This is a genomic window from Kocuria sp. CPCC 205231 (assembly GCF_040980965.1).
GTDB classification, from domain to species: domain Bacteria; phylum Actinomycetota; class Actinomycetes; order Actinomycetales; family Micrococcaceae; genus Kocuria; species Kocuria rosea.
This window is the reverse complement of sequence record NZ_JAVKPP010000004.1, coordinates 1-57,671: the sequence shown is the minus strand read 5'-3', so window position 1 is coordinate 57,671 and position 57,671 is coordinate 1. Positions and strand designations below refer to the sequence as shown.

Annotated in this window: 45 protein-coding genes and 1 tRNA gene (1 of these 46 running past the window's edge); 25 read left to right on the top strand and 21 right to left on the bottom strand. The window is 73.2% G+C overall.

What is annotated here, in order from left to right:
• The 3 genes in view from gmd to RF640_RS04945 are tightly spaced (at most 44 nt apart) and all read left to right on the top strand, a layout consistent with a single transcriptional unit that may run on beyond the window.
• A protein-coding gene (gmd, locus tag RF640_RS04955; protein WP_368826862.1) for a GDP-mannose 4,6-dehydratase crosses the window boundary here: on the top strand, window positions 1-796 show its 3' portion. Its footprint begins 236 nt before the window's first position; the window shows 796 of its 1,032 coding nt (coding positions 237-1,032); its start codon lies off the left edge, out of view; it ends in the stop codon at window positions 794-796.
• A gap of 14 nt (window positions 797-810) precedes the next feature.
• A complete protein-coding gene (locus tag RF640_RS04950; RefSeq protein WP_368826860.1) occupies window positions 811-1,812 on the top strand; it encodes a GDP-L-fucose synthase family protein in 1,002 nt (333 codons plus the stop codon).
• Between the two features lie 44 nt (window positions 1,813-1,856).
• Entirely contained in the window at window positions 1,857-3,560 is a 1,704-nt protein-coding gene (locus tag RF640_RS04945) for a polysaccharide biosynthesis tyrosine autokinase (protein ID WP_368826858.1), read from the top strand.
• 83 nt (window positions 3,561-3,643) lie between these two features.
• Here RF640_RS04945 and RF640_RS04940 read toward each other — a convergent pair whose 3' ends face one another.
• On the bottom strand, window positions 3,644-3,841 hold the full coding sequence (locus tag RF640_RS04940; protein ID WP_368826857.1) for a hypothetical protein: 198 nt from the start codon (window positions 3,839-3,841) through the stop codon (window positions 3,644-3,646).
• Between the two features lie 178 nt (window positions 3,842-4,019).
• Between RF640_RS04940 and RF640_RS04935 the strand changes: the two genes are divergently transcribed.
• Complete coding sequence (locus tag RF640_RS04935) at window positions 4,020-5,291, top strand: RNA-guided endonuclease InsQ/TnpB family protein (protein WP_368826855.1); 1,272 nt, start codon at window positions 4,020-4,022, stop codon at window positions 5,289-5,291.
• 199 nt (window positions 5,292-5,490) lie between these two features.
• Here RF640_RS04935 and RF640_RS04930 read toward each other — a convergent pair whose 3' ends face one another.
• Entirely contained in the window at window positions 5,491-5,898 is a 408-nt protein-coding gene (locus RF640_RS04930) for a VOC family protein (RefSeq protein ID WP_368826853.1), read from the bottom strand.
• On the bottom strand, window positions 5,895-6,188 hold the full coding sequence (locus tag RF640_RS04925; protein ID WP_368826851.1) for an ArsR/SmtB family transcription factor: 294 nt from the start codon (window positions 6,186-6,188) through the stop codon (window positions 5,895-5,897). The genes RF640_RS04930 and RF640_RS04925 overlap by 4 nt, the downstream gene beginning before the upstream one ends.
• Before the next feature lie 130 nt (window positions 6,189-6,318).
• Between RF640_RS04925 and RF640_RS04920 the strand changes: the two genes are divergently transcribed.
• The gene (locus RF640_RS04920) at window positions 6,319-6,711 is read left to right on the top strand and encodes a helix-turn-helix domain-containing protein (protein ID WP_368826849.1); all 393 of its coding nucleotides are present in this window, start codon (window positions 6,319-6,321) and stop codon (window positions 6,709-6,711) included.
• A gap of 25 nt (window positions 6,712-6,736) precedes the next feature.
• On the opposite strand, the gene RF640_RS04915 is transcribed toward RF640_RS04920, so the two are convergent.
• Window positions 6,737-7,339 carry a ClpP family protease gene (locus RF640_RS04915; protein WP_368826847.1) on the bottom strand — a complete coding sequence of 201 codons (603 nt, stop codon included), beginning with the start codon at window positions 7,337-7,339 and terminating at the stop codon, window positions 6,737-6,739.
• Complete coding sequence (locus RF640_RS04910; protein WP_017832348.1) at window positions 7,336-7,956, bottom strand: ClpP family protease; 621 nt, start codon at window positions 7,954-7,956, stop codon at window positions 7,336-7,338. Before RF640_RS04910 ends, RF640_RS04915 begins: the two co-directional genes overlap by 4 nt.
• Window positions 7,957-8,152: 196 nt before the next feature.
• Between RF640_RS04910 and RF640_RS04905 the strand changes: the two genes are divergently transcribed.
• Window positions 8,153-10,543, top strand: a complete 2,391-nt coding sequence (locus RF640_RS04905) for an ATP-binding cassette domain-containing protein (RefSeq protein WP_368826845.1) — start codon at window positions 8,153-8,155, stop codon at window positions 10,541-10,543.
• A 30-nt stretch (window positions 10,544-10,573) separates the two neighbouring features.
• Here the strand turns inward: RF640_RS04905 and RF640_RS04900 are convergent, their stop codons facing one another.
• The 3 genes from RF640_RS04900 to RF640_RS04890 all read right to left on the bottom strand — a co-directional run bounded on the left by RF640_RS04900 (window position 10,574) and on the right by RF640_RS04890 (window position 14,492).
• Window positions 10,574-11,842 (bottom strand): M28 family metallopeptidase, encoded by a 1,269-nt coding sequence (locus tag RF640_RS04900; RefSeq protein ID WP_368826843.1) that lies wholly within the window; start codon window positions 11,840-11,842, stop codon window positions 10,574-10,576.
• Between the two features lie 10 nt (window positions 11,843-11,852).
• Window positions 11,853-14,042: a M36 family metallopeptidase gene (locus RF640_RS04895; RefSeq protein WP_368826841.1), complete on the bottom strand. Its 2,190-nt coding sequence runs from the start codon at window positions 14,040-14,042 to the stop codon at window positions 11,853-11,855.
• Between the two features lie 120 nt (window positions 14,043-14,162).
• Window positions 14,163-14,492, bottom strand: coding sequence for a hypothetical protein (locus tag RF640_RS04890; protein WP_167508901.1), 330 nt, complete (start codon window positions 14,490-14,492; stop codon window positions 14,163-14,165).
• 53 nt (window positions 14,493-14,545) lie between these two features.
• On the opposite strand from RF640_RS04890, the gene RF640_RS04885 reads away from it, so the two are divergent.
• Window positions 14,546-14,788 (top strand): hypothetical protein, encoded by a 243-nt coding sequence (locus RF640_RS04885; RefSeq protein ID WP_095650412.1) that lies wholly within the window; start codon window positions 14,546-14,548, stop codon window positions 14,786-14,788.
• A gap of 91 nt (window positions 14,789-14,879) precedes the next feature.
• Here the strand turns inward: RF640_RS04885 and RF640_RS04880 are convergent, their stop codons facing one another.
• The gene (locus tag RF640_RS04880; protein ID WP_095650413.1) at window positions 14,880-15,491 is read right to left on the bottom strand and encodes a low molecular weight phosphatase family protein; all 612 of its coding nucleotides are present in this window, start codon (window positions 15,489-15,491) and stop codon (window positions 14,880-14,882) included.
• A gap of 332 nt (window positions 15,492-15,823) precedes the next feature.
• Here RF640_RS04880 and RF640_RS04875 point away from each other — a divergent pair, with 332 nt between their 5' ends.
• The 4 genes from RF640_RS04875 to RF640_RS04860 all read left to right on the top strand — a co-directional run bounded on the left by RF640_RS04875 (window position 15,824) and on the right by RF640_RS04860 (window position 23,069).
• On the top strand, window positions 15,824-17,719 hold the full coding sequence (locus RF640_RS04875; protein ID WP_368826838.1) for a GH25 family lysozyme: 1,896 nt from the start codon (window positions 15,824-15,826) through the stop codon (window positions 17,717-17,719).
• On the top strand, window positions 17,716-18,879 hold the full coding sequence (locus tag RF640_RS04870; RefSeq protein WP_095650415.1) for a CAP domain-containing protein: 1,164 nt from the start codon (window positions 17,716-17,718) through the stop codon (window positions 18,877-18,879). The genes RF640_RS04875 and RF640_RS04870 overlap by 4 nt, the downstream gene beginning before the upstream one ends.
• Window positions 18,880-19,405: 526 nt before the next feature.
• A complete protein-coding gene (locus RF640_RS04865; protein WP_368826836.1) occupies window positions 19,406-21,811 on the top strand; it encodes a bifunctional polysaccharide deacetylase/glycosyltransferase family 2 protein in 2,406 nt (801 codons plus the stop codon).
• Window positions 21,798-23,069 carry an acyltransferase gene (locus RF640_RS04860; protein ID WP_368826834.1) on the top strand — a complete coding sequence of 424 codons (1,272 nt, stop codon included), beginning with the start codon at window positions 21,798-21,800 and terminating at the stop codon, window positions 23,067-23,069. The genes RF640_RS04865 and RF640_RS04860 overlap by 14 nt, the downstream gene beginning before the upstream one ends.
• On the opposite strand, the gene RF640_RS04855 is transcribed toward RF640_RS04860, so the two are convergent.
• From RF640_RS04855 to RF640_RS04835, 5 genes are all read right to left on the bottom strand, one after another.
• Window positions 23,035-24,063, bottom strand: coding sequence for a chitinase (locus RF640_RS04855; protein WP_368826832.1), 1,029 nt, complete (start codon window positions 24,061-24,063; stop codon window positions 23,035-23,037). The genes RF640_RS04860 and RF640_RS04855 overlap by 35 nt on opposite strands.
• A 176-nt stretch (window positions 24,064-24,239) precedes the next feature.
• Window positions 24,240-25,223: a ribose-phosphate diphosphokinase gene (locus RF640_RS04850; protein WP_017832365.1), complete on the bottom strand. Its 984-nt coding sequence runs from the start codon at window positions 25,221-25,223 to the stop codon at window positions 24,240-24,242.
• Window positions 25,224-25,225: 2 nt separating this feature from the next.
• Window positions 25,226-26,797 (bottom strand): bifunctional UDP-N-acetylglucosamine diphosphorylase/glucosamine-1-phosphate N-acetyltransferase GlmU, encoded by a 1,572-nt coding sequence (gene glmU, locus RF640_RS04845; protein ID WP_368826830.1) that lies wholly within the window; start codon window positions 26,795-26,797, stop codon window positions 25,226-25,228.
• A 142-nt stretch (window positions 26,798-26,939) separates the two neighbouring features.
• Window positions 26,940-27,012, bottom strand: a tRNA-Gln gene (locus RF640_RS04840).
• A 62-nt stretch (window positions 27,013-27,074) separates the two neighbouring features.
• Complete coding sequence (locus RF640_RS04835; RefSeq protein ID WP_229587711.1) at window positions 27,075-27,842, bottom strand: hypothetical protein; 768 nt, start codon at window positions 27,840-27,842, stop codon at window positions 27,075-27,077.
• Window positions 27,843-28,129: 287 nt separating this feature from the next.
• Between RF640_RS04835 and RF640_RS04830 the strand changes: the two genes are divergently transcribed.
• Both RF640_RS04830 and RF640_RS04825 read left to right on the top strand, forming a co-directional pair.
• A complete protein-coding gene (locus tag RF640_RS04830; RefSeq protein ID WP_368826828.1) occupies window positions 28,130-29,974 on the top strand; it encodes an ABC-F family ATP-binding cassette domain-containing protein in 1,845 nt (614 codons plus the stop codon).
• Window positions 29,975-29,978: 4 nt separating this feature from the next.
• The gene (locus RF640_RS04825; RefSeq protein ID WP_368826826.1) at window positions 29,979-31,217 is read left to right on the top strand and encodes a phosphotransferase; all 1,239 of its coding nucleotides are present in this window, start codon (window positions 29,979-29,981) and stop codon (window positions 31,215-31,217) included.
• A 93-nt stretch (window positions 31,218-31,310) separates the two neighbouring features.
• Here RF640_RS04825 and RF640_RS04820 read toward each other — a convergent pair whose 3' ends face one another.
• Window positions 31,311-32,084 carry a matrixin family metalloprotease gene (locus RF640_RS04820; protein WP_017832370.1) on the bottom strand — a complete coding sequence of 258 codons (774 nt, stop codon included), beginning with the start codon at window positions 32,082-32,084 and terminating at the stop codon, window positions 31,311-31,313.
• A gap of 147 nt (window positions 32,085-32,231) precedes the next feature.
• Window positions 32,232-33,503: a ScyD/ScyE family protein gene (locus RF640_RS04815; RefSeq protein ID WP_368826824.1), complete on the bottom strand. Its 1,272-nt coding sequence runs from the start codon at window positions 33,501-33,503 to the stop codon at window positions 32,232-32,234.
• A gap of 191 nt (window positions 33,504-33,694) precedes the next feature.
• Between RF640_RS04815 and RF640_RS04810 the strand changes: the two genes are divergently transcribed.
• Window positions 33,695-35,341, top strand: a complete 1,647-nt coding sequence (locus RF640_RS04810; RefSeq protein ID WP_368826822.1) for a polymer-forming cytoskeletal protein — start codon at window positions 33,695-33,697, stop codon at window positions 35,339-35,341.
• A gap of 3 nt (window positions 35,342-35,344) precedes the next feature.
• Here RF640_RS04810 and RF640_RS04805 read toward each other — a convergent pair whose 3' ends face one another.
• Window positions 35,345-35,791: an adenylyltransferase/cytidyltransferase family protein gene (locus RF640_RS04805; RefSeq protein ID WP_368826820.1), complete on the bottom strand. Its 447-nt coding sequence runs from the start codon at window positions 35,789-35,791 to the stop codon at window positions 35,345-35,347.
• 167 nt (window positions 35,792-35,958) lie between these two features.
• Window positions 35,959-37,077, bottom strand: a complete 1,119-nt coding sequence (locus RF640_RS04800) for an acyltransferase family protein (protein WP_368826818.1) — start codon at window positions 37,075-37,077, stop codon at window positions 35,959-35,961.
• Between the two features lie 397 nt (window positions 37,078-37,474).
• On the opposite strand from RF640_RS04800, the gene RF640_RS04795 reads away from it, so the two are divergent.
• The 7 genes from RF640_RS04795 to RF640_RS04765 all read left to right on the top strand — a co-directional run bounded on the left by RF640_RS04795 (window position 37,475) and on the right by RF640_RS04765 (window position 48,431).
• Window positions 37,475-38,188: a hypothetical protein gene (locus RF640_RS04795; protein WP_368826816.1), complete on the top strand. Its 714-nt coding sequence runs from the start codon at window positions 37,475-37,477 to the stop codon at window positions 38,186-38,188.
• A gap of 33 nt (window positions 38,189-38,221) precedes the next feature.
• Window positions 38,222-42,316 carry a fibrinogen-like YCDxxxxGGGW domain-containing protein gene (locus tag RF640_RS04790; RefSeq protein ID WP_368826814.1) on the top strand — a complete coding sequence of 1,365 codons (4,095 nt, stop codon included), beginning with the start codon at window positions 38,222-38,224 and terminating at the stop codon, window positions 42,314-42,316.
• Window positions 42,316-43,134 (top strand): CDP-alcohol phosphatidyltransferase family protein, encoded by an 819-nt coding sequence (locus tag RF640_RS04785; RefSeq protein ID WP_368826812.1) that lies wholly within the window; start codon window positions 42,316-42,318, stop codon window positions 43,132-43,134. Before RF640_RS04790 ends, RF640_RS04785 begins: the two co-directional genes overlap by 1 nt.
• Window positions 43,124-44,095, top strand: a complete 972-nt coding sequence (locus RF640_RS04780) for a glycosyltransferase family 2 protein (protein ID WP_133411486.1) — start codon at window positions 43,124-43,126, stop codon at window positions 44,093-44,095. The genes RF640_RS04785 and RF640_RS04780 overlap by 11 nt, the downstream gene beginning before the upstream one ends.
• Before the next feature lie 7 nt (window positions 44,096-44,102).
• Entirely contained in the window at window positions 44,103-45,377 is a 1,275-nt protein-coding gene (locus tag RF640_RS04775; protein WP_368826810.1) for an O-antigen ligase family protein, read from the top strand.
• Window positions 45,374-46,900, top strand: a complete 1,527-nt coding sequence (locus RF640_RS04770; RefSeq protein ID WP_368826809.1) for a lipopolysaccharide biosynthesis protein — start codon at window positions 45,374-45,376, stop codon at window positions 46,898-46,900. The genes RF640_RS04775 and RF640_RS04770 overlap by 4 nt, the downstream gene beginning before the upstream one ends.
• 169 nt (window positions 46,901-47,069) lie before the next feature.
• Complete coding sequence (locus tag RF640_RS04765; RefSeq protein WP_035926665.1) at window positions 47,070-48,431, top strand: hypothetical protein; 1,362 nt, start codon at window positions 47,070-47,072, stop codon at window positions 48,429-48,431.
• Window positions 48,432-48,501: 70 nt separating this feature from the next.
• Here RF640_RS04765 and RF640_RS04760 read toward each other — a convergent pair whose 3' ends face one another.
• Both RF640_RS04760 and rsmA read right to left on the bottom strand, forming a co-directional pair.
• Window positions 48,502-49,449 (bottom strand): 4-(cytidine 5'-diphospho)-2-C-methyl-D-erythritol kinase, encoded by a 948-nt coding sequence (locus RF640_RS04760; protein ID WP_368826808.1) that lies wholly within the window; start codon window positions 49,447-49,449, stop codon window positions 48,502-48,504.
• A complete protein-coding gene (gene rsmA / locus RF640_RS04755) occupies window positions 49,446-50,348 on the bottom strand; it encodes a 16S rRNA (adenine(1518)-N(6)/adenine(1519)-N(6))-dimethyltransferase RsmA (protein WP_368826806.1) in 903 nt (300 codons plus the stop codon). The genes RF640_RS04760 and rsmA overlap by 4 nt, the downstream gene beginning before the upstream one ends.
• A 253-nt stretch (window positions 50,349-50,601) precedes the next feature.
• Here rsmA and RF640_RS04750 point away from each other — a divergent pair, with 253 nt between their 5' ends.
• Window positions 50,602-51,498 carry a DUF559 domain-containing protein gene (locus tag RF640_RS04750; RefSeq protein ID WP_368826804.1) on the top strand — a complete coding sequence of 299 codons (897 nt, stop codon included), beginning with the start codon at window positions 50,602-50,604 and terminating at the stop codon, window positions 51,496-51,498.
• A gap of 181 nt (window positions 51,499-51,679) precedes the next feature.
• Here the strand turns inward: RF640_RS04750 and RF640_RS04745 are convergent, their stop codons facing one another.
• A complete protein-coding gene (locus RF640_RS04745; RefSeq protein WP_368826802.1) occupies window positions 51,680-52,693 on the bottom strand; it encodes a TatD family hydrolase in 1,014 nt (337 codons plus the stop codon).
• A 159-nt stretch (window positions 52,694-52,852) separates the two neighbouring features.
• On the opposite strand from RF640_RS04745, the gene RF640_RS04740 reads away from it, so the two are divergent.
• Genes RF640_RS04740 through RF640_RS04730 form a run of 3 tightly spaced genes read left to right on the top strand, consistent with a single transcriptional unit; the run spans window position 52,853 to window position 57,584 of the window.
• A complete protein-coding gene (locus RF640_RS04740; protein ID WP_017832385.1) occupies window positions 52,853-53,803 on the top strand; it encodes a MoxR family ATPase in 951 nt (316 codons plus the stop codon).
• A complete protein-coding gene (locus RF640_RS04735; protein WP_290467502.1) occupies window positions 53,800-55,170 on the top strand; it encodes a DUF58 domain-containing protein in 1,371 nt (456 codons plus the stop codon). Before RF640_RS04740 ends, RF640_RS04735 begins: the two co-directional genes overlap by 4 nt.
• Window positions 55,167-57,584 (top strand): transglutaminaseTgpA domain-containing protein, encoded by a 2,418-nt coding sequence (locus tag RF640_RS04730; RefSeq protein ID WP_368826799.1) that lies wholly within the window; start codon window positions 55,167-55,169, stop codon window positions 57,582-57,584. Before RF640_RS04735 ends, RF640_RS04730 begins: the two co-directional genes overlap by 4 nt.
• The last annotated feature ends 87 nt before the right edge of the window (window positions 57,585-57,671 follow it).

Genomic DNA, 57,671 nt, shown 5'->3' with positions numbered 1-57,671 from the left:
GCAGATCCGCCCGGACGAGGTCTACAACCTCGCCGCCCAGTCCCACGTGAAGGTCTCCTTCGAGGAGCCCGAGCACACCGGGGACACCACCGGCCTGGGTACCGTGCGGCTGCTCGAGGCGATGCGCCTGGCCAACGTGGACGCCCGCTACTACCAGGCCTCCACCAGCGAGCTCTACGGCGCCACCCCGCCCCCGCAGCACGAGGACACCCCCTTCTACCCCCGCTCCCCCTACGGGGCGGCGAAGATCTACTCCTACTGGATCACCAAGAACTACCGCGAGGCCTACGACATGTACGCGGTCAACGGGATCCTCTTCAACCACGAGTCCCCCCGCCGCGGCGAGACCTTCGTGACCCGCAAGATCACCCGGGCTGTGGCCGCGATCAAGGCCGGGCAGCAGGAGAAGCTCTACATGGGCAACCTCCAGGCCATCCGTGACTGGGGCTACGCCGCCGAGTACGTCGAGGGCATGTGGCGGATGCTCCAGGCTGACGAGCCCGAGGACTTCGTGCTCGCCACCGGGCACCCGTGCACGGTGCGGGAGTTCCTGGAGATCTCCTTCGACCACGCCGGCCTGGACTGGCGCGAGCACGTCGAGTTCGACGAGCGCTACCTGCGCCCCACCGAGGTCGACGCCCTGATCGGGGACCCCGCCAAGGCCAAGGACAAGCTCGGCTGGGAAGCCACCGTCAAGGCCCCCGAACTGGCGCGGCTGATGGTCGACGCCGACATCGCCCTGCTCGAGAACGACGCCTGGATCGACACCGTCGACCTGGCCTCCTGGGCCAAGTGACGGAGGACCCCACCATGACAGCAGACACCACCGAGAAGACCGCCGACGCGACCGCCTCGTTCACCCCCGGCCCGCTGGACCGCACCGCCCCGTTCTACGTGGCCGGTCACCGCGGCCTGGTCGGATCCGCCATCTGGCGCCGGCTCCAGGCCGAGGGCTTCACCGGCCTCATCGGCCGCACGTCCTCCGAGCTGGATCTCAAGGACCGCGACGCGGTGTTCACCTTCTTCGCCGAGGCCAAGCCCCGCTACGTGGTGCTGGCCGCGGCTAAGGTCGGCGGGATCCTGGCCAACAACACCTACCCGGTGGACTTCCTCTCGGAGAACCTCCGGATCCAGGTCAACGTCCTCGACGCCGCCCTGGAACACGAGGTGGAGCGGGTCCTGTTCCTGGGGTCCTCCTGCATCTACCCGAAGCTGGCGCCGCAGCCGCTGAAGGAGGAATACCTGCTCACCGGGCATCTCGAGCCCACCAACGACGCCTACGCGATCGCCAAGATCGCCGGGATCCTCCAGATCCAGGCCGTCCGCCGCCAGTACGGGCTGCCCTGGATCTCCGCAATGCCCACCAACCTCTACGGGCCCGGGGACAACTTCTCCCCCACCGGCTCCCACGTCCTGCCGGCCATGATCCGCCGCTACGAAGAAGCCCGCATTACCGGCGCGGAGTCGGTGACCAACTGGGGCACCGGCTCCCCGCTGCGGGAGTTCCTGCACGTCGATGACATGGCCGAGGCCTGCCTGCACCTGCTCGAGCACTACGACGGGGATTCCCACGTCAACGTGGGCACCGGCACCGACGTCACCATCAAGGACCTCGCCGGGCTCGTCGCCGAGGCCGTGGGCTACGAGGGCCGCATCGAGTGGGACACCACCAAGCCCGACGGCACCCCCCGCAAGCTCATGGACGTCTCCAAGCTGGCCGCCGCCGGCTGGACCGCCCGGATCCCGCTCGAAGAGGGCCTCCGGTCCACCGTCGAGTGGTTCCGCGAACACCAGGACGGCATCCGCGAGTGACTTCTACCCCTCCCCCCACCCCCGAGCCGATCCCGAGGAGAACCATGGAGCACCTTGACGCAGAGCGGGAAGCCCCCGCTCTCGATGCACGGGATCTCCTCCGGCTCGTGCGCACGCACTGGCGGGCCATCACGCTGATCACGCTGCTGTGCACTCTGCTGGCGCTCGGCTGGACACTGATCCAGCCGAAGATCTACTCGGCCACCGCGTCCGGCCTGGTCGTCGCCACCGGTGAGCAGGACCTGGCCAGCGCGCTGGCCGGCAACAACCTGGCGCAGTCCAAGGCCGTGTCATACGAGTCGCTGGCCACGTCCCGGCCGGTCGCAGAGTCGGTGATCGACGAACTCGATCTCGACGTCACGCCGGAGGAGGTGCTGCCGCGCATCACCACGGACGTCCCCGTGGACACCCCAGAGCTGCGCATCACCGCCGACGCCGAGGACCCGACGGAGGCGGCCGACCTGGCCAACGCCTGGGTCGTGGCGCTGGCCGGTCAGGTCCAGGAGCTCGAGAGCCAGGGCGACGAGGACGCGATCAACCGCGTGGCCGTCCAGCCGCTGAGCAACGCCTCCCTGCCGCTGGCGCCGTCCTCGCCGAACCTGAAGCTCAACCTGGCCCTCGGCTTCGTGGGCGGTCTCGGGCTGGGTCTGCTCTACGCCTTCGCCCGGTACAAGATGGACCGCCGCATCAAATCGGTCGAGGAGATCCGCGACGGCTTCGGCGTTTCGGTCCTGGGTGTCATCCCCACGGACGACCGGCTGTCCGACCACCGCGCGATCGTCGAGACCGGCATCTCCGCCGGCCGCGGCCACCACGAGTTCGCCGAGGCCCTGCGCGAGCTACGCACCAACCTCAGCTTCGTCTCCGTGGACAACCCGCCGAAGATGATCGTGGTGACCTCGTCCCTGCCGGGTGAGGGCAAGTCCTCGATCACGGCGAACCTGGCGGTGGCCATCGCCTCGACGGGGCGCAACGTCGTCGTCGTGGACGGCGACCTCCGACGCCCGGTGATGACCGATCTCTTCGGGCTCGTGGCCGGCGTGGGCGTCACCGACGTGCTGACCGGGCAGGTGCAGGTGGAGGAAGTCCTCCAGACCTACGACACGTTCCCCAACCTGCAGGTGCTCGGCGCCGGGAAGACCGCGCCGAACCCCACGGAGCTGCTGTCCTCGAAGGCCATGCACACCATGCTGGAGACCCTCGCCGAAGACGCGCTGGTCCTGGTGGACGCTCCCCCGCTGCTGCCGGTCACCGACGCCGCGCTGCTCACGGCCTCCGCCGACGGTGCTCTCATCGTGGCCACCGCCCAGCGGACCACCACGGACGAGCTGTCCAAGGCCCTGGAGAACCTGCACCAGGTTCGCGGTAACGTGCTGGGCGTGGTGCTCAACCGGGTGCCCACCACCGGCGCGGACGCTGGCTATTACGGATACTATGGCAAATCCTATTACGCGAACTCGGACGAGAAGGCGGCGCCGGGAACCGGCGCGCAGCCGGTCGTCCCCGCGCCGGCCGCCCAGCCGTGGGGCACGGCGCTGCGCCCGGAGTCCATCGAGTCCCAAGCGCCTGCCACTCCCCGGAAGCAGCAGGAGCCGACGGCTCCTGCTGCCGAGGACGCGGCGCCCGCGCCGAAGCTCACCGCTCAGGTGCAAACGGATGTCCCGGGCTCTGCCGAGCACGAGACCTTCGGGCTCGAGGCCTGGGGCCGGTCCGGCACCTCCACCGGGTCCACGTCCACGGGGCACTGACCCGGGCCGAACGCCGACCCTAACGTTGAAGGGGCGCCTCCTGCGGGAGGGGCCCCTTCGTCGTTGTCCGGACTGCGCCGGCCCTACGGCCCGGCCGCCTCCGGGTCGTTCAGGTGGGCGATCTGGATCAGGTTGCCGCAGATGTCGTCGAGCACCGCGGTGGTGACCGGGTCCGTCACGGTCGGCTCCTGCACGAAGCGCACGCCCACGGCGGTGCGACGCTCGCGCCAAGCCTGTGTGTCCTCCACGCCGAAACAGTTGAACTGGGTGCTGTCGTCCATCAGTGCTCCTGTGAACGGGTGAGCTCCCGGGTAGTCCGAAAGCTCGAGCAGTAGCGGCGCCCCTCCTCAGTTCGCGGTGAGATGACGGGCGGTCATCGGGACGGTCGGTCATCGGTAGGGCACGCTCAGCCCGTCGGCAGCTCCAGGCGTCCTCCGGGCTATCGATACAGCATTAAAGATGTCTGAGGCCCTGCCTATGGTTTTGAGTGTGTTCAAGCGTTACAGATACCGCGCTTATCCCACTGGGGACCAGGTCAACCGCCTTGCCCGGGTATTCGGTTGCACCCGAGTCGTCTACAACGACGTGATTGCGGCCCGTAAGACCGCCTGGCGCAACGGTGAACCATTTCCCACCGCTGGAGAGCTTTCAAGGCGGCTGCTTACGGAGGCGAAACGCACTCCGCAACGAGCGTGGCTGGCGGAGGTGTCCAGCGTTGCGCTCCAGCAGTCTCTCCGGGATGCAGACAAGGCATATCGGAATTACTTCGCCGCGCTCGCCAAGAAGCAGAAAAACAAAAAGGTCGGGGCTCCAAGGTTCAAGACCAGGCGTGGCAAACAATCTGCCCGCTTCACTGGGAACGCTCTCTTGAAACTGCAGCAATCGTCCGACGGAGTCGGTCACATCAACTTGCAGAAGGTCGGGCGAGTTCGGTTCGCTTCTTCTCGCCCTTTGCCCTCAGCCCCATCATCGGTGACGGTCATCCTGGAGGCCGATGGCCGGTACTTCCTTTCATTCGTGGTGCAAACGCCACGTTCCGCACCTCTGCCCCCAATCGAAAGAGTTGCGGGAGTCGACGTCGGTCTCACTGACCTCGCCGCCATCACCTGCTCGGACGGCTCGCGGGAAAAGGTCGGGAACCCGAAGTGGCTCCGGTTAAAGGAACGGCGACTCGCTCAAGCCCAACGCGCCCTATGCCGCAAACAGAAAGGATCCCACAATCGAGAAAAAGCCCGCCATCGAGTTGCCGTGCTGCACCGGAAGGTGCGCGAGACAAGACTGGATCACCACCACAAGCTCGCTCTCCGACTCGTCCGTGAGAACCAAACGGTCGCCCTGGAGACATTGAGCATTGTCGCTCTGGTTCGGACACGGATGGGCAAGTCTATTCACGACGCCGGGTGGGGCACGCTCCAGCGGCTTGTTGAAGAGAAAGCCATCGCGCACGGGCGCACAGTGGTACGCATCGATCGATGGGAGCCCACCAGCCAGGTATGTTCCGTGTGTGGAGTGAAGGACGGCATCAAGCCTTTACACATTCGCATCTGGACGTGTGAAACGTGCGGCGCGCGGCTGGACCGAGACTACAACGCTGCTGTGAATATCATGGTCGCCGCCGGGCTGGCGGAGACCCTAAACGCCTGTGGAGGGGATGTCAGACGTACGCTCGCGTGCGCAAACCCCAGCGAAGCAGGAACCCACCGAACGGACCGCACACGAGCGGCCGCGTAGGAATCCGCACCCGCCAGGGTGAGGAGGAAGTCAATACGGCTATTACGGTACTACTGCTACTCGATTGCAGACGAACCGCCGATACCGACACCCGACAGGCCACCAGCCGTCGCCGCATTTCGGGCGAAGTGATTTAACTATTGGCAACCAAGGGTCAGCCACCCATGTGCGTTGCGAATATCAGCCAGCGGTCCACTCACTACACGTCATGCGCCTCCGGGTCGTTCAGGTGGGCGATCTGGATGAGGTTGCCGCAGGTGTCGTCGAGCACCGCGGTGGTGACCGGGCCCATCGCGGTCGGCTCCTGCACGAAGCGCACGCCCAGGGCGGTGAGCCGCTCGTACTCGGCTTGCACGTCCTCGACCCCGAAGCTGTTGAACGGGATGCCGTCGGACACCAGCGCCTCCTTGAAGGGATGGACGGCCGGGTGCTCGGAGGGCTCCAGCAGCAGCTGCACGCCGTCCGGGGCCTGGGGTGAGACGACGGTCAGCCACCGGTAGGGGCCGGTCGGCACGTCGACCTTGAGCTGGAAGCCGAGCTTGTCGGTGTAGAACTCCAGGGCCTTCTGCTGGTCGTCCACGAAGACGGAGGCGTAGGTGATGATCACGGCGTGTCCTTCGGCGGGGGCGGCAGGGAGTCCATCCACTGCCGCGCGTCGGTGAGCGGGGAGGTGTCCAGGTGGTGCACCGTGGTGCGCCCCTGGACGGTGGTGGTCACCAGGCCGGCCTCGCGCAGCACGGCCAGGTGCTTGGTCACGGCCTGGCGGGTCATGGCCAGGCCGTGGTCGTTGATGAGCCGCACGGTGAGCTCGAAGAGGCTCTGGTCATCCCGCGCGGCGAGCTCCTCGAGGAGGACCCGCCGCGCGGGATGGGCCAGGGCCTGGAACACGATGTCCACGCCACCAGGTTAGGCAACCAATTGGTTGCCGGTCAATAGGCTGCGTGCTCCCCGACCTGACGCCCACGGCGTCGTCTGCTCACAGCAGAGCGGCGGCGCTCTCGGCCCGGGGCGGATCTACCATGAGCCCATGAGCAGCGTGGTCCGCCCCACATCCGTTTCGTCGCCGGCCTATCTCCCGTCACCCGCGCCGAGGGAGCGTGCCGCGCCGCGGGCGCCCGTGGACCCGCTGTGGCGGTCCGTGCTGGGGATGTTCCTGCGCCGCCACCGCCTGGCGCAGGGGCTGACGCTGGCGCAGGTGGCCCGCGTCTCCGGGGTCTCCACGCAGTACCTCTCCGAGATCGAGCGCGGGGTGAAGGACCCCTCCTCGGAGATCATCGCCGCGGTGGTCGGTGCCCTGGGGCTGAACCTGGTCGATCTCACCGAGGGGACCACCGGGGTGCTGCTCGACAGCGCCCCGACCGCCCGTGCCGTGCCGGGCGGTCCGGTCTGCCTGGCCGGGCCGGTGGCCCTGGCCGTCTGAGCGCTCTCCCCTGGTCCAGCCCGTCTCACCGGGCCCGGACCTCGCGCGGGGTCACGACCCGGTCGGCCACCCCGTAGGCCACCGCCTCCTCGGCGGTGAGCACCAGGTCCCGGTCGGTGTCCGCCCGGATCTGCTCCGGGGTGCGCCCGGTGTGCCGGGCGAGCACCTGCTCCAGCTGCTCCCGGGTGCGGGCGATCTCCTCGGCCTCGAGGATGAGGTCCGGGATGGTACCCTGGCCCTGCGCGGCCGGCTGGTGCAGCACCACCCGGGCATGGGGCAGCACCGAGCGCCGCCCCGGGGCGCCGGCCGCCAGCAGCACCGCCGCGGCCGAGGCCGCCTGGCCCACGCAGGTGGTCTCCACGGGCGCGGCCACGTGCTGCATGGCGTCGTAGACGGCGAGCATCGCCGTGGTGGAGCCGCCCGGGGAGTTGATGTAGAAGCCGATCGGCTGATCGGAGCCGTAGGAGTCCAGGTAGAGCAGCTGGGCGATCAGGACGTTGGCGACGCCGTCGTCGATCTCGGTGCCGAGGTAGACGATCCGCTCCACCAGCAGCCGGCTGAAGACGTCCATGCTGCGCTCACCGTTCGGTGTGCGTTCGACGACGTAGGGCACGGCGTAGCCGCTCATGACCCCACCCCCGCGGCGGCCGTGGTGGCGGAGCGGGGCCGCACGTCGTCGAGCCCGGCGATGACCCGGTCCACGAAGCCGTAGGCGAGGGCCTCCTCGGCGGTGAACCAGCGGTCCCGCTGGGAGTCGGCCACGATCCGCTCGAGCGGCTGACCGGTGTGCTCGGCGATGAGCCCGAGCACGGTGTCCCGGGTGTGGCGCAGGTCCTCGGCCTGGATGGCGATGTCCACTGCCGTGCCGCCGATCCCGGCCGAGCCCTGGTGCAGCAGGATCCGGGCGTGCGGCAGGGCGCTGCGCTTGCCGGGGGTGCCGGCCGAGAGCAGGAACTGCCCAGCGCTGCAGGCCAGCCCCATGGCCAGGGTGGACACGTCGTTGGGGATGATCCGCATGACGTCCATGATCGCGAGCATGGCCGGGACGGAGCCGCCCGGGGAGTTGATCCAGAGGCTGATGTCCCGGCGCGGGTCCTGGGCGGAGAGCAGCAGCAGCTGCGTGCACAGCCGGTTGCCGGTGGCCTGGTCCAGCTCGGCGCCCAGCACGATGATGCGCTGCTCCAGCAGTCGGGAGGCGAGCTCGTCGTCGATCGGGGTTCTGGGTGGTGCGGTGGTGGTGTTCATGGGCCCAGCGTGGACCCGGGCTCCCTCGAGCGGAACCCGTTTCTGCTGTGCGCGGCTCCGCCCTGAGCGGCTCCGCTGTCGGCGGCGCCGAATCCTCGAGCGGCGGGCGGGCCGGACGTAAGCTCGGAACCGGTCGGATCGAACCGGGCCGCGTCGTCGGGAGTCCTGACGCCGGCGCCCCAGGGATGGAGACACGATGAGCACACCCCCGAGCCAGGACCCGCACTCCCCTGCGCCGCACGTGGCCGACAGCCACGACCTGATCCGCGTCCAGGGTGCGCGCGAGAACAACCTCCGGAACATCAGCGTGGAGCTCCCGAAGCGCCGGCTCACCGTGTTCACCGGCATCTCAGGCTCCGGCAAGAGCTCCCTGGTGTTCGGCACGATCGCCGCGGAGTCGCAGCGGCTGATCAACGAGACCTACAGCACCTTCGTGCAGGGCTTCATGCCCACGCAGGCCCGGCCCGACGTCGACGTCCTCGACGGGCTCACCACCGCGATCATCGTGGACCAGGAACGGATGGGCGCCAACGTCCGCTCCACCGTGGGCACCGCCACCGACGCGGACGCGATGCTGCGGATCCTCTTCAGCCGCCTCGGGCAACCCCACATCGGCACGGCGAAGGCGTTCTCCTTCAACGTCGCCTCGATCAGCGGCGCGGGTGCGGTGACCATGGAGCGCGGCGGGAAGACCGTCAAGGAGCGGCGCAGCTTCTCCATCACCGGCGGCATGTGCCCGCGCTGCGAAGGCATGGGTCAGGTCAACGACTTCGACCTGACCCAGCTCTACGACGACTCCAAATCCCTCAACGAGGGCGCGCTGACGATCCCCGGCTACAGCGCGGACGGCTGGTACGGCCGGATCTACGGCGGCTCCGGGTTCCTCGACCCGGACAAGCCGATCCGCGACTACACCGAGACCGAGCTGCACGACCTGCTCCACCGGGAGCCGACCAAGATCAAGGTCGACAACATCAACCTCACCTACGAGGGCCTGATCCCCCGGATGCAGAAGTCCTTCCTGTCCAAGGACGTGGCCGCGCTGCAACCGCACATCCGCGCCTTCGTGGAGCGGGCCGTGACGTTCACCGCGTGCCCCGAGTGCGGCGGCACCCGGCTCAGCGCGGCCGCCCGCTCCTCCAAGATCCGGGGGATCAACATCGCCGACGCCTGCGCGATGCAGATCAGCGACCTCGCCGCGTGGGTGCGCGACCTGCACGAGCCGTCCGTGGCACCGCTGCTCACCGCCCTCGGCGAGACCCTCGACTCCTTCGTGGAGATCGGGCTCGGCTACCTCTCGCTGAGCCGGTCCTCGGGCACGCTCTCCGGCGGCGAGGCCCAGCGCACCAAGATGATCCGCCACCTCGGCTCCTCGCTCACCGACGTCACCTACGTCTTCGACGAGCCGACCATCGGACTCCACCCGCACGACATCCAGCGGATGAACGGGCTCCTGCTGCGGCTGCGGGACAAGGGCAACACCGTGCTGGTCGTCGAGCACAAGCCGGAGACCATCGCGATCGCCGACCACGTGGTCGACCTCGGCCCCGGCGCCGGCACCGCCGGCGGCACCGTCTGCTACGAGGGCACCGTGGCCGGACTGCGCGCCGGGGACACCCTCACCGGGCGGCACCTGGACGACCGCGCCGCCCTGAAGACCACTGTGCGCACCCCCACCGGAGTCCTGGAGGTGCGCGGCGCCGACACCCACAACCTGCGGTCCGTCGACGTCGACATCCCGCTCGGTGTGCTCACGGTGCTGACCGGGGTGGCCGGCTCCGGCAAGAGCTCGCTGATCACCGGCTCGGTGCTCGGGCGGGAGGACGTGGTCTCGATCGACCAGGGCGCCATCCGCGGCTCCCGCCGCAGCAACCCGGCCACCTACACGGGACTGCTGGACCCGATCCGCAAGGCCTTCGCCAAGGCCAACGGGGTGAAGCCGGCGCTGTTCAGCGCCAACTCGGAGGGCGCCTGCCCGGCCTGCAACGGCGCCGGCGTCATCTACACCGACCTGGTGATGATGGCCGGGGTGGCCACCACGTGCGAGGAGTGCGAGGGCAGGCGGTTCCAGGCCGCGGTACTCGAGTACACCCTGGGCGGGCGGAACATCGCCGACGTGCTCGCCATGCCGGTCGAGGAGGCCGAGGAGTTCTTCGGCGCCGGCGACGCGCGCACCCCGGCCGCCCACGCGATCCTGCACCGGCTCGCCGACGTGGGACTGGGCTATGTGAGCCTCGGCCAGCCGCTCACCACGCTCTCCGGCGGCGAGCGCCAGCGGCTCAAGCTGGCCACCCACCTGGGCAAGAAGGGCGGCGTCTACGTCCTCGACGAGCCGACCACAGGTCTGCACCTCGCCGACGTGCAGCAGCTGCTCGGCCTGCTCGACCGGCTGGTCGACTCCGGCAAGTCGGTCATCGTCATCGAGCACCACCAGGCGGTCATGGCCCACGCGGACCGGATCATCGACCTCGGCCCCGGCGCCGGCCACGACGGCGGCCGGATCGTCTTCGAGGGCACCCCCGCCGAGCTCGTCGCCGCCCGCTCCACGCTCACGGGCGAGCACCTCGCGGCCTACGTGGGCGCCTGAGCGGAGCGTTCCAGCTGCGCCGGTCCTGGCTCACGCCCGCCCGAGGGCCTGGACGAGGTAGGCGACGTTCATCCGCAGGATCTCGAGGGCGAGGTCGTGGTCGACGTGCTCCAGGGTGTCGCCGGCGGTGTGGATGCGGTCGTTGGCGCCGTCGGCCCCCTCGATCGTGAGCACGGCGGGGATGCCGGCGTCGAGGAACGGCACGTGATCGCTGTTGAAGGGCAGCAGACTGGTCTGCACGGTCAAGCCGGTGTGCGCCTGCGCCGCAGCGGCCAGCTCCTCCAGCACGGCCTGGGACACGGCGGCGCCCTCGAGCAGCACCGTGGCCGCGGGCGTGTTCCGGGACGCGATCATGTCCATGTTCACCACCGAGTGGATGCGCTCGCGGGCCGCCTGGTCCAGCTCCGCCACATAGTGGCGGCTGCCGAACAGTCCCTGCTCCTCACCCCCGAAGAGGACGAGCCGCAGGTCGCGGGCGCCGGGATGGTCCCGCAGCGCCCCGGCGACGGCGAGCACCCCGGCGGCGCCGGACCCGTTGTCGTCGGCGCCCGGGGCGGGGGCGCCGGCACCGTCCCGGACGTTGATCGAGTCGAGGTGCGCCGTGACGAGCACCGCCCGGCCGTCGCCGCCGCGTCCCGGTCGCTCGGCAACGAGGTTCTGCGTGCTCCCGCCGTGGAGCGCCACCGTCTGGGTCCGGGTCGCGAAGCCCAGGCCGCTCAGGACGCCCTCCGCCCAGTCGAGGACGGTGCCAAATTCGGGGCTCGCCGAGTGCCGCGTCCGGAGCCCGGCGAGCGCGCGCAGGTCCGCCGCGAAGGCGTCGTGGGAGACCGCCGCCATCGGCTCCGTCGCGCCCCGCGCCCGTGCGGGCGCCGGTGGCCGTTGCTCGAACACCACGGTGTCGGCCGGCAGAGGGCGGACGCCGAAGCAGGGAAGGTGCCGCTCGGACGGCTCGACGAACCTCCCGGCCTCGGCGGGGTCGAGGTCGACGACGAGGTACCGTCCCCGGTCGATCAGGACCGGGACCCCGGGGTGGGCCTGCTGGAACTGGCGGCCGTTCTGGATCACCAGGTGCAGGCGGGCGGCGGGGACCCCGATCCGCTCCGCGGGAGCGCGGCCGGCGGCCGTCCGCTCCAGCTGGGCCGGCGCCCCGGTCACCAGGAGCGTGTGGCCGAGCCGCGTCCAGGCCGCGCCGGCGTCCGCGGCCGCGACGGTCAGTGCCCGCAGCGGGTCCGGCGCCGCGCCGCGGGGCACGTCGTCGTTCCCCGGTGTCTTCCCCAGGTCGAAGCGGAGGGCCGTCATGGTGCGCCTCCTACGGCGTGCTGAAGCTCTCGACCACGCCCGCGAGCGACGTGGAGGTGCTGGGCGGGGACACGGCGCCAGCGCCCAGGCCGCGCTTGGCGAAACCGCGCCACACCGCGCCGAGGTCCCCGGGGTTCAGGGCGGCGACGGCGGTGACGATGCCGTCCCGCGCGAGCGTGAAGGTCGGCATGCCGGGCGTGAGCTTGAGCCCGCCGACCACGTACTCGAGCACGCGGCGCTCGGCCTCGGCGTGGCCGTGGGCGGCCACGAGGTTGACGAACACTTCCCACAGGGCCGCGCACCAGACCTCGCCGGCGTTGTGCACCTCGCTGTTCGGCCCGCCGCCGTGCGGACGGCGCGGCGGGCCGGCCGGGAGCACCACCCCGTTGCTGATGTGCTTGAACGTCAGCGGGTTCTTGCCCAGGTCCGCCGAGTAGGGGTAGCGGCGGATCGAGAAGTAGTAGTTGTCCGTGAAGGTGGGGGTGAGGTCGGTCCACCCTCCGGCGGGGAAGGCGCCGGTGCCGAAGTCGTCGGTGTCCTGGGAGGTCATGGTGATCGCGAAGAAGTCGCCCCAGCCCTCGCCCATCGCCCGGCCCTGCTGGTTGGCCAGCCCGGTGGCGTTGCCGACGAGACGATTGGTGATGTAGTGACCCAGCTCGTGGTAGGTGATCAGCGCGTCGAAGTTGCTGGTGCGGGACGGGAGCGGGGCCACGCCGCGGAACTCGTACATCTGCATCCGCGGGCTGGCGCCGTCGGCCGGGGTCTGCATGTTGGCGTTGTCGGTGCCGCTGAAGTCGTTGCCCTCGGCCAGGATCGGATCCCCGCCGAGGCCGGCCCCCGTGAGGTTCACCTGCTGGGCGTTGCCGGCCGCCTCGTCGAAGCCTGCCTCGTACCAGCGGTCGTGCAGCCAGTTCACGTGGAAGAACATCCCGACGACGCTGGCCTGCAGGTTGGTGGGGTCGCTCGCGGGCCGGGCGTGGTCGTAGGCGTGGTCGAAAGTGCGGGACCCGGTGGTCCGGCCGTCCACGTCGCCGGAGCTGCTCCCGTCCGGGGCTTTCACGTCCGCGTAGGCGATGCAGTTGTTGCCGCGGGTGCTCGTGGCGCCCTCGGGCAGCCACGGGGCGCCCGGGAGCAGGCTTTCGAGCGTGACCAGCCGGTCGGGGATGGTGGCGGCCTGGAACCCGTCCGGGCGCCCGGTCGGGTGCGGCGACCCGGGCGCCGGCCCGTCCTCGGGGCGGAACAGCGCGTCCCCCGTGTTGAACACCCGGTAGGTGAAGGCGGCGTCCGCCCGCAGGTTCTTCCGGAACAGCACCTCCGGCTCCCCGAGCGCGTCGATCACATAGCTGAACGCCGGGAAGCCCTCGAGCCAGAGCTCCAGGTAGTAGCCGGGGGTGAACTGCTCCTCCCCCAGCGGGAACAGCACGTCCTTCACCCGGACCTCCCGCTCGAACGCCGGCCGCCCGGCGCCGGCCAGTTCGGTGCCAGCCGATTCGGTGTCGGTCGGCTCGGCGCCGGCCGGTTCGGTGAAGCGGTAGAACCGGTAGCCGCCACCGGCGGTGTCGCCGGTCTCAGTACCCCCGGCGTCCTCGGCGCTCGCCGCGCTCGCCGTGCTCGTCCCGGTGAAGGCCGTGGCGGGGTACTCGACCCCGGTCAGGTCGAACGCCGCCACCGCGATCGCCTCCTCCGCCGTGGTGACGCCGGTGGTGGTGCTGGCCGCGCGGGCATCGGCCGCCTGCGCGGCGCCGGGAAAGAACTGGCCGGCCACGGACATCACGTCGCCGTCCGGTCCGATGGCCGCCGTCGCCTCGGAGTTGAAGACCTCCAGGCCGTCGGCCCGCTGCACGAGCTGCACCGTGCGCAGCCCCCGTCCGCTCACCGACACGATGGTGACGCCCTGCGCGTCCGCCTCGGACAGCCGCCACAGGTCGCCGTGCTCGGTGACGAAGCGCTGGACGGTCTCCTCCGGCGATGCGCCCGCCTCCCCCGACAGCCCGGCGGCCGGGGCCCGCCGTGCGATGCGGTTCGGCAGCGCGGTCGCCTGGTCGTAGTCCACCTCCAGGTCGCCGAGCTGCGCGTCCATTCGGAGGTGGCCCGGCGACCCAGGAGCCGGAGCAGCCGGCGGCGCGGTGCCACGGGCGTTCCGGACGCCGGCGTCGTACAGCGCGTGGAAGTCCTCCGGGAGTGCTCGGTCAGCGGCCATCAGGAACTCCTCGCGAATGATCAGTGCAGCACCCGGTCATCGTCCACGGGACCGGGAACGGGTTCTCCTCGCAGGCGTGGCCGACCTGAGCTCCATTAAGGAACCGGTCCCGTTCATCGGTCAAGCAGCGAACAGGCGTGTGACGTGCCCGTTCGTCCTTCTCGTCACCAGCCCGCGGCGGCGGAGCGCGCCCACCATGGCGGTTGGCGTCAATTTCATCTTGACACGCCCGGGGCGGTCCGGCACATTGGAGAAATGGAGGTTCGGGGATCCGCGCGGAAGCACGGCATCGACGACGCCGACATCGAGCACGCGTGGGTAAATGCGATCCGTCTGGTCGAGTACGAGTACCAGGGCGAAGACCGCCTCCTGGTCATCGGGCCCGACCAACACGGCAGGCTCCTCGAGCTGGTCGCCGTACCAGCCGGAGAACCGACGAGGATCATCCACGCCGATCTGCTCAGACCGAAGTTCTACGACTATTTGAGATGAGGTGGAATTCCATGGATATCGCAACCGCGCACGACCGCACAGGACTGGACGAGCTCGACGTGTCGTCGCACCCCGCTCGTGACGCCGTGCACTTCCGGCGCATCCTGGCCGCTCGGCAGCACATCACCGAGGCGGAGAACGAACTGCGGGAGGCGGTGAAGGCCGCCCGTGCGGCCGGCGACTCCTGGGCCTTGATCGGTTCCGCTCTCGACACGACGCGCCAAGCGGCCCAGCAGAGGTTCGGTCAGGACTGAACGTCCGCGCGGTCGGTGCAGGACTCCCCGCCCCACAAGGCGCCCCACCCGGGTGGAACAGGCACCCGCGCAAAACACACCTGACGCAGTACTACTCTGCCACCGGCGCGGGCTCCGCGTAGCGGCGTTCGAAGGCGAGGATCGCGTCCGTGGCCTCGAACAACTCGTCCGCCATCTGCTGGAGCACAGCGTCCTCCTGGCGGTAGGGGTCGATCACGTCGTTGCGCTCGGGGTGGCGCACCGGCACCCGCTGCCGCAGCCGCGGCGCCTGCTGGACCAGCCAGGCCCAGCGCTCGGCACGGTCGGACGGCACCGCGCGGTCGAGCTCCGGGTCGGTGGAGAGGTACTGCAGGATCCGGGCGAACTCCCGCAGGGTGAAGACCTTCTTCAGCAGCCGCGGTGACTGCTGGAGCACCGGCTGGGTGTGCTCCCGGGCCATCACGAGCACCAGGTCGATGTCCTTCAGCACGTCCGGGGTGACCTGCCGGGCCCGGTGCGCGGCGGCGGCCTCCAGGCCGCGGTCCTGGGCCAGCCTGCCCACCCGCTGCTCGAAGCCCTCGTCCACCAGCGCGTGCATCCCGGCGCTCGTCACCTCGAAGCCGCCGGGCGAGATCTCGTTGAGGCCGTGGTCGAGCTCGACCGCCGCCATGGGCGAGCGGCACACGTTGCCCGTGCAGACCGTCAGGATGCGCGTGGGGGCCATGGTTCTCCTCTGGGGGGTCGAGTCCGGTTCATCGTATCCGGCACCGGGTCCTGAGCTGGGTCTTCGCCCACCCACCGGGATCGCGCCGCCGACGGGATCCGGGCGCGCCGGGTCCGTCGTCGTCGTTCCCCGGCGCGCGGCCCCCGCAACGCACCCAGCGGACAGAATCACTACGGCCAGAGAGGTACGGGTGCGTAACACGGCCCATCGTTATTGATTGTTTATGCAAACGCGCCTTTATACTCGTCGTGGCTCTGAGGATCTTCCCCCCATCCCGATGGCCTTGCACGAGTCGTTCCCCCCAACGATCCATGCGAGTTAGGCGTTCCAGCGTGAAAGCAACCCCCCGACTGACGCTGCCTGCCGCCCTCACGGCGGCGGTGCTGGCCATCACCACACTGACCCCGGTCGCGGCCCTGGAAGAGGCCGCCACCACCCGATCGACCACCCTCTCCGAGGAGCGGCAGGGCAACCTGGTCTCCAAGGTCGTGGAGTCCGACGGCGAGATCGTCTCCACCCTGGTGGACGCGACCACCGGCGAGGCCGTTCTCCCCGACCCGGCGCGCGCCGGCACGCAGCCGGCCGCGGGCGACCCCCACGGCGGCGCCGTGATGGGCCAGTGGGCCAAGTCCGAGAGCCACTTCGAGCAGATGGCCGCCTCCTCCGCCCGCACCGCCGAGGAGCTCTCCGGCGCCACGGACACCGACGACGACGCCGGCGCCGCTGCCGGCGCGGCGGACGGCGACACCGCGGAGGAGGCCGTCGCGGGGGTCGCGTCGGCCGAGTCCCTCGGCGCCGCCGCGTCCTGGGCCCCCAGCGGCATCAAGGGCACCGACGTCTCCAACTGGCAGCCGTCCCTGAACTGGTCCAGCCTGTGGAACCAGGGCTCGCGCTTCGCCTACGTCAAGACCTCCGAGGGCGACAGCATCCGCAACAGCCTGTTCCAGCAGCAGTACGCCGGCGCGGGCGCCGTGGGCATGCACCGCGGCGGGTACCACTTCGCGATCCCCACCCGGGACTCCTCGGGCGCGAAGCAGGCGGACTACTTCATCAACAACGGCGGCGGCTGGTCCGCGGACGGCCGGACCCTGCCGGGCCTGCTGGACCTGGAGGACAACCCCTACCGCTCGCTCTACGGCAACCACTGCTACAACTTCAGCCAGTCCGAGATGGTCAGCTGGATCCGCGACTTCTCCAACCGGTACAAGGCCCGCACCGGGAGGGTGCCGGCCATCTACACGAACTACTACTGGTGGCAGGACTGCACCGGCAACACCAGTGCGTTCAACGACCACCCCCTGCACATCGCTGCCTACGAGACCACGGCACCCCGGGTGCCCAGCGCCTGGTCCACCTACGACTTCTGGCAGTACACCGACGCCGGGTTCACCGAGCGGATCGACGCCAACGCCTTCCGCGGCAGCACCGCGCAGCTCCAGGACCTGGTGCGCAACCGCTATTACAAGCCGATGGGCGGCCGGGCACCGGCCGGCACCCCGACCGGGACCCCCACCCAGGTGTCCCCCGCCGGATACGTGGTCAAGGGCGGCATCGGCAACCAGTACCGGGCCCTCGGCGGATCCTCCGTCTTCGGCACCCCGACCATGAACGAGCGCGGCGGCCTGGTCAACGGCGGCGTGTACCAGCGGTTCTCCAAGAACTCCACCTTCTACTGGAGCTCCCCCACCGGGGCGTGGCCCGTGAACTTCAACGGCGCCATCGGCCGGAAGTTCACGGCGAACCGCTACGAGAACGGCTTCGGCTACCCGTCCACCCGCGAGATCACGGGCCTCACCGGCGGCGGCGCCTACCAGGTGTTCCGCAGCGGCGGCGCCGTGAACAAGGTCCTGTGGAGCCCGGCCACCGGCGCCCAGCCCGTCCGGGAGACCAGCGGGATCGGCGCGGCGTGGAAGCGCGGCGGCTACGAGCGCGGCTACGGCTACCCCTCCACCCCCGAGATCGGCGGCCTGGTCAACGGCGGCTCCTACCAGCTGTTCCGGCGCGGCAACGACGTCCACAAGATCCTCTGGAGCTCCGCCTCCGGCGCCCACGCCGTGAAGGAGAACAGCGCGATCGGCCGGGAGTGGAAGGCCGCAGGCTCCGAGCGCGGCTACGGCTACCCGACCACCGGCGAGTACCGCTACGGCACCGAGGTCCGCCAGAAGTTCTCCAAGAACTTCACCGTGCACTACTCCACCACCACGAAGAGGACCTGGGCCACCCGATGAACACCGCCAAGCACCGCGCCCCCGCGCGCCCCCGCACCACCGGCCGCCTGGCGCTCACCGCGGCGGCCCTCGCCCTGGCGGTCCCCGCCACCGGGATGCTCGCGGCGGCCCCCGCCGCCGCGGCGACCTCGGACATCGTCAACGTCTCCACGAGCACCCGCTCGGCCGACACCCAGCGGCTGCTGGACCTGATCAACGCCCACCGCAAGGCCAAGGGCCTCGCCCCGGTCAAGTACTCGGCCACGCTCTCCAAGATCGGCCAGGAGCAGTCCACCCGCCTGGTCCGCGAGGAGGTCATCGACCACACCGACGACTTCTGGAAGGACGAGCGCGCCGGGAACTGGAACGCCGTCGGCGAGATCCACTCCGTGTCCTGGCAGGGCACCGTCACCGAGCTCATGAACTGGTGGAAGGGCTCGAAGGCGCACAACAAGGTGCTGACCGACCCGAGGATGACGGTCATCGGCATCGGCCTGACCTACGTGGACGGGCAGCTGTCCGGGAACAAGCAGGGCTGGAAGCTGGTCGGCACCGTGAACTCCTACGGCTACGCCGCCGGCCAGGCCCCCGCGGACACCCGCTCCACGGTGGGCACGGTCGCGGCGCCCAAGCCCCCCACCGCCCCGATCACCTCCGCCGGGTACACGGTGCGCGGCGGGATCGGCAACCAGTACCGCGCGCTGGGCGGGGCCGCCGTGTTCGGCGCCCCCACCATGAACGAGCGCGGCGGCCTGGTGGGCGGCGGCGCCCTGCAGAGCTTCGCCAGGAGCACCACCTTCTACTGGAGCGCCCCCACCGGCGCCTGGCCGGTGCGCTTCAACAGCGCCATCGGCCAGAAGTTCGCCGCCGCCGGGCACGAGCGCGGCTACGGCTACCCCAGCAGCCCGGAGCGCGGCGGACTCACCGGCGGCGGCGCCTACCAGGTGTTCCGCAGCGGGGCCACCGTGCACAAGGTCCTCTGGAGCCCCCGGACCGGTGCGAAGGCCGTGAAGGAGAACAGCGCGATCGGCCAGCGCTGGAAGTCCGCCGGCTACGAGCGGGGCTACGGCTACCCGAGCACCGACGAGTACCGGTACGGCTCCGAGGTGCGCCAGCGGTTCTCGAACGGCTACACCGTGCACTGGTCCTCGATCACGAAGCGGACCTGGGTCACCCGCTGACCCCTCGCCACCCGCTGAACGCCCGGCCGGTTCTCCGGCCGGGCGTTCTGCCGTCCCCGGCCGGCGTTCTTGTCCCCGGTCCCGGTGCCGGTGTCCCCCGAGCGGGGGCCGGGCACCGGCTCGCCGCGGTTGTCCCCCGCACGAGGGCGGGCGATCACATCCGGCCACGTCAGGATGTGGTGCGCTTCACAGGCAGGACGGAATCGAGCTGTGTTTCCTGTTGCGAATCTGTGAATGTGTGGATTCCCGTGTCACCACTTGGGGGGACGAGTCCGGCCGCGCCCGTCCCCCGATCGGCGGATGTTCCCGTTCATTAAGTACCACCCCGTAACTTCAGGTGCCGCGATGGCAGTCGTTTGCACTCGCACTTGCATGCACAGCGATGAGATGTGCTGCCTGTGCAACCTGTTTGCACTTGTGACAGACGGGTCGCGGCTTGGCAGGCTGGCCCGGTCGGCCCGTCCGGGGGGATGCGCCGGCCGGTCCGTCGAGGGGACGGACCGCCGACCGGGGGAACGAGCACGCCGTGGCAGCATCCGACAACGACCGACGACCACCGCACCGCCGACGCGCGGAGCGGACCGGCAGCAGCGCCGCGCCGCCGGTGTTCTTCGACCCCAGCGGCAAGCGCTGGTACCGCATCCTCGCCACCCTCGTGGTGCTCCTGGCCCTCGCGGCCGGCGCCGTGTCCTGGATCGTCCCGCAGGCGCTCGCCCAGCCCTGGGAGCGGCCGCTGCACCAGGAGAACGGCTATCCGCGGGAGCTGATCGCCACCGGGGACCAGGAGAACATCCCGCTGCTCGGGGACGCGTCCAACCCGTTCAGCCGGATCGGGCTCGTCGAGGAGACGGAGGCCGGGACGGTGCTGCGCAGCCCGTTCAGCGAGGACGTGTTCCGGGTGCTCACCGACGAGGAGCGGGAGCTCGTGGGGGACAGCCCCTACGTCATGGAGCGCTTCGGTGAGCTGCCGGAGAAGCAGCTCATGCTGACCTTCGACGACGGCCCCGACGCCACCTACACCGGTGAGATCCTCGACGTGCTCTCGGCCGAGGGCGTGCCCGCCACGTTCTTCAGCGTGGGCACCAACGTGGTCGGGCAGCCGGAGCTCTTCCGCCGGATCGTCCGAGAGGGGCACATGGTGGGCAACCACACCATGACCCACACCACCGCCTGGGACGACGACCTGCGCAACCGCGAGGAGCTGATCGGCACCGACCGCGCCATGCGCTCGGTCGGCAGCTACGCGACCCACCTGTTCCGCCTGCCCACCGGCGACCCGGACAACAAGGCCCTGCCCATCCTCGAGGCCCAGCAGCTGGGCTACCTGCACGTGGACTTCGACTACGACACCCACGACTGGGAGGCCGCGCCCGGGGAGACCGTGGACCTGCCCGCGCTCGACGGCGAGGGCCACATCGTGCTGATGCACGACGGCGGCGGGGACCGCACCGCCACCGTGGCCGCCCTCAAGGAGCTGATCACCGAGGCCAAGGCGCAGGGCTACACCTTCTCGACGCTGGCCCCCATCGTCCCCGAGGGCTACCTGCCGGCGGCGGACACCGAGCCCGTGCTCGCCGACGACGCCACCGCCCTGGCCGTGGCCGGTCTGACCGTGGCCCCGGACGTGGTCATGACGTGGCTGTTCTGGTTCGGCATCGGGTCCCTGACCCTCATGTCCGCCTTCTACGTGGTGCTGGCGCTGATCGGCCACCGCCGCCAGACCCGCCGGACCTGGCCCGAGCTGCCCGAGGACCGGCTGCCGCTGGTCTCGGTGATCCTCCCGGTGTTCAACGAGGAGCCCGTCATCGCCCGCACCCTGGCCGCCCTGCGCGCCAGCGACTACCCGAACCTCGAGGTCATCGCCGTCGACGACGGCTCCACCGACCGCACCCTGGCGATCATGCGCGAGCACGCCGCGTCCTGGCCGGCGCTGACGGTCATCACCCAGCCCAACGGCGGGAAGTCCATCGCCTCCAACCACGGGATCATGGCCGCCCGGGGCGAGATCGTGGTGACCCTCGACGGAGACACCCTCTTCGAGCCCCAGACCGTCCGGATGTTCGCCCGCCACTTCTACGCCCAGGACGCCAAGCGCCCCGTCGGAGCCGTGGCCGGGCACGTGAAGGTCGGCAACCGCACCGGGCTGCTGACCATGTGGCAGTCCCTGGAGTACATCTCCGGGATCTGCGTCACCCGCATGGGCGAGGGCGTGGCCGGGGCGATCTCCATCGTCCCCGGGGCGTGCGCCGCCTGGCGCAAGGAGGCCCTCCAGGCCGCCGGGGGCTACTCCCACGACACCCTCGCCGAGGACGCCGACCTCACCATGACCCTGCAGAAGCTCGGCTGGGCCGTGGTGCAGGAGAACCGGGCCGTGGCGTGGACCGAGGCCCCCATGACCGTGCGCGGCCTGGCCAAGCAGCGGCTGCGCTGGACCTACGGCAACCTCCAGGCCCTGTGGAAGCACGCCGGGATGCTCTTCCGCCCCCGCTACGGGTTCCTCGGGATGGTGGCCCTGCCCTACACCCTGCTCGCCACCCTCATCCCGCTGGTCTTCCTGCCGCTGACCGTGCTCATGGCCGGGATCAACCTGGCCGCCGGGAACTGGCAGCCCATCGCCGCCTTCGCCGCCTTCGTCCTGGCCATCCACGCCGTGATCTGCGTGCTCGCCATCCGCATGGTCGGCGAGTCCTGGACCCACCTGCTGGTGGTGCCCGTCTACCGGATCATCTACGAGCCCCTGCGCGCCTACCTCCTCTACGCCTCCCTGCTCCAGGCGCTGCGGGGCCGGATGATCGGCTGGTACAAGCCCGAGCGCACCAACAGCGTGATCGACCTGACCCCCGCGGCGGATCCCGCCGGCTCCGCAGCCCCCGCGACCCCTGCGGCCTCCGTGGCCCCGTGGCAGGATGACCGGCGCGGTGAGCGGGCCTGAGCCCGGCCGGGACCGGTACCTCGACCTGCTGCGGTCGATCGCGCTGGTCCGCGTCGTCGCCTACCACACGTTCGCCGGCGCCGCCTTCAGCCTCGTGTTCCCCGCGATGGGCGTAATGTTCGCGCTGGCCGGCTTCCTGATGGCCAGGTCTCTGCGCCGGCCCGCGGGCACGGTCCTCGCCTCCCGGGCCCGGCGGGTGCTGGTGCCGCTGTGGGTCTACGCCGCCACCGTCCTGGCGCTGCTCGTGGCACAGGGCTGGACGCCGGGGGCCGACGCGTCCTGGGGGCAGGTGCTCCTGTGGTTCCTCCCGGTCGGGGACCCGGTCCTCCCGGAGAGCGCCGGGTTCGGGGCGGTGGATCCCACCTGGCCGGTGCAGGCCGGGGAGATCCTCTGGTACGTCCGGGCCTACGTCTGGTTCCTGCTCCTCTCCCCCGTGCTGCTGCGGGCGTTCCGGGCCCGGCCCTGGCCGGTGCTGCTCGCCCCGCTCGCCCTGAGCGGACTGCTCGCCCTCGGGCTCGTGCCGCTGCCCTCCTGGGCGGACGCCCCGGTGACGGACCTCGCGACCTACGGCTCCTGCTGGATCCTGGGCTTCGCCCACCAGATCGGGCTGCTGCGCCGCCTCCCCCGCGCCGCCGTCCTCGTGGCGGGGCCCGCGGTGATGGGCCTGGGCCTGTGGTGGGCGGCCGGCCACCGCGGCGAGGCGGGGTGGGACCTCAACGAGATCCCGTTCGCCCAGGCCCTGTGGTCGTTCGGCTTCAGCGCCGTGCTGCTGCGCGTCTCCCCGGCCTGGCGGGAGCTGCCCCGGCCGCTGCGGTTCCTGGACGGGGCCGTGACCCTGCTCAACGCCCGGGCGATGACCGTCTACCTGTGGCACAACCTCCTGCTGGTCGGCGCCGTCCTGCTCGTCGACGTGCTGTGGGAGAGCGACGTCCTGGCCACGGCCGTGCCCGGGCTGCTGGCGAGCCCGTGGCTGTCCTTCGTGCTGGTCTGGCCGCTGCTCGCCGTGGTCGTGCTCGCGGTGGGCTGGGCCGAGGACCTCGCCGCGGGACGGCGGCCGCGACTGTGGCCGGTCCGGCCCGCTGCCGCCCCCGCCACTGCTCCCGCTCCCGTGCCTGCCCCCGCTGCTGCCGCCTCCGCGGGACAGGGAGCTGCCGGCACCGGCTTCGCCGGCCGATCCTGGCTCTACCCCCGCTCCGTGCGGAAGCCGGCCCCGCCGGCGGAGCTCAGCCCGCGAAGCCCTCGCGGAGGACCCGGGTGAACTCCCCGGCCTCCTCGTCGAGGCCGCTGCAGAAGTCATTGGCCTCGGCCGGGTCCCCGTCCTGCGCGGTGCACGGCCGGTCCCGGTTGACCGACCAGTAGGAGAGCCGCCCCACGCCCTGCTCCCGGGCGAACCCGGCCAGCTCGGCGGCCGCGTCCAGGTCCAGGACCTCCCCGGGGACGTCGTTGACCCCGATCATCGGGGTGAGCCCGATCCGGTTCCACACCTCCTCGGCGGAGAGGTCCTGGCCCGCCGCCTCCCACAGCGCGGTGAGCTGGCCGTGCGCCGAGCGGGCCGCCTCCTCCGAGGCCGCCGCCATCGGCTGCTCCGCGGGCTTGCTCTCGCTGTAGTTCATGGTCATGAGGTTGACCCCGGCGAGGTCCACCTCCGCCGCGAGCAGCTGCGCCACGACCTCCACCGGGTCCTGGTCCAGACCGTGCGGGGCCACCGGCAGCGTCGCCCACACCTCCAGCGGCTCGTCCCGCTCCTCCTGCAGGCGCACCAGCACCTCGGCCCGCCGGCGGTTGGCCTCCCGGTCCTCGAGGTCGTCCAGCTCGATGTCGAAGTCCGCGATGCCCACGTCATAGCGCTCGAGCACCGTCCGGTACGCCGCGAGCAGCCGGTCCGGGTCGGTGCACACGGTGGCCAGCTCGTCCCCGGCGGCCCCGCCGAAGGAGACCGCCACCTCCCCGCCCTGCTCCCGCAGGGACGCGATCTGCTCCTCCATCCGCAGCACGTCCTCCGCCTCGTCCAGCCCGTAGTAGCCGCCCCACGAGGGCGTGCAGGGGTCCTCGGGATCGGCCACCACGAACCCCAGCACCGTGCGGGACTGCCCCGCGGCCTCCGCCCCGAAGTCGAAGTACGGATAGGACGTGGTGTTGACGTAGCCGGCGGACCAGGGCTCGCGCAGGTCGGGGCCGCAGCCGGTGAGGACCAGCCCGGCGGCGCCGCACAGCAGCAGCGGGCGGAGGAGGCGGTGTCGTCGTCGGGTCATGGGGTGCGGGCTGTCCTTGTCGGCGCGAAAGTTCCCCGGACGGTGCCGCCCGGGACGGTGGTTCCTGCGGTGCCAGGCCCCGCAGCGCAGACCTCAGCAGTGGGGCCCCGGCGGCGGAGCAGCCCCCCGCCGGGCGGCGAGGGGCTGCGTCGTCGTCGACCGTTCCCGGGAGCGGGTCAGGACCTGCCGTCGAACAGGCTGGTCACGGAGCCGTCCTCGAAGACCTCCTGGATGGCGCGCGCGATGAGCGGGGCGATCGAGAGGACCGTGAGGTTCTCGAACTGGTGCTCCGGGGGCACGGGCAGGGTGTCCGTGACGACCACCTCGAGGGCGCCGCACGTGGACAGCCGCTCCACGGCGGGGTCGGAGAACACGGCGTGGGTCGCGGCGATGATGACGTCCTTGGCGCCGCGCTCGCGCAGCACCTGCACGGCGCCGGAGATCGTCCCGCCCGTGTCGATCATGTCGTCGATCAGCACGCAGGTGCGGCCCTCGATCTGCCCCACAACCTCCTTCGAGGTGGCCTGGTTCGGCCGGGTGATGTCGCGGGTCTTGTGCACGAACGCGAGCGGGCAGCCGCCCAGCAGCTCGGTCCACTGCTCCGCCACGCGCACGCGCCCGGTGTCCGGGGAGACCACGGTGACGTTCTCGACGTCGACGACGGAGCGCACGTGCTCCGCCAGCAGCGGGATGGCCATCAGGTGGTCGACCGGGCCGTCGAAGAAGCCCTGGATCTGGGCGGTGTGCAGGTCCACGGACATCAGCCGGTCCGCGCCGGCGGTCTTGTACAGGTCCGAGATGAGGCGGGCCGAGATGGGCTCGCGGCCGCGGTGCTTCTTGTCCTGCCGCGCATAGGGGTAGAACGGGGACACCACGGTGATCGACTTGGCGGACGCTCGCTTCAGCGAGTCGATCATGAGCAGCTGCTCCATGATCCACTGGTTGATCGGAGCCGGGTGGGACTGGATGAGGAAGGCGTCCGTGCCGCGCACCGACTCCCCGAACCGCACGTAGGTCTCGCCGTTGGCGAAGTCGTAGGCGTCCGTGGGGATCAGCTCCGTGCCCAGCTCCGTGGCGATGCGCTCGGCGAGCTCGGGGTGGGCCCGTCCCGAGACCAGGACCAGCTGCTTGGCGCCCTCGTTGGTGATGGCAGTGGTCATTGCTACTCGCTTTCCTCGGTGGTGTCCCCGGCCGCGCCGTGCGCCGTGGTGCCGGCGCCGGTCCCGGCCTGGGAGTGCTCGGTGGTCCCGGCCGCGGTCGCGGCGCCGTTGCCCAGGGCCCGGGACGCGGCCTCGGCCGCAGCGGTGCCGGGACGGTGCTCCACGACCCAGTTCTCGACGACCCGCTGCGCGCCCTCGGTGAGGGCCAGGGCCCCCGGCGGCACGTCCTTGCGGATCGTGGTGCCCGCCCCGGAGTAGGCGCCGTCCCCGACCTGCACGGGCGCCACGTACATGTTGTCGGAGCCCATCCGGACGTGGTCGCCGATCACGGTGCGGTGCTTGCGCACGCCGTCGTAGTTGACGAACACGGAGGCCGCCCCGATGTTGGAGTGCTCGCCGATCGTGGCGTCCCCCACGTAGGACAGGTGCGGGACCTTCGAGCCGGTGCCGATCCGGGAGTTCTTGGTCTCCACGAACGTGCCGATCTTGCCCTCGTCCGCGAGCACCGTGCCGGGGCGCAGGTACGCGAACGGGCCCACGCTGGCCCGGGGGCCGATCACCGAGCCGGAGCCGTGCGTGCGCACCACGTGGGCGCCCGGGCCGACCTCCACGTCCGTGAGGGTGGTGTCCGGGCCGACGACGGCGTCCTCGCCCACCCGCGTGCCCCCGTGCAGCTGGGTGCCCGGCAGGATCGTGGCGTCCGCGGCGATCCGCACCTGCACGTCGATCCAGGTGCTGGCGGGGTCCACGACCGTCACGCCGTTGCGCATGTGCGCCTCGAGGATCCGGCGGTTGAGGTGGGCGCCGAGCTGGGCGAGCTGCACGCGGTCGTTGGCGCCCTCGACCTCCCAGCGGTCCTCGATCTTCAGCGCGTCCACCGCGTGGCCGGCCTCGCGGGCCAGAAGCGGGACGTCGGTCAGGTACATCTCGCCCTGCGCGTTGTCCGAGGTGACCTTCGCGAGGCTGTCGCGCAGCACGTCGGCGTCGAAGGCGAAGATGCCGGAGTTGATCTCGGCGACCGCGAGCTCGGCCTCGGTGGCGTCCTTGGCCTCCTTGATCTCGCGGAACGAGCCGTCGGCGTCCCGCAGGATCCGGCCGTAGCCGCCGGGCTGCTCGTGGTCCGCGGTCAGCACGGTGACCGCGTTGCCGCGCTCCTCGTGGTGGGCGACCAGCCGCTGCAGGACCTCCGGGGTCAGCAGCGGGACGTCGCCGTAGGTGACCACCACGGTGCCGGCCAGCCGCTCCTGGGCGTCCAGCGCCTCCACCGCCACCTGGACGGCGCGGCCCGTGCCGGGCACCTCGTCCTGGTCCACGACGATCGCCTCGGGGTCCTGCTCGAGGACGTGCGGGGCCACCAGGTCCCGCTCGAAGCGCACCACGGCCGCCAGCCGGCGCGGGTGCAGGCTCCGGGCGGCCACCAGGCAGTGCCCGACCATGGAACGACCCCCGATCCGGTGCAGGATCTTGGGGGTCTTGGACTTCATGCGCGTGCCCTTGCCGGCGGCCAGGACGATGACGGCGGCGGGCCCGGCGGCCGCCCCCGGACGATGTGCAGGGGTCTGGGGGGTGCTCACGGCGGGATGCAGCTCCTCGGTCGTCGATCTGAGAGAGGAGCCGGTGGGCTCACCGGCTCCGGCTCTGTTCCGTCTCACTAGCTTGTGGGCTCTTCGGCTCTGGGGATCTCGAGCTTCCGGGCTCTCGGGCGGGATGCGGACGTTCCGCCTCTAGGACTCGAACCTAGACTCCACGGCTCCAAAGGCCGGGGTGCTGCCGATTACACCAAGGCGGAGCACCGCCGTGGAACGGCAGTGGTGCACGCAGTGCACAGGCAGTCACCCTACCACTCGGGGGTCAGGCCCCCGCCGCTCCCGGGCGCCCCAGGATCACGATGATCCGGGCCGTGGCGGCGGCCTCCCGCAGCTCCGGGACGGCGGCGAACAGGTCCTCCACGGTGTCCTCGTCCACCCCACAGACGATCAGCGGCGCACGGTCCAGCAGGGGCCGCATCCGTTCGAACGCGGCGGCCGGGCCCTCCCCCGCCGCGGAGGACGCGGCCACGTTCCAGGCCACCGACGCCACGTAGTGCGGGTCCACGTCCAGGGTCCCCGCCTCCCGGGCGCGCTCCAGGTACTCGACCAGCTCCACCTCGTCCGCGGTGGCGCCCTCCGTCTCGAGGAGCAGGTGCACCTGGTGGGCCGAGGCCGCCTCATCGAGGGCGGCCAGCATCGAGAAGATCCGCTCCTCGCTGCGCCCCCGCCCGCCCATCCCGGCCCGGGGCACCACGAGGTACTCGGCGCCCACGCCGGCGGCCAGCGAGAGGTGGTCGTCCAGGACCGCGATGACGCCCTCGTCCGGGATGTCCTCGTCGATCGAGATGTCCGCCCGCATCATCAGCGGGTCGGCGCCGGCTCCGCGCAGCGCCTCCCCGACCTGCCGCTGCGGCACCGAGCCGAGGTGGCGCCCGACCAGCTGACCGGGGCCCGCCGGGATCTCCACGGGTCCGGGGTGCGCCGTCACGGCACGGACGGCGGTCTCCAGGTCCGTGATCCCGTCCAGCCTGGTGCCCAGCGGACGGGTGCTCGGGGACGCGGAGGATCGCTCCGTCGGATTCTGCTCCATGCCCTCCATGCTCTCACCCGAGCTTGAGCCGCCGCTGAGAAATCCCTGTCCGCTCATGTGCCTCCCCCGCCCCCATTTCCGCCTGCCCCATTCCGCCGAGCCCCCCATCTCCGCCCCCTCATTCCGCCGAGCCCCCCATGTCCTCGCAAATCCCCCCGATCCTGCTGGGGGGATTGCGACGAGATGGGGGACTCGACGGGGCAAGGGGCCCGAGAGGGGGGACTCGGCGGGGCGGGGGGCCCGAGAGGGGGGACTCGGCGGGGCGGGGGCGCGAGTACCCTTGACGGGTGGCACATCTACTCGGCGGCGAGAACCTGCACCTGGAATTCCCGACCAAGACGGTCTTCGACGCCGTCAGTCTCGGCATCGACGAGGGCGACCGGATCGGCATCGTGGGCCGCAACGGCGACGGCAAGTCCACGCTCATGAAGCTGCTCGCCGGACGGCTCAAGCCAGACGGGGGCCGCGTGACCGTGCGCTCGGGCGTGCGCGTGGGCATGCTCGACCAGGCCGACGTGCTGGACCCGGAGCTGACCGTGGGGCACGCCGTCGTCGGGGACCGCGAGGAGCACGAGTGGGCCGGGGACGCGAAGGTGCGGGACGTGGTCTCGGGGCTGGTCAAGGACCTGGACTGGGACGCGAAGCTCGGCGAGCTCTCCGGCGGGCAGAAGCGCCGCGTGGCGCTCGCCGCGCTGCTGGCCGGCGACTGGGACGTCATCTTCCTGGACGAGCCCACCAACCACCTGGACGTGGACGGCATCACCTGGCTGGCCCGCCACCTCGACAACCGCTGGCCGAAGAACCAGGGCGGCCTGGCCGTGGTCACCCACGACCGGTGGTTCCTGGACGCCGTGTGCACCGACACCTGGGAGGTGCACGACCGGATGGTGGAGCCCTTCGAGGGCGGCTACGCGGCGTACGTCCTGCAGCGCGTGGAGCGGGACCGGCAGGCCTCCACCATCGAGTCGAAGCGGCAGAACCTCATGAAGAAGGAGCTGGCGTGGCTGCGCCGCGGCGCGCCCGCCCGCACGGCCAAGCCCAAGTTCCGGATCGAGGCCGCGAACCAGCTGATCAACGACGTCCCGCCGCCGCGCGACACCGTGGCCCTGTCCCAGATGGCGGTCTCCCGGCTGGGCAAGGACGTGGTGGACCTCGAGAAGGTCTCCGTCTCCTACCCCACCGAGGACGACGGCCCGCGGGAGGTGCTCCGGGACGTCACGTGGCTGATCGCCCCGGGTGAGCGCACGGGCATCCTGGGCGTCAACGGCGCGGGCAAGTCCACGCTGCTGGGCCTGGTCACCGGCGAGGTGCAGCCCACGAGCGGGCGGGTCAAGCGCGGGAAGACCGTGAAGATCGCGACCCTCACCCAGCAGCTGTCCGAGCTGGAGGACGTGGCCGAGGACCGGGTCTCGGACGTGGTCGCCTCGAAGCGCACCACCTACCTGGCCGACGGCAAGGAGATGACGCCGGGCCAGCTGCTGGAGCGGCTCGGCTTCACCAACGAGCAGCTCGCCACCCCGGTCAAGGACCTCTCCGGCGGGCAGAAGCGGCGGCTGCAGCTGCTGATGATCCTGCTCGACGAGCCGAACGTGCTGATCCTCGACGAGCCGTCCAACGACCTCGACACCGACATGCTCACCGCGATGGAGGACCTGCTCGACACCTGGCCGGGCACCCTCCTGGTGGTCTCGCACGACCGCTACCTCCTGGAGCGGGTCACCGACCAGCAGTACGCCGTGATCGACGGCCGCTTCCGGCACCTGCCCCGCGGCGTGGAGCAGTACCTTGAGCTCGCCTCCCAGTCCCGCACCGGCACGGCCGCCGGCTCCGCGAACGCCTCGAACCCGCTGGCGGCCACGGGGGCGGCGTCCTCGAACGGGACGACGACGGCGCTGGGCGGGCCCAGGCTTTCCGGTGCGCAGGCCCGCACCGCGCAGAAGGAGGTGGGCGCGATCGAGCGGAAGCTGGAGAAGCTGTCCGCCAGGGTCGACGCCCTGCACGCCGAGATGGCGGGGCACGACCAGTCCGACTACACCGGCCTGGGCGAGATCACCGCCCGGCTCACCGCCGTCCAGGACGAGATCGAGGAGCTCGAGATGCGCTGGCTCGAGCTGTCCGAGGACCTGGTCTAGCCCCGTGGCGGGCCCGGAGCAGGAGGCCGTGGCCCTGCTCTCGGGCACCGGGATGGGCCCGGTCCTGGCGGCTGCACTGGCCCCGGCCGGGCTGTCCGTGCAGCGCTGGACCCGGCGGCGCGTCCACCACCGGCCGGGCGCCGGGGTCACCGCGGTCTTCGACGTCGTGGCCCTGGCCGGGGCACGGCGGACCGCCGAGGTGGTGTGCGTGAGCACCGCCTCCCCGCCCGCCGACACGTCCCCGCCCGCCGGCACGTCCCCGGACCTGGTGCGGACCCGGCACGAGGGCGTGGACCTCGTGGCGTGGCGGCACCCGCACGACCCGTGGCTGCCCGAGCTCGCCTGGGCGTCCTCGCCCGAGGCCGTGGGGCGGGAGGTCTTCTGCTCCGCCGAGCCCGCGGAGCTCACCGAGGTCTCCTACCGGCCCACCCGGCGGGCGGTGCTGCGGGCGGCCCACGGCTCCCGGGTGCGCTACCTCAAGGTGCTGCGGCGGGACCGGGCCGCGGCGCTGCACGCCCGGCACCGGATGCTGCTCGCGGCCGGGCTGCCCGTGCCGGCGCCCGTGGAGGACCCGGTCCGGGACGTGGTGGTGCTCCGGCAGCTGCCCGGCACCCCGCTGGCCGCGTCCGTGCGCCGGGACGGCGCCGCCGCGCTGCACCCCGAGCACGTGCTGGCGCTGCTCGACGCCCTGCCCGCCGCCGCGCTGAAGCTCCCCGCCCGCGCCTCCTGGACGGACCGCGTCCTGGACTACGGGCACGCGGCCGCGGTGGCCCTGCCGGAGGAGCGCGGACGGATCGAACGGCTCGCCGCGGCGATCGACGAGGCCCGCCGGGCCACGGACCCCGGCCCGGTGGTGCCCGTGCACGGGGACCTCTACGAGGCGAACCTGCTCGTCGGCCCGGCCGCCCGCGGGACGTTCGGCCCGGTGACCGGGGTGCTCGACGTCGACGCCGTGGGCCCCGGCCACCGGGTGGACGACCTCGCCTGCCTGGTGGCCCACCTGGCGGTCCTGCCCACGGTCCACGACAGCTACGGGCACGCGCCGGCCGCCGCGCGGCGCCTGCTCGCCGGCTTCGACGCGGCCGTGGACCCGGCCGCGCTGCGGGTACGCTGCGCCGGGGTGGCCCTGTCCCTGGTGGCCGGCGCCCGCCGCTCGGGCGGCCCGCCGGACCGGGCCCGGCGCCGGCTGGAGATCGCGGAGGAGTTCCTCGGCGCGCGGCGGTTCTCGGGCGCGGACGGCTGACACGGGACGGATGACTGACACGGTGCCAGGAAGCACCGGCGCGCGGCCCTTCCGGGCCCCGCGGACCGGGCTCGCGGCGAGCGCCGGTCCCGGTCAGTACCGGGGGGAGCGGGCGTCCGTCCGGGCCGTGACCGGCAGCGCCCCGGCGGCCTCCGCGACCGGTGACCCGGAGGCGCTGTAGGGCCGCACGAACCGGACCGGGGTGCCGTTGATGTCGGTGAGGTGGCCGGCCCAGGCCAACCGGTAGAGCTCCCGCAGGTCACCGAGGTCCTCGTCCGTGAGCTTGCTCATCGGCCCGTAGTTCATGATCGAGAACGGGCTGTGCGTCCCGAAGACCTCCGAGGGCCAGGGCTTCTCGAGGTTCGCCGCGAAGAAGTGCCGCAGCCCGAAGACGTGGCCGAACTCGTGGATCATCGTCTCGATCTGCTCCTCGTGGGACTGCTCGAACATCGTGGGGTAGACGGTCAGCTCGTGCCGGCCCCCGTCCGGGAAGAACGCGCTGGCCAGGACGCAGCCCTCCGGGGTGCAGTCCGCGGCGTTGCGCAGCACCACCTCGAAGTCCCACAGGTCGGGGTCGTGGGTGAACCGGACCGGCGCGGCCGAGCTCCACCGCACCAGGGCCTCGCTCATGAGCCCGCCCACGATCGACCGGCTCTCCTGCGGGTCGGGAGCGAGCGCGAAGCTGCGCTCCTGGAAGCGCCACTTCAGCATCGACCCCGGCTGCCACAGAGGGATGAACCCCTCGGTGGCGTCGACCACGATCCTGCTCGGGGGCCGCCCTCCCGGCGTGGCGTGCCCCCTCCCCTCGGTGGCGCAGACGAACCCCTCCGCGATGAGGTGGACCAGATCTTCGGTCGTCGGTGCCATGGCTCTTCCTCGCCTCGAACGTCGTTCCCGGGTGGTCCTGCGTGCCTCCGGCCCCCGGAGGCCGGTCGGTGCGGTCCGGCGGCGGTCCGGCGGCGGTGGCGGGCCGGCGCCGCGCCACCGCCGTCGTCGTTCCTCCGGCGCCGGGGCCTACTCCCTGGTGTCCTCCAGGCGGTAGGCGTCCGAGAAGTCCAGCTCCCAGACCGCTCCGCCGCCGACGGCGCCGAACGGGTTCTGGGGGCCCTCCGCGATCCCCTCGGCCGGAGCCACGCTGTTGACCGAGGCGTAGACCTGGCCGTGCCGCCCGGTCGCCAGACCGGCCGGCAGGGGCACGTCGATCGCGTACCGTGCCGCGTCCTCGTGGTGCCGGTGCAGGACCACCACCTGGCCGGGGACCTGCCCCGGGCTCGGCGGCGCCTCCGCCGCCGGGGTCTCCCCCGGAGGCATGGGCGGCGTGGGCCCGAACAGCTGCGAGACGTAAAGGTGGCCGCGGTCCACGGCCACGCCGGTGACCGCGGTGAAGCCGTCCCAGCGGCCGAGCGCGGTGCCGTCCGCGGAGAACTGCACGACCGCGCCCTCCCCCGGACGGACCGATCCCAGCCCGCCCACGTAGACGTTGCCGTGCTCGTCGGCGGTGAGGGACGTGGGCACGAACTCGGCCGGGCCCTCCGGGTCGTCCGTGCCGTCGGGCAGGACGGTGGTCGGCCAGGTGGCCCACGCGGTGATCTCGTACTCCGGCGGCGCGTCCTCCGTGGCGGTGGAGAAGTCCGGCTCCACCTTCCACACGGTGTTCGCGCCGGCGTCGGCCACGAGCGCGTACCCGTCCGGCGAGACCTCGTCGTCCTCGTCCACGAACAGGACCGCGTACGGGTTGGAGTCGATCTGCGCGCCGTCCGGGTTGAGCTCCTCCTCGGCCGCCTGCAGATCGGCGTACGCGAGCAGGAACTCCTCCCCGTTCTCCTCGGTGCCCGCCACGAGCATCGACCCGCCGCGCGCCTCGAACACCGACAGGTCCAGCCGCTCCGGGTCGTAGCCCGCCACGATGTACTGGCCGTCCACGTCCGTGGCGTCCGCGCCGCCGGGCCCCTCCGCGAAGGACGCGTCCGGCGCCGCCACGGACAGCAGACCCTCCACCACGGTCGACACCGCGGGCTCGTCCCGGTGGGGGTTCTCGATCAGGGTGACGGCGCCGGTCGGCCCCGCGCACCGCACGCCGACGCAGTCCGGACCGCCGCGGCCGGCCTCGACCACCACCAGGTTCCCGTCCTGGTCCCGATTGAGCTGCCGGGGATTGTCCAGGCCCTCCGCGACCACGCGCGGCCCGTCCGGCCGGTCGTCCCCGTGCGCGAACGCCGCCGGCACCGGCCCCGCCAGCACCACCACCGCCGTGACCACGCCTGCTCCGAGTCCCTGTCCTGTCATGACCCACCCCCGGTCGGATCCACCCGCGCGCCCGCCACGCGACAGCCCCAGGCTAGGACCGCGATCCCGCTCCCACGGGGAACGGTCCGCAACCGTGACCACCTCTTCACCTACGCGCGGGTACATGGCGGACCGCCGTCACACTGGGCCGCGCCTTGACTCCGTCCCGGCCCGGGCGTGGACTCGGGACCATGGAGACCCTGCCGGTGCCCCGCACCTCGCCCGTCCCGTTCCTCCGCCGCCTGCCGATCCTGCTGACCCTCCTGACCCTGCTGGCCACCGCGTTCGCGGGCCTCCTGCTCACCGCCCCCGCCGCCGGGGCCGCCGAGATCCGCGGCGAGGAGAACGTGGTGGTGGCGGCCGACAAGGTCGTGGACGACGACCTCTACGTGACCGGCGGGGACGTGGTGGTCGACGGCACCGTGCGCGGCGACCTGCTGGTGGCCGCCGGGACGGTGACGATCAACGGCACGGTGGAGGGGGACCTGATGGCCGCGGCCCAGACCGTGGTGATCGAGGGCACCGTGGGCGACGACGCCCGCGTGGCCGGCCAGGTGCTCCTCCTCGGCGAGCAGGCCCGGGTGGCCGACGACCTGGTCACGGCCGGCTACAGCGTGGAGGCCCGCCCCGGCGCCGTGATCGGCGGGGACGTCCTGCTCGGCGCGTACCAGGCCCTGCTGGCCGGCACGGTCGAGGGCGAGGTGACCGCCGGGGCCGCCGCGCTCGCCCTGGCCGGGGCGATCGGCGGGGACGTGCAGGCGGACGTGGGTTCCGCAGACGAGGTGGAGGCCGCCTGGGCGCCCACCACCGGGGTGGCCGTGCCGCGGGTGGAGCCCGGGCTGACCCTGACCGACGAGGCCCGCCTGGACGGGGGCCTGTCCTACCGGTCCGGGACGGAGGCCGCGATCGCCCCGGGCGCCGAGATCGCCGGGGAGATCCGCTACGAGCAGGTCGTGGTCGAGGAGGAGCCGGCCGGGCCCGCCGGGCCGCTCGCGCTGCTGCTCGCCGGACTGCGCCTGTTCGTGACCCTGTTCCTGGTCGGGCTGCTCGCTCTGTGGCTGCTGCCCCGGGCCGTGACCGGGGCGGCGCGCACGCTCCGGGCCCGGCCCTGGCTCAGCCTCGGCTGGGGCGCGCTGACGATCGCGGGGACGGCCGTGGCCGTGCTCGCCGTGCTCGTCGTGTCGATCCTGCTGGCCGTCGCCCTGGGCTGGATGACCCTCGCCGGGCTGGCCGCCGCGGTCGTGACCACGGCCGTGGTGCTGGACCTCGTGCTGGTCCTGGGCCTGGTGCTCGCCGTGGCCCTGCTGGCCCCGGTCGTGGTCGGGTTCACCGCGGGCGGGCTCCTGCTCCGGGACCGGGCACCGGTGAGCTTCGGCAAGCGCGTGCTCGCCCTGGCCCTCGGCCTGCTGGTCTACGTGCTGCTGCGGGCCGTGCCCTTCCTGGGTCCCGTCGTCGGCCTGCTCGTGGCGCTGCTCGGCCTCGGCGCCCTCGTGGTGTGGGCCTGGGGCGCCGCCCGCCGCTCCCGCGCGCGCCGGCGCGCGGGCCGGGACCGGAACCACGGACTCGACCGCGGCCGGAGCGGCGACGCCGGGTCGTGGCCCGGCGGCCCCCAGCACGCCGATCCCCGGCACGGCGGTCCGCAGTCCCCCGGTGCGTGGCGGGACGGCTCCCAGCGGGACGGCTCCCCGTCCGCCGGTTCGTGGCAGGACGGCCCCGGCCGCACCGGTTCCGGGCAGGCCGGTCCCGGGCACGCGCCGCCGGGACCGCCGGAGCCGCATCGGCCGCCGTGGGCCGGCGAGCGCCCGGGGCGGCAGCTCCCCCCGGAGCCGCCGCGCTGAGCCTCAGCCCACCGGGAGCGAGAGCACCTCGAGGGCGGCCCGCAGCTTCGTGGAGGACGTGTGGACCGTGTACGGGAAGTACACGACCTCCACGCCCACCGCCGCGAACTCCCGCTCGAGCCGCTCCCCCTTCGGGGTGCCGCGCCAGTCGTCGCCCTTGAAGAACACGTCGAAGCGCAGCTCCCGCCAGGTGTCCAGCTTGTCCAGCAGCACCTCGGCGTGGACCTGGTCCACGTAGCGGATGTGCTCGACGATCTCCATCCGCTCGCGCAGGGAGACCACGGGCCGGTGGCCCTTGGTGATCTCGATCAGGTCGTCCGAGACGACCCCGGCGATCAGGCGGTCGCAGTGCATCTTGGCCTGGCGCAGGATGTTCAGGTGCCCCACGTGGAACAGGTCGAACGCCCCGGCCGCGTACCCCACGCGCGGTGCGTGCTTGTCGGTGCTCATGTCAGTCATTCCCCCCTCGGGATCCTGCCAGGGCCTCCTCAGCCCCGGCCCGGTGGACCGCCCGGACAGCGCCGTGGGTCCCTCTCGGTCTGCTCGCCGCGAGCACCTCGGGTGCGCGGCGGAAATCTGTGGGCCCGCCCGTCCGGAGCGGACGGGCAGGTGTCGGTCTAGCCGGACGTCTGCCCGGCGGGCACCGGGGCGGCGGCCGCCGCGGGGCGGCGAGCGGCGCGGCGGCGGTGGTGCCAGCGGGCCACGGGCTCCTCCACGCACCACCAGCAGGCGATGCCGGCCGCCGTGCCGACCACCACGCGCAGGGCCACCCCGGCCGGCCCCGGCAGCTCCCCGAACACCGCGCTCAGCGCGTGCCCGGCGCCCAGGTGGAGCAGGTAGATGCTGTAGCTGGCCAGCCCCAGCAGCTGGATCGGCTTCCACCGCATCCCCGCCAGGACCCGGGTCCCGATCCGGCCGGTGGGCCCGTGCAGGCCCCAGAGCACCACCAGGCAGGCCGCCACCGCCTGGGCCGTGTAGCGGACGGTCTCGCGGAAGAGCTCGTCCCGGATCAGCAGCGAGGCCAGGTACAGCAGCACCGCCAGCACCAGGACCCGGTCCCGGCCCCACCACGCCGGGGCGCCGGCAGCACGCTCCCCGGACGCACGCCCCCCGGTGGCACGGGCGTACCAGACGGCGGCGAGCACCCCGATCGCGATGGCCTCGAGCCGGGTGTCCGTGCCGAAGTAGATCCGGTCCGCACTCGCCCCGCCCAGGTGCAGGGCCACCCGCGCGCCCGCCGAGGCGAGCGCGGCGGTCCCCGCCAGCACCGCCAGCGCGGTGGCCGGGCGGCGCCGGCCCACGAGCAGCAGCCAGATCAGCGCGAACGCCACGTAGAACTGCTCCTCGATGGACAGGCTCCACACCACGATCGAGCCGGGCAGGACGTCCACCTGGGAGTCGGTGTAGCGCCAGTTGAAGAAGAAGAAGACCTGCCCCAGGAAGTCCCCGAGGCTCACCGGCCGCACCAGCCACGCGTACAGGGCGGTGGGCAGCACCAGAGCCACCAGCAGCGGCGGGGCCAGCTTCAGGGCCCGCCGGCGGTAGAACCCCGCGATGTCGAAGCCCCCGGTGCGCCGGTGCTCCTTGAGCACCAGGTGCGTGATGATGAACCCGGAGATGACGAAGAAGATCGTCACCCCGCTGCCCCCCGGCACCACCTCGAGCCCCGCGTGCGCTAGCACCACGAGCATCACCGCGGCGGCCCGCATCGCGTCGAGGTGCGCGAACTGCCGCACGGGCAGCTGCGCCCTCGGACGCCGGCGCGCCCCTGCCGGAACCGGTCCTGATGTCTCCCCCGCCACAACGTCTCCCTGCGTTCGCCGGACGCCGCGCTCCCCCGAGCCGCGGCCGTCCCGTGCTGCGTCCGGACCCCCGTTTGCTCGAGGGAATTCCGGTGATCGCCTCACCCTACTGCGGAGAAACGCGCGTTTGCATCTGATAAGCCGGGTCACAAAAGGGGACATCGGATTCCGTTCCCGATCGTTAACGCCGGGGTTAGACTCCATGCGATCCAATGAATCCGGGCGGGGGGTCGTCCGGAACGCCGCGGGGGTCCCTCGACCCACAACCTGCGGCGGATCACCGCGGCGCCGGCCACTCGGCGCCGGAAGTTCAGATCTGGGGGGAGCTGACATGATCCTTGACCTGTCGTGCACATCGAGCACTCGAGGTCCCACTGCCCGAACAGCCCGCACGGTGCTGGGCGGGCTCCTGCTCGCCGGCGTCCTGACCGGCTGCGGCGCCGCCGGCGCCACCGGCGACCCGGCGGCCGACGCCCTCGAGGCGTCCACCGTGGTGGAGCTGGAGACGCCGCAGGAGGTCCGCGCCAAGGACCTGCCCTCGGCGGCGCCCGTGGCCGCCGACGCGCCCGAGGTCGAGCAGATCGAGGCCGTGCTCGAGGCCCAGGAGGCCTTCGTCCCGTCCGACCGGCCGGCCCCGGCAGACCCGGCCAACCCGGAGTCCTCCGCCGAGCTCGGCGGCGGGGACGGTCCCGTCGAGCTGGACCCGGCCGCCGTCGCGGCGGCCGAGGAGACCGCCGCCGGCGCCGCGCTCCAGGAGGTCCTCGCGTCCCTGGCCGAGTTCGAGCACCAGGGCTGGGAGCAGCGCGGTGCGCCCGTCGTCGTCGGCGATCCCGTCTCCGCCCCGCTGCCCACGGACGACGGCGAGGCCGTGCGCGTCACCGTCTGCCTGGACTCCTCCGAGGTCACCGTCGTGGACCGCGGCGGCGTGGTCGTCAGCGGCAAGCAGAAGGACCGCAGGGCCCTGCACAACTACGACCTCTTCCGTCAACCGGGCCAGTCCTGGCAAGTCGTCCAGCACGGCTTCCCCGACGACCCGACCTGCTGATCCGTCCGCACGAACCTGCTGAGGAACCACACCATGGGAAACACGAACACCCCGCCCCGGGCGGACAGGAGCCGGCGCCGTGCGCGCACGGCCCGCACCAAGGCGTCCTTGGGCATCGGCACCGTGCTGGCCGTCGCCGCGACGCTGCTGACCTCCGTCCCCGTGGGCGCCGCCGAGGCGCCGCCGGTGGACGGAAAGACCGCGGCCTCGGCCGCGGCGTCCTGCTGGGAGATCAAGCAGAAGGACCCGAAGTCCGCCTCCGGCGTCTACTGGCTGGTGACGCCGGCCATGACCGCGCCCGAGCAGTTCTACTGCGACCAGGTGACCGACGGCGGCGGCTGGGTCCTCGTGGGCCGCGGCCGCAACGACTGGAAGGAGTACTACCAGGGCGTGGGCACGCCCAAGGACGTCTCCTCCACGGTCACGGGCACCGCGGCGTTCGCGCCCAAGCAGCTGCCCTCGAAGACGGTCGACGAGCTGCTGAACGGGCAGCGGCCCGACTCCCTCGAGGACGGCATCCGGATCCGCCGGGCCCGTGACGCCTCGGGCACCACGTGGCAGGAGGGGCGGATGAAGATCTCCGCCAAGCCGTACTGGAACTGGACGTTCGGCTCCCGCACCCCGGTGACCTCCTTCTCCCTGGTCTACGGCACCGGCGTGGCCTCCGGGACCACCGGCACCACCAACGACTTCGGCACCAACACCGGCACCGCCCGCGTGCGCTTCCAGGACGTCACCGAGACCAGCTGGCAGCGCGGCTTCCGCTACGGCGACGACGTGACCGGCAGCAACACCAGCACCACCCACCTGTGGACGCCCGCCGCCGGCGGGAAGGGCGCCATCCCCTTCACCCAGATGTACCTGCGGCCCAAGCTCACCCAGCAGGCCTTCAGCGGCAAGGCGATCCCCGACTCCGGCACCGCCGCGATCGCCCAGCGGGCCCTGCCCAACAACGGCGCCGAGCCCACCAAGTGGGGCGCCGTGGAGCGCGCCGACGGGCAGGGAGAGGAGATGAACACGGAGGTGCAGGCCTTCGAGCAGATCGGGAGCACGGTCTACGCCGGCGGCAACTTCAAGGCGATGCAGCGCAACGCGGCCGGCACCGGGCGCGTGGCCCAGTCCTACCTGGCGGCCTTCGACGTCAACACCGGGGAGCTGCGCACCGACTTCCGCCCGGTCTTCAACGGCCAGGTGAAGGCCCTCGCCGAGCTGCCCAACAACCGGCTGGCCGTGGGCGGGCGCTTCAGCACCGTCAACGGCGTGAGCGCCCCCGGCTTCGTGGTGCTCGACGTCACGACCGGCAAGGTCGACACCGCCTGGAACCTCAAGGTGGAGAACCTGCTGACCGGTGGCGTGCTGCAGGTCCGGACGCTCGATGTGCAGGGCGACCACCTGTACCTGGGCGGCGCCTTCACCCACCTGAGCGGCGGGCAGGCCACCGGCAAGGTCTACGCCCGGTCCGGCGCCCGCGTGAAGATCTCCACGCGCACCCCGGACGCGACCTGGAACCCGGAGTTCAACGGCACCGTGACGAGCGTCGACGCCTCCGCGAAGGGCGACCGGCTCTACGCGGCGGGGTACTTCAACCAGTCCCGTGGCGCCTCGGCCTTCCGCCTGGCCGCGGTGCGCACCACCGCCGGCGCCCCGCTGGACACCTGGACCTGGGAGCCGTCCGTGCCCGTGAACTACGCCAACCCCGGTCAGACCGCCTTCCAGCTCGCCGTGCGCGAGCAGGGGAACACCGTGTGGGCCGGCGGCGCCGAGCACTCGATGTTCGGCTACGACCGCTCCACCTTCCAGCGCACCTCCTGGGGCATCACCTCCCTGGGCGGGGACATGCAGGCGATCACCTCCACCGACGACACCGTCTACGGCGCCTGCCACTGCTTCCACTGGTTCAACGCCGGCGCCACCAAGTGGATCAAGGCCGGGGGCAACACCCGCCCCGTGACGGTCGCCGACCGGATCAACGCCATCGGGGCGTGGGACGCCGCCGGCGGCAAGTACCTGCCCGGCTTCAACCCGGACATCAAGGGCTTCGGCGGCTGGGGCGTGTGGGCCACCCTCGTGGACAGCAACGGGGTCCTGTGGACCGGCGGCGACATCAACCGCAGCGTCTCCACCTCCGGCTCCGCGCAGTGGTCGGGCGGCTTCCTCCGCTTCGCCCCGCGGGACGCCAAGGCCCCGGCCGCGCCCACGGGCCTGAAGGTCGCCCGGGACGGCGACTCCGCCGCCCTCTCCTGGACGGCGGCCCCCGAGTCCGGCGTGACCTACCAGGTGCTGCGCAACGACCGGCCCATCGGCACCGCCACGGGCACCAGCCTGAAGGTCCCGCACGTGGACGCCGCCCGGTACGCGGTGCGCGCGGCGGACGCCGCGGGCAACGTCTCCGCCTCCACCCCGGTGGTGGTGGCCGGCTCGCGGCCTGCCCCGGAGCCGCAGCCCGAGCCCGCGCCCGGCACGAGCACCCTGATCGCAGAGGGCGCCACGTGGAAGTACCACCACAACCGCGACGTCTCGCCCGGGGCGAACTGGACGGCCGCCGACTACGACGACTCCTCCTGGAAGCAGGGCTCGGCCGTGCTCGGCTGGAACGACGCCTCGGTGAAGACCACGCTCGTGGCCGACGGCACCCGCCCGATCGTCACCCAGTTCCGCAAGACCGTGGACGTGGCCGACGCCACCAAGGTAGCCAAGCTGACCCTCACCACCCGCGCCGACGACGGTGTGGCCGTCTTCGTCAACGGCGAGGAAGTGGTCCGCTCCAACGTCGCCGAGGGCTCGCTCGAGGACAAGCCGTGGGCACTGTCCGCGCGCCGGACCGCCACCGCCGTGGCCGAGCCGGTCGTGGTCGACGTGCCCGGATCGGCGCTGAAGACGGGCAAGAACGTGATCTCCGCCCAGATGCACTCCAGCTGGACGAACACCACCGACGCCACCTTCGACCTCTCCGCGGTGGTCACCGCCGGCACGCAGCCTGCGCCCCCCGCGGAGGAGGAGCCGCCAGCCGAGGAGCCGCCCGCGCAGGAGCCCCCGGCCGACGAGCCGGCCGGACCGAACACGCTGGTCGCCGAGGGCGCCACGTGGAAGTACCACCACGACCGCGCCAACCCGCCGGCCGATGACTGGGCCGGCACCGGCTTCGACGACGCCGCGTGGAAGCAGGGCTCGGCCGTGCTCGGCTGGGGCGACTCCTCGGTCAAGACCACGCTCGTGGCCGACGGCACCCGCCCGCTCACCACCTACTACCGCAAGGAGGTGGACGTGGCGGACGCCTCCGAGGTGGCGAAGCTGACCCTCACCACCCGCGCCGACGACGCCGTGGCCGTCTACGTCAACGGCAAAGAGGTCGCCCGGGACAACCTGCCCGACGGCGACCTCGGCCCCGGCACCTACGCCACGGCCCCGCGCCGGACCGCCACCGCGGTGGCCGACCCGGTCGTGGTCGAGGTGCCCGGATCGGCGCTGAGGACCGGCAAGAACGTGATCGCCGCCGAGGTGCACTCCAACTGGACGAACACCACCGACGCGACCTTCGAGCTCTCCGCGGTCGTCACCCCCGGCACGCAGCCGGCACCGCCCGCGGAGGAGCCCCCGGCCGAGGAGCCGGACGCGCTCGTCGCCGAGGGCGCCACCTGGCGGTACCACCACGACCGGGCGAACCCGCCGGCCGACGACTGGGCCGGCACGGCGTTCGACGACGCCGCGTGGAAGCAGGGCTCGGCCGTGCTCGGCTGGGGCGACTCCTCGGTGAGGACCACGCTCGTGGCCGACGGCACCCGCCCGCTGACCACGTACTACCGCCGGTCCCTCGACGTGGCCGACGTCTCCAAGTACGGGAAGCTCACGCTCACCACCCGCGCGGACGACGCCGTGGCGGTCTACGTCAACGGCAAGGAGGTCGTCCGGGACAACCTGCCGGACGGCGACCTGGGCCCCGGGACCTACGCGCTGGCGCCGCGCCGGACGGCCACCGCGATGGCCGCCCCGGTCGTGGTCGAGATCCCCGCGTCGGCGCTGCGCAACGGCAGGAACGTGATCGCCGCCGAGGTGCACTCCAACTGGACGAACACCACCGACACGACCTTCGACCTCGAGCTCGTGCCCAGCACGGAGGCGAACGCCTGATGAGCACCACCGACACCGCCGCCCCGCGGCGCCGTCCGAGCTACGAGGAGGCCCTGGCCGGGCTGCGCGCGGCGCAGAAGCCCGGCCAGGGGGTCCCGGCGTACACCCGGTGGGTGAACCGCCCGCTGGCCCGCTACGCCGCCGCGCGGGCCGCCGCGGCGGGGCTGACCCCCAACGGGGTGACCGCCCTCAGCGCGGTCCTCTCCGCGGCGGGGCTGGTCGTGCTCGTGGCGGCCCCGCCCACCCCGGCCACGGGCGTCGTCGTCGCCCTGCTCCTCGCCGCCGGCTACGTCCTGGACTCCGCCGACGGGCAGGTGGCCCGGCTCACCGGCACCGGCTCGCCGGCCGGGGAGTGGCTCGACCACGTGGTCGACTCGATCCGGACCCCGGCACTGCACCTGGCCGTGGCGGCCGCCGCCCTGCTGCACCCGCGGCCCGAGGCGTTCCCGGCCGCGGCCCTCGCGGTGCTCGCCGCGCTGTTCGTGCTCGTGGAGGTCGGCCAGTTCATGAGCCAGATCCTCGCCGAGCAGCTGCGGCGCAAGGGCGGGATCGCCGGGCCGCTCGCGGGCGGGACGCTGCGCTCCTTCCTCAACCTGCCCACCGACGCGGGGGTCACCTGCTGGATCTTCCTCCTCTGGGGGCTCCCCGCGCTCTTCCTGCCCGCCTACGCGATCCTGCTGGCCGCCCTCGCGGCGATCAGCGCGGTCTCCATGCGGCGCAAGTACCTGGGGCTGACCGCACGGCCCGCCGCCACCGACCCGGACGCCGACGCCGTCGGCGCCCTCCCGACCGACAGGAGCACCCGCCATGTCCGCTGACGTCCTCGCCCCGGCCCCGGCCGCCGCCACCGCCGCAGGCTTCCGCACCGCCCACCCGTCCGTGTCCGTCCTGATCGCCACCGCCGGGCGGCCCGAGATGCTCCGCGAGGCGGTCCGCGCGATCGTCGAGCAGGACTACGCCGGCCCGCTCCAGGTCGTCGTCGTCTTCGACCGGATCGAGGTCGACCCGCTCACGGACGTGGAGGTCCCGGCCGGCGTGGAGCTGCGCACCGTGCCCAACACCCGGTCCCCGGGCCTGGTGGGCGCCCGCAACACGGGCATCCACGCGGCCACCGGGGAGATCATCGCCTTCTGCGACGACGACGACGTGTGGGCCCCGCGCAAGCTCACCCGGCAGGTGGCGCACTGGCACCGGCACCCGGAGGCCTCCGCGATCGCCGGCGCGATCGACATCGTCTCCCACGAGCGCACCATCCGGCGCGTCCCGCAGGCCGTGGCCACCTTCCCGGAGCTGCTGGCCGACCGGATGATGGAGATCCACCCCTCGGCGCTGATCTGCCGCCGCGCCGACCTGTACGGGCCCGTGGGCCTCGTCGACGAGGACCTGCCGTCCTCCTACGGCGAGGACTACGACCTGCTGCTGCGCCTGGCCCGGCACGCCCCGGTGCACTCCGTGCCCGAGACCGTGCTGACCGTGCGCTGGGACCGGCCCTCCTTCTTCCGCCAGCAGTGGGGGGACATGGCGGACGCCCTGACCTACATGCTGCGCAAGTTCCCCGAGTTCGAGACCTCCGACCAGGGCACGGCCCTGATGGCCGGCCAGGTCGCGTTCGCCCACGCCGCCCGCGGCGACCGCCGGGAGGCGGTCCGGTGGGCGCGGGCGGCGCTGCGCCGGGACCGCGGCCAGCTGCGGGCCTGGGGCGCCCTGGCCGTGGCGACCGGCGCGGTCAGCGCCGAGCGGCTGCAGAACGCCGTGTCCTTCTTCGGCAGAGGGGTGTGAGGCGGCCGTGGCGCTCCTGAGCCCCTCGGTGGTGCGGCCGGCCCCGGTCCGCCGCGCCACCGGCGTCCTGCCCGCCTGGCCCCTGCTGGTCCTGTTCTGGGGGCTGCCGCTGATCTGGGCCTCCGGCGCCCTGCAGTTCGCCCCGGCGCTGCTCGCCGTGGTCATGCTCTTCCTGCTCGTGCTCCACCGCTCGGTGACGGTCCCGTGGCCGGCCTGGCTGCTGGTGGTGTTCCTGCTGTGGATGGCGGCGAGCTCGGTGCAGATCGAGGGGTTCGGCTCCTGGATGGGCTTCGCGCTGCGCTGGGTCAACATCTGCGCCGCGCTGATCTACTTCGTCTACTACTGGAACGCCCGGGAGACCCTGGACCACCGGCGGTTCCTGCGGGCCGCCGTGGTCGCGTGGGCCACGCTCGTGGGACTGGGCCTGCTGACGTTCGTGATCCCCGAGGCGCGGCTGACCACCCCGATCGGCCTGCTGCTGCCGGAGGGCATCACCTCCAACGCGCTGGTGCAGAACTTCTTCTTCCCGCCCCTGGCGGAGGTCCAGCTCCCCTGGGGCGCGCCCGAGCCGTACAACCGGCCGGCCGCACCGTTCCCGTACACCAACGGGTGGGGCTCCGGGTTCGTGCTCCTCACGCCCCTGGTCCTCGCCTACCTCACCACCGTCCGCTTCCGCGCCCGGCACCTGCTGATCGTGGCCGGGCTGGTGGCCTCGCTCGCCCCGGCCGTGGCGACCACCAACCGGGGCATGTTCCTCGGCATCGCGGTGGCGCTGGGCTACGTCATGGTCCGGATGGTCCTGCGGGGCCGGATCGGGGTGGCCCTGGCCGGGGTCGCCGGCACGGCCGCCGTCGGCGGGTGGCTCGTGGCCAGCGGCGCCGTGGAACGGATCCTGGGCCGCCAGGAGTACAGCGACAGCACGGGCACCCGCTCCGACCTGTACCGGGACACGTTCCTGGCCACCCTGGACTCCCCGCTGCTCGGCTACGGGGCGCCGCTGTACGACGAGACCGTCGGCATCGAGATGGGCACCCAGGGCTACGTCTGGACCCTCATGTTCTGCTACGGGCTCGTGGGGCTGGGCCTGTTCGTGGCCTACCTGCACGGGACCACGCTGCTGACGCTCAAGGTCCGCACCACCACCGGGCTGCTCGTGCACTCCGCGCCCGTGGCCGCGTGCCTGTTCTTCACCTACTACGGCCTCGACGCGGTGCAGTTCATCCTGATCAGCCTGAGCCTGGCCGTGCTGCTGCGCTCCCGGCGCTACGGGGAGGGGCTGTGAGCGCGCAGCCGCTGGCGCGCTCGGGCTCGCTGACCTTCGCCTTCGTGGTCACCGGTGCGGGCCTCGCCTTCGCCGCCACGCTGGTGGTCTCCAACGCCTCGGGCGCGGCGGCGGCCGGTCAGTTCTTCCAGGTGGTGGCCGTGCTGGCGATCGCCACCACCCTGTCCACTTTCGGCGCCGACACCGGGCTGGTGCGGGCGGTCCCCGCCCTCACCGCCCGGGGCCAGGGCGCCGCGGTGCCCGGGGTGCTGCGGATCGCGGCCCGGCCGGTGCTCGTGCTCGCCGCGGGCGTCGCCGCCACCGCGGCCGTGCTCACGGCCGTGCCCGGGACCCTGCCCGACGGCGTGGGCCCCGCCGTGCTGCTCGCGGCGCCCTTCCTCGTGCTGGGCGCCGTGCTCAACCTCGCCTTCGGCGCCCTGCGCGGGCTGCACCGGGTGCCGACCTTCTCCTTCCTGCAGAACGTGGTGCTGCCCTCGCTGCGGGTGCTCGGCGTCCTCGCCGTCGTCGTCGCCGGCGGCGGGCTGCTCGCCCTCACGGCGGCGTGGACGGCACCGGTCGCCGTGGTCGCCGTGCTCGCCCTCCTGCTGCTGCGCCGCTGTCTCCGGGACCTGCGCGACCGACCCGGGGCCGCTCCCCCGCCGGAGCCGGACCAGCAGCGGCGGGCGTTCTGGTCCTTCTCCTCCGCCCGCGGCGTGACCGCGGTGGTCGAGGCGCTGCTCGAGTGGCTCGACGTGCTGCTCGTGGCCGCGTTCCTGGGCCCCGCCGCGGCGGGCGTCTACGGCGTGGTCAACCGGTGCATCCGGGTGGGCGCCATGCTCGACCACACCGCGCGCATGGTCACCGGCCCGTCCATCAGCGCCGCGCTGGCGGTCGACGACCTCGCCACCGCCCGCTCCGTGTTCACCCGCACCACCGCCGTGCTCGTGGCCGGCGCCTGGCCCTTCTACCTCACCCTGCTGCCGTTCGGGCCGGTGGTCCTGTCCTTCTTCGGCGAGGGCTTCGAGTCCGGCTACCCCGCGATGCTCGTCATCGCCACCGCCATGCTCCTGGCCGTCTCGGCCGGCGGCGTGCAGTCCCTGCTGCTGATGGCCGGGCGCAGCCGGTGGCAGCTGATGAACAAGTCCGCGGCCCTGGCCGTGGCCGTGGCCCTGAACCTGTGGCTGATCCCGCAGTGGGGCCTCGTGGGAGCCGCCACGGCGTGGGCGGCGTCGGTGCTCACCGACACGGGGCTGGCCCTGTTCCAGTCCGTGCGGCTGCTCGGCATCGCCCCGCGCTGGTCCGTGGTCGGCGCCATCGCCGCGGCCGCGGCCGTGCTCACGGGCGGGGGCGGGCTGGCCGTCCGCGCCCTGCTCGGCACCACCACCACCGGCCTGCTCGTCCACCTCGCGCTGACCGGCCTGCTCGTGGCCGGCGCCGGGGCGGTCCTCGTGCTCCGGGGCCGCGCCGCCGTCCGGGGGACGGACGCCGAGGCGTGTGGTCCGAAGAGACCACGGGATCACCGGGTCCTGCTGTGGTCCCGATGAGTTTGCATCTGTAATATTTCAATCGATCGACATCGGAATCAGGACGTGGCCGACCGGGCTGGACCCGGCAGCGCTTCCCGGGGCCGGGGTCGGCGATCCGCCGGGGGGCGGACGCCGGGCGCGGCTGCTCCATCCGAGACGACCCGCGATCCACCAGGGGGAAATCCACATGAGCGAGACTCTGAACACCATCGGCGCCGAACGGCGCCGAACCCGGGACGACACCGTCCGGGCCCGGCCGAACCGGCCGGAGCCGGCGGACCCGACGCCCGCGTGGCGCCGCGTCCTGCACCGGTGGCCCACGATCCTCAGCACCTGGCTCGTCGTGCTGGCCGCCGCCCTCGTGGCGGGTCTGCTGTGGCCGCCGACCTACCAGGCGACCGCCTCGATGACCGTCACGCCGAGCGCGGTGAACCCGCTCACCGGCGACTCCGGCTTCGAGGAGGTCGAGATGCAGACGGAGATGGCCACGATGGCCTCGCAGCGCATCACCCTGCGGGCCGCCGCCCTGCTGCAGGACGTCCCCGTCGAGGAGGCCGACCCCGCGCTGGCCGAGGACCTGCTCGAGCGGCTCTCGACCACTGCCCCGGACGACACCCAGGTGCTCCGCGTGACGGTGACCGGCGACGACCCGAACCAGGCCGCCGAGCGCGCCAACGCCCTGGCCACCGCCTACCTCGCCGACCGCGGCGAGGACGTGCAGACCACCGCCGACGACACGCTGAAGCGCATCGACGAGTCCATCGCCGGCCTCGAGCGCAGCGACGACGACTCCTCCAGCCTGCGGCAGCTGCGCGAGCAGCGCACCGCCCTCGCCCTCATCGCCCCGACGCCGGGCCGCGTGATCAGCGAGGCCACGCCGCCGCAGGAGCCCTCCTCGGCCGGCATCCCGCTCTTCGTGGCCGGCGGCGTGGTCGGCGGCCTGGTCCTCGGCGCCCTCGCCGGGGCGTTCCGGGAGCGCGCCGACCGCAGCGTGCGCCGGCCCGACCGGCTCGCCGACGGGACCGGTTCGCCCGCCGTGGTGCTGAACTCCGTGGACGACGAGGACGGCGCGCTCGAGCTGCTGCGCCGGCTCTCCCAGGACGAGGACCGCGCGGTGCCGCGGCCCGGCTCCCGGATCGCCGTGCACTCGGCCCTGCCCGGACAGGCCACCGTGGTCGTCCAGGCACTGGACGCCGTCGTCTCCTCGTGGGGCGGCACCGTGGAGGTCGTGGACACCCGCACCCTCACGGACGCCGTGGGCCCGCTGGGCGACACCGACTGGCTGGGCATGGACGACACCACGCCCTCGCTGCTCGTGGCCACGGTCCCGCCCCGCGCGGGTGCCGCCGAGCTCGCCGCCCTGACCGACCGGGTGGACGGCGTGGTTCTGGCCGTGGAGCCCCGGGGCCGGCTGCGCCGGTTCCAGGAGCGCTTCGAGCGGCTCAGCGGCCGCGGCGCCGCCGTGGTCCCCGCGTTCGTGGTGCAGCGCCAGGTGCGCCCGGGCACGGACGCCGCGCCGGCCCGGGACGCCGCGCCGCAGCACCGCTGATCGTCCGCCGGCGCCGCCTGAACCCGGGAGGTCAGGTCAGATCCAGGCGCCGGCGGCCGGAGGCCAGGGGTCAGGGAGCCCGCACCGCGAGAGCGGGCGCTCCCTGGCCCCTGAGCACGTCCGCGAGGTCCTCGGCCGCGGCGGCGTCCGCCACCAGGTGCGCCACCGTGGGCCCGGACCCGGACACGAAGCTCGCCAGGGCGCCGGCGGCCGCGCCCGCGGCCAGCACCGGCCCCAGCTGCGGCGCGAGGGACAGGGCCGCGGCCTGCAGGTCGTTGGCCAGCAGCGGGGCCAGCTCACCGGCCGACCCGGCGCCCAGGACCGCCTCGAGGTCGCCCGGCAGCCGCGGCGCCGGGACGTCCTGATCCGCGCGCAGCCGGTCCAGCTCCGCGTAGACGGCGGGCGTCGACAGGCCCGCCTCGGCCGCCACCAGCACCAGGTGCAGCGTCGCCCCGACCGCCACCGGGCGCAGCCGGGATCCCGTCCCGGTGCCGACCGCGGCCCCGCCCGTCAGCGCGAACGGCACGTCGGCGCCGAGACCGGCCGCGAGCTCCAGCAGCGCGTCGTCGTCGAGCTCGGGCTCCCCCGAGACGCGGGCGGCGAGCCGGTTCACGGCGACCAGGGCCGCCGCGGCGTCCGCGGAGCCCCCGCCCATGCCGCCGGCCACGGGCACGGCCTTGTCGAGCTGCAGGTGCAGCCCGCCCGCCAGGGGCGGGAAGCGGGCGAGCACGGCCTCGGCGGCCCGGACGGCCAGGTTGGACCCGTCGGTGGGCACGGCGTCCAGGGAGAACGTCCCGCGGTCGAGCTGCTGGGCCACGAGCGAGCCCGGGACCGCCGCCACGCCCACGGTGGTGCCGGTGCCCCGGGTCAGCGTGGCCGTCACGGTCTCCCCCGTGCTCACCGCGCAGTACAAGCTCGCGACGTCGTGGTAGCCGTCCGGTCGCGGCGGGCCCGCGGCGAAGAAGAGGTTGACCTTGCCGGGCGCGCCGGCGCGCTCCGTGAGCAGCACCGCGGTCATGCCCCGCGCACCCCGGCGGTCAGGCCCGCGGCGGCGCCGGCCCGCGCGATCCGGGCGAACTCGTGGACGTCCAGCTTCTCCCCGCGCTCCCCGGGGTCGATCCCGGCGGCCTCGAGGATCTCGCCGGCCGCCGCGGCGGAGCCCGCCCAGCCGGCGAGGGCGGCCCGCAGGGTCTTGCGCCGCTGGGCGAAGGCGGCGTCCACCGCGGCGAAGACCAGCTCCCGGTCCACGTCCGCCACCGGCTGCTCGCGGCGGACGAAGCGCACCAGCCCCGAGGCGATCTTCGGCGCCGGCCAGAACACGTTCTTCCCGATCGTCCCGGCCTTGGTGACCTCGGCGTACCAGGAGGCCTTGACCGACGGCACCCCGTACACCTTGGAGCCCGGCGCCGCGGCCAGCCGGTCCGCGACCTCCTCCTGCACCATGACCAGCCCGCGGCGGATCGAGGGGAAGCGGGCCAGCAGGTGCAGCAGCACCGGGACGGCCACGTTGTAGGGCAGGTTCGCCACCAGGGCGGTCGGCTCGGCGGGCAGCTCCTGCACGCGCATGGCGTCCTGCTCGAGCACGGTCAGCCGCCCGGCCAGCTCGGGGCGCAGCCGCTCCACCGTGTGCGGCAGCTGCGCCGCCAGCGGCGGGTCGATCTCCACCGCCACGACCTGCTCGGCGGCGTCCAGCAGCCCCAGGGTCAGCGAGCCGAGGCCCGGTCCCACCTCGAGCACCGTCTCGTCCTCCCCCAGCCGCGCGGCGGCGATGATCCGCCGGATCGTGTTGGGGTCGATCACGAAGTTCTGCCCCAGCGTCTTGGTCGGCCGGATCCCGAGCTGCTCGGCGAGCGCCCGGATCTCCGCGGGCCCCAGCAGGGCGCGGGCGGCGGGCTCTGGCGCGGTGGATTCTGTCACCGCCCCATCGTATCGGCCCGGCCCCGGCACCCCCTGACGCCGCCGAGCCCCCACGTTCCGGCCCCCTCGCCGCCGAGCCCCCACTGCGGTCGCATATCCCCACCATTCCTCTGGGGATATGCGACCGCAGTGGGGGCTCGGCGAGCACCGTATTCGCACTCCCCATTTCCCTGCTGCGCGGTCCGTCCGTTGTCTTGTTCCCGGGGGCGGCGGCACCGGCCCGCCCGGCCGGCTCCGGACCTATCACGGAGTCATGACCGAGCCCATGAGCCTCCACCAGCTGCACGACACCGGCCTCAGCGGCCGAGGGATCCGGCGCCGCCTCCGCGACGGAGATCTCCACCGGGTCCACCCTGGCTACTTCACGGCGTCGGACGCCTATCTGCGACTCAGACCCGAGGAGCAGGCGCTGCTCCGGCACCGGGCGCTCAGCCGGGCTGCCTCCGTGCCGCCGATCTTCTGTCTCGCCTCGGCGGCCCTGGTGCACGGCCTGGATCTTCGGCGCGTCCCGGCCCGTCTGCACACGCTCACCCGGCCGGGGCAGGGAACCCACAACGGATACGCCGGCATCGTGAGGCACCAGGAGCCCCTGCCGGCGTCCGACATCGTCGCTGTCGGCGGGCTGCGCGCGACCACAGGTGAACGAACTCTGCTGGACTGCGCCCGCCTGCTGCCTTTCACGGACGCCGTGGTCCTGGCAGACCAGGCGCACTGTTTCGGTCTCACGCGGGCCCGGTTGGAGCAACGACTACCGGAGTGGGCCGGCCGACGCGGCGTGCGCAGAGCTCGGCGCGTGCTCGCCGCCATGGACACGCGCTCTGAATCCGTGGGTGAGACCCTTACCCGCCTCATGCTGGCGGAGTCCGTCCTGCCGGCGCCGGAGCTGCAGTGGGTGATCGTGGGCCGGACGGGGACCTACCGGGCCGACTTCGCGTGGCCCGAGCAGTGGCTGGTGCTCGAGTTCGACGGCGAGAGCAAGTACAGCGACTCCGCGGCCACGGTGATCCGCAACGAACGGCGGCGCGAGGTCGAGATCCAAGAGCTCGGGTGGACCGTCATCCGGGTCGGTTGGCACGACGTCGTCCGTACCCCGGCCGCGACCGTCGACCGGATCTCGGCCGCACTGCGCCGCACGGCAACGCCCCGCTGACCCAGGCTCCATCCCTCCCGGCCCGCCGCGTACCCGCCACTGGCCCGCCGAGTCCCCAAAGTGCTCGCATTTCCCCAGAGAGTTTCTGGGGAAATGCGAGCACTTTGGGGACTCGCCGCGTGAAGGGGCCAAGGTGTGGGGACTCGGCGGGGCGGGGAGGGGAAACGGGGGGCGCCGCGGGTCAGAAGGGGCCGTACACCTCCAAGGTGTTCGCCCAGAGGCGCTCGCACAGCGGCTCGAGCTCCTGCTCGAGGATGCCCGCCATGCCGCGCACCGTGTAGTTGACCACGTAGCTGGCGTTGGGCCGGCCCCGGTACGGGTGGGGAGTGAGGAACGGGGCGTCGGTCTCGGTGAGCACCAGCTCGGGGTGGGCGGTGCGCAGCGCGGCCTTGAGGTCGTGGCTGTTCTTGAAGGTGACGGTCCCGGAGAAGGACATGTACCAGCCGTGCTCGTTGCAGGTGCGCGCGAGCTCCTCGTCCCCGGAGAAGCAGTGGAACACGGTGCGCTCGGGGGCGCCCTCCTCCAGCAGGACGGCGACGACGTCGGCGTGGGCGTCCCGGTCGTGGATCTGCAGCGCCTTGCCGGTCTCCTGGGCGAAGCGGATGTGCTCCCGGAAGGACCGCTTCTGGTGCTCCCGCCCCTCCCCCTCGGTGCGGTAGTAGTCGAGACCTGTCTCGCCGAAGGCCCGGACCCGCTCGTGCTCCCCCAGGGAACGGATCGCGGCGAGCGCCTCGTCGAGGGTCCCGGCGGCCGCGAGCTTCGGCGCCTCGTTGGGGTGCAGCGCCACGGCGGCCAGAACCCGGGGGTCGGCCTCGGCGGCGGCCACGGCGAAGCGGGAGGAGGGGACGTCGCAGCCGACCTGGACGAGCCCGCCCACCCCGGCGAGGGCGGCGGCGTCCGCGGCGTCCCGGACCGAGACCTGGACCCGGCCGTCCTGCAGGTCGAGGTGGGTGTGGTTGTCGGCCACCGGGTGCGGCAGCGGCTCCGGCGCCGGCGGGTAGGAGAGGTTGCGGCGGCGCCCGTCGTCGGCCTGGGCGGAACGGCGCCGGGTGCCCTCCCCCGCGGGGACGTCCTCGGGCACGGCGTAGTGCTCGGGCTCGTAGGCGGCGGGGGCCGCGCCGGGGGCGGGAGCGGGGCGGGCGGCGGGGTTGGGCCACAGGGAGGCGGCGAGGAGGGTGGCGTTGGGGTCGGTCACGGGCGGCACCTCAGGAGGTCTCGGGGAGCGGATCGGGAAAGAGGACGGGACAGCGGACGGGAGAGCCGACGGGAAACACGCGGGCACCGACCAATCTACGAGCTGGGCCCGGGCAGACATACTGGGAGCTGCAGACGCGAGCAGGAAGCCGAGGAGACCATGGAGTCCTTCCCCCAGTACACGCAGGCGATCCTGGACCGGATCAACGCGGTGATCGACGGCAAGCCGGAGGCGGCGCGCACGGCCCTGAGCGTGCTGCTGGCCGGCGGGCACCTGCTGGTCGAGGACGTGCCGGGCGTGGGCAAGACCATGCTGGCGCGCACGCTGGCCACCGCGATCGGCGGCACGGTCTCGCGCGTGCAGTTCACCCCGGACCTGCTGCCCACGGACATCACGGGCGTCTCGGTCTACGACCAGGCCCGGCGCGAGTTCGAGTTCAAGCCCGGCCCGGTGTTCGCCAACGTGGTGATCGGGGACGAGATCAACCGGGCCTCGGCCAAGACGCAGTCCGCGCTGCTCGAGTGCATGGCGGAGGGCCAGGTCACGGCGGACGGCACGACCTACCGGCTGTCGACCCCGTTCATGGTGGTGGCCACGCAGAACCCCGTGGAGATGGACGGCACGTTCCCGCTGCCGGAGGCGCAGCGGGACCGGTTCACGGCCCGGATCTCGATGGGCTACCCGGACACCGCGGCGGAGATGACGATGCTCACCGACCACGGCGGCGGCTCCCCGCTGGAGGGCCTGCAGCCGGTGGTCTCCCTCGAGGACGCGGCCCGCCTGGTGGCGCACGTGCGCGGCATCCACGTCTCGGACGCGGTGCGCGCCTACATCGTGGCGCTGGGCCAGGCCACGCGCTCGCACCCGCAGATCCGGCTGGGCGCCAGCCCGCGGGCCCTGCTCCAGCTGCAGGCCGCGGCCCGCGCGGAGGCCGCCCTGAGCGGGCGCGAGTACGTGCTGCCCGACGACGTGCGGGCGGTCGCGGTGCCGGTGCTCGCCCACCGCCTGATCCTGGACCGGCGCGCCGGCACCGACTCCGCGGAGGAGCTGGTGCGAGCGGTGCTGGACGAGGTGCGGGTCCCGGCCGAGCACACCCCCCGGACCCGATGAGGCGCCGGCCGGCGCCGGGGCGCACGGCGGAGGGCGAGCGGGCGGAGCAGCCCGTGGACTCCCGCGCCCGGTTCACGGGGCGCGGCTGGGCCTTCCTGGGGGCCGGCGCCCTGTGCCTGCTGCTGGCCACCTGGCTGGGCCGCAAGGACGTGCTGGCGCTGGCCCTGTTCCTCGGCGGCGCCCCCCTGTTCGCGGCCATGTCCCTGTACGTGGTGAAGCCCAGGGTGCTGCTCAAGCGCGGCGTGGACCCGGCGCTGGTGACGGCCGGGGACTCCGCGGTGGTCCGGCTGCGCGTGCGGCACCGGACCCGGCGCGGCGGGACGGTCACCGGGGCGGTCGCCGTGCACGAGACGGTCCCGGAGCCGCTGGGCGGGGACCGCGAGCTGGTCGTGGAGGCCGGCGGGGAGCCCGCCGCCTACACCGTGCGCCCCCGCCGCCGGGGCGTGTACGCGCTGGGGCCGGCCACCGTGCGGGTGGCCGACCCGTTCGGCCTCGCCGCCGAGCTGCTGGACGCCTCCGAGCGCACGTCCCTGCACGTGGCCCCGGACCCCGTGGAGCTGCCGGAGATCAGCGCCGACCGGCTGCGGGAGTCCGGCACCGACCCGTCCCGGACGGCGCAGCCGCAGCCGGGCCCGGACAACGTCACCACCCGCGAGTACCGGCACGGCGACCCGATGCGCCGGGTGCACTGGGCCGCCTCCGCGAAGCAGGGCCGGCTGATGGTCCGCCAGGAGGACCCCCGCAGCACCCGCCGTCTGACCCTGGTCCTGGACCGCGACGAGACCTCCTGGCCCGGGGAGCGCCTGTGGGCCGGTGTGCTCCCCAGCACCGCCGAGTTCGAGTGGGCCGTGTCCTTCACCGCCGCCGTGTTCGAGCACCTCACCCAGCGCGAGACCGCCCTGCACGCCCTCGACACCTTCGGGCGCCCGCTCCCCCGCGGCGGCGAGGACGACGACGACGCTCCCGCCCGCACCCGCGCCACCGCCGTCACCGACGACGGCGCCGAGGACGCCCGGCACGGGCTCGCGCGCGTCCGCCCCGAGCCCGCACCCCGGGAGACGGGGACAGGCGGGACCGCGGAGGACGCGCTGGCCGAGCGGTTCGACCGCGACGGCCTGGTCCACCCCGTGCTGCTGGTCTCGGGGGACCTCTCCGCGGCGGCCGCCGAGCGGGTCCTGGGCGGCACGCGGCGGGCGGCCGCCGGCAGCGCGGTGCTGGTGACCTCCTCCCCCGACCACGTCCCGGACGGGGCGGGGGTGCTCGAGACGGCGGGCTGGTCCGTCGTCGTCGTGCCGGCGTCCGCCGCGCCCGAGGACGCGTGGGCGCAGCTGGGCTCCGGGGCTCGCGCGGCCGGGGCCGTCCGGTGAGCGCCGCCGTCCGCGCCCCTGCGCCCGCCCGCCCGCCGGAGACCGCCGGACCGCCGGAGGACGCCAGGACGGGCCGCCGCCCGGTGCGCGCCGTGCTGGGCCTGGCCGGCACGGTCCTCGTGGCGGTCGGGCTGTCCCTCGTGGCGCTGACCGGGGTCCTCGACGGCGCGGGCTGGGTCCCCGGCGCGCTGCTCGCGGCCCTCGCCGTGGTCGTGGCGACCACGACGTCCCGCCTGCTGCGGCTGCCGGGCCTGCTGGCGCCCCTGTTCGGCGCCGGCGCCCTGACGCTCGTGCTCACGCTGCTGTTCCTGCGCGAGCCCGCGCTGCTCGGCCTCGTGCCCACCCCCGGGAGCCTGTCCCTCGGCGCGGAGCTGTGGCGGGAGGCGGCCGGGATCGTCGCGGAGCGGCCGGCCCCGTACCCGGGGGGCGCGGCGCTCGCGTTCGTCGCCGCCCTCGCCACGGGTCTCGTGACCCTGTTCGTGGACACGGTGCTCGTGGCGCTGCGGGCGCCGGGGCTCAGCGCGCTCGGCGTGCTGGCGCTGCTGGTGGTGCCCGCCCTGGTGCTGCCCGGGAGCGTGGGCGCGGCCGGGACGGCGGCCGCGGTGCTCGCGGCCCTGGTCCTGCTCGGCGGCGGACGGCGCTTCGGCGCGGTCCGCGAGCCCCGCACCGCCGCGGCGCCGGGCAGCTGGCCGCGGGCCCTCGTGGTGGGCGCCGGTGTGCTCGCGGTGACCCTGCTGGTCCCGGGCCTGGTGCCCGGCTTCGTCAACGGCGCGTTCCCCCAGGGCAGCGGTCTCGCCGGCGAGCGCGCCTCCGGGGTGGGCCCGCTGCGGGCCGTGGGACAGGACCTGCGCTCCGCGCAGCAGCTGCCGCGCCTCGAGTACACGACGAGCACGGACGAGCCCGAGCTGCTCCGGGTCCTCACCCTCGCCGACTTCTCCGGGGCGGAGTGGTTCCCGGACACCACCGGGCTGGACCCCGAGCTCGACGACCTCGGGCCCACCCCGCTGCACCCGGTGGGCGAGGGCCCCGAGCGCAGCACCTCCGTGGAGCTGCGGGACTGGTCCGAGCGCTGGCTGCCGCTGCCGTGGGCGCCCGTGGACGTGGCGGGGCTCGAGGACGGCGGCTGGGCCTGGAGCCCGCTCGACCTCACCGTGCACGGGGCGCAGGTCCCGCCCGAGGGCACCGCCTACGAGGTCCGCTCGATCGTGCCCGAGCCCACGTCCGCGCGGCTGCGCGAGGCCCCCGCCGCGCCGGACTCCCCGGAGCTCGCCCCGTTCCGCGAGCTGCCGGGCGAGACCCCGGCCGCCCTCCGGGACGCGGCCCGGGAGCGGGCGGGGGACGCCCCCACCGCCTTCGACCAGGCCCTGGCCCTGCAGGAGTGGCTGCGCTCGGACGAGTTCCGCTACGACGTGGACGCCCCGCTCGCGCAGGGCTACGACGCCGGCGGCATGGCCTCCCTCGAGGAGTTCCTGGCCGTGCGCACGGGCTACGCCGGGCACTTCGCCCCGGCGATGGCCGTCATGGCGCGGGAGCTCGGCATCCCCGCCCGCGTGGCGGTCGGCTACCTCCCGGCCACCGGCGCCGCCCCGGACGGGCCGGCGGACGCCGACGAGCCGTTCGGGGACGCGGCGGAGGCGGGCGCCTTCACGGTCCTGCCCCGCGACGCGCACGCGTGGCCGGAGCTGTGGTTCGAGGGCTCCGGGTGGGTGCGCTTCGAGCCGACCCCCGGCACCGGCGACCTCCCCGGCTACGCCGCCGAGGGGCCGCAGGACGGGGACGGGCAGTCGCAGGAGGGCGAGGGCACCGCGGAGCCCACCGGCGCCCCGACCGACGCCCCCACCCCGGCGAGCACGGCGGACAGCCCCGACGAGGACGCCCCCTCCGCCGAGCCGACCGCCGTGCCCACCCCGGAGGCCCCCGCCGCGCCGGAGGCCGACGACGACGCCGGACCGGCCGGGTGGCTGCCCTGGCTGGCCGGGATCCTGACCGCCGCGCTGCTCGCCCTGCTGGCCGCCCTCCCCCGGCTCCTCCGGTCCCGGCGGCGCCGGCGCCGGATGCGGGTGCTGGGCGACGCGCAGGCGCCGGCGGCCGATCGGGCCCTGGCGGGGTGGGCGGAGGTCGAGGACCTGGGTGTCGACCACGGGCTGGGCCGCGCCGCCGCGGAGACGCCCCGGGCCTACGTGGACCGGCTCGGCGCCGTGGTCCCGGCCGCCGCGCCGGCGCTGGGGCGGCTCGGCCGGGACGTGGAGCGGGCCCTCTACGCGCCGGGCACCGCGGAATGGACCCCCGAGGCCGGCCCGGAGGACGTCACGGCGCTGCGGACGGGTCTCGCCGAGCGCGGCGGCCCCGGCGCACGGCGCGCCCGGTGGCTCCCCCGCTCGGTGACGACCCGCTCGGTGCCGCCCCGCAGCTGAGCGAGCGGCCCCGAACGCCGAGTCCCCCCGGTGCTCGCAGTTCCCCCGGATCGATCCGGGGGAACTGCGAGCACCGGGGGGACTCGG

Bases quoted from the DNA above. Each gene is read 5' to 3' on its own strand.
- RF640_RS04910 (WP_017832348.1), bottom strand. From the start codon at position 7,956: ATGAACACCACCACCGCACCACCCAGAACCCCGATCGACGACGAGCTC.
- RF640_RS04920 (WP_368826849.1), top strand. From the start codon at position 6,319: ATGAGCAGCGTGGTCCGCCCCACATCCGTTTCGTCGCCGGCCTATCTC.
- RF640_RS04855 (WP_368826832.1), bottom strand. From the start codon at position 24,063: ATGACCCGACGACGACACCGCCTCCTCCGCCCGCTGCTGCTGTGCGGC.
- RF640_RS04835 (WP_229587711.1), bottom strand. From the start codon at position 27,842: ATGGAGCAGAATCCGACGGAGCGATCCTCCGCGTCCCCGAGCACCCGT.
- RF640_RS04790 (WP_368826814.1), top strand. From the start codon at position 38,222: ATGGGAAACACGAACACCCCGCCCCGGGCGGACAGGAGCCGGCGCCGT.
- RF640_RS04935 (WP_368826855.1), top strand. From the start codon at position 4,020: ATGTCTGAGGCCCTGCCTATGGTTTTGAGTGTGTTCAAGCGTTACAGA.
- RF640_RS04880 (WP_095650413.1), bottom strand. From the start codon at position 15,491: ATGGCCCCCACGCGCATCCTGACGGTCTGCACGGGCAACGTGTGCCGC.
- RF640_RS04805 (WP_368826820.1), bottom strand. From the start codon at position 35,791: ATGAGCACCGACAAGCACGCACCGCGCGTGGGGTACGCGGCCGGGGCG.
- RF640_RS04785 (WP_368826812.1), top strand. From the start codon at position 42,316: ATGAGCACCACCGACACCGCCGCCCCGCGGCGCCGTCCGAGCTACGAG.
- RF640_RS04820 (WP_017832370.1), bottom strand. From the start codon at position 32,084: ATGGCACCGACGACCGAAGATCTGGTCCACCTCATCGCGGAGGGGTTC.
- RF640_RS04810 (WP_368826822.1), top strand. From the start codon at position 33,695: ATGGAGACCCTGCCGGTGCCCCGCACCTCGCCCGTCCCGTTCCTCCGC.
- RF640_RS04895 (WP_368826841.1), bottom strand. From the start codon at position 14,042: ATGGCCGCTGACCGAGCACTCCCGGAGGACTTCCACGCGCTGTACGAC.
- RF640_RS04900 (WP_368826843.1), bottom strand. From the start codon at position 11,842: ATGACGGCCCTCCGCTTCGACCTGGGGAAGACACCGGGGAACGACGAC.
- RF640_RS04945 (WP_368826858.1), top strand. From the start codon at position 1,857: ATGGAGCACCTTGACGCAGAGCGGGAAGCCCCCGCTCTCGATGCACGG.
- RF640_RS04850 (WP_017832365.1), bottom strand. From the start codon at position 25,223: ATGACCACTGCCATCACCAACGAGGGCGCCAAGCAGCTGGTCCTGGTC.
- RF640_RS04740 (WP_017832385.1), top strand. From the start codon at position 52,853: ATGGAGTCCTTCCCCCAGTACACGCAGGCGATCCTGGACCGGATCAAC.
- RF640_RS04795 (WP_368826816.1), top strand. From the start codon at position 37,475: ATGATCCTTGACCTGTCGTGCACATCGAGCACTCGAGGTCCCACTGCC.
- RF640_RS04750 (WP_368826804.1), top strand. From the start codon at position 50,602: ATGACCGAGCCCATGAGCCTCCACCAGCTGCACGACACCGGCCTCAGC.
- RF640_RS04915 (WP_368826847.1), bottom strand. From the start codon at position 7,339: ATGAGCGGCTACGCCGTGCCCTACGTCGTCGAACGCACACCGAACGGT.
- RF640_RS04815 (WP_368826824.1), bottom strand. From the start codon at position 33,503: ATGACAGGACAGGGACTCGGAGCAGGCGTGGTCACGGCGGTGGTGGTG.
- RF640_RS04765 (WP_035926665.1), top strand. From the start codon at position 47,070: ATGAGCGAGACTCTGAACACCATCGGCGCCGAACGGCGCCGAACCCGG.
- RF640_RS04905 (WP_368826845.1), top strand. From the start codon at position 8,153: ATGAGCACACCCCCGAGCCAGGACCCGCACTCCCCTGCGCCGCACGTG.
- RF640_RS04780 (WP_133411486.1), top strand. From the start codon at position 43,124: ATGTCCGCTGACGTCCTCGCCCCGGCCCCGGCCGCCGCCACCGCCGCA.
- RF640_RS04950 (WP_368826860.1), top strand. From the start codon at position 811: ATGACAGCAGACACCACCGAGAAGACCGCCGACGCGACCGCCTCGTTC.
- RF640_RS04885 (WP_095650412.1), top strand. From the start codon at position 14,546: ATGGATATCGCAACCGCGCACGACCGCACAGGACTGGACGAGCTCGAC.
- RF640_RS04940 (WP_368826857.1), bottom strand. From the start codon at position 3,841: ATGGACGACAGCACCCAGTTCAACTGTTTCGGCGTGGAGGACACACAG.
- RF640_RS04760 (WP_368826808.1), bottom strand. From the start codon at position 49,449: ATGACCGCGGTGCTGCTCACGGAGCGCGCCGGCGCGCCCGGCAAGGTC.
- RF640_RS04735 (WP_290467502.1), top strand. From the start codon at position 53,800: ATGAGGCGCCGGCCGGCGCCGGGGCGCACGGCGGAGGGCGAGCGGGCG.
- RF640_RS04870 (WP_095650415.1), top strand. From the start codon at position 17,716: ATGAACACCGCCAAGCACCGCGCCCCCGCGCGCCCCCGCACCACCGGC.